This window comes from Pseudomonas sp. MWU13-2862 (genome assembly GCF_023242495.1).
Classification (GTDB): Bacteria; Pseudomonadota; Gammaproteobacteria; order Pseudomonadales; family Pseudomonadaceae; genus Aquipseudomonas; species Aquipseudomonas gingeri_D.
In genome coordinates, this window is the sequence record NZ_JALMEZ010000002.1 from 461,374 (window position 1) to 519,044 (window position 57,671).

Sequence of the window (57,671 nt, forward strand, 5' to 3'; positions counted from 1 at the left end):
TGGCGTTGCTCAGCAGGTTGCGCAGAATCCGCGCGAGCAACTGGATATCGCTGCGCACCAGCGCCGAACACGGCACGAACGCCAGGCGCAAGCCCTCGCTGGCAGCCGCTTGCGCGAACTCGACCGCCAGGTTTTCCAGCAGTTCGCTCAGGGCAAACGGCGCGATATCGGCCTTGATTACCCCGGCATCCAGCTTGGAGATATCCACCAGCGTGCCGAGCAGATTCTCCACGTCTTCCAGCGAATTGCTGACATTACGCACCAGGGTTGCGTTGGCCTCCGGTTCGCGGCGCTCCAACAAGGCACTGGTAAACAGGCGTGCGGCATTGAGCGGCTGAAGCAGATCATGGCTGACGGCGGCCAGAAACTTGGTTTTCGACAGGTTGGCCTGCTCGGCTTCGAGCTTGGCTTCACGCAGGCGCGACTCGACCCGACTGCGCTCGTCGATCTCACGCAGCAACTGGCTGTTCAGGGTGGTCAACTCGGTGGTGCGCTCGCGGACTCGCTGCTCGAGGTTCTGATAAGCCTGGTGCAACGCTTCGGCGGTACGGCGACGTTCGGTGATATCGCGGATCAAGACAAAAATGCCGATCACTTCACCATTGGCCAAGCGATTGGGCACATAGGAGCGCAGCATGTAGCGCTCCTGATTGTTGATGTTGATCTCAGGGCATTCGAAGGTCACGCTTTCCCCCGCAAGGGCGCGTTCGACATAGGTTTCCAGGCGCTGGTAATGCTCTTCGCTGTGGACCTCGCGCAGGCTCTGTCCGAGCATCACGCCACGCGGCCAGCAGTACCACTGTTCATAGACCTTGTTGGTGAACTCATAGACCAGGTCGGCGTTCAGGTAGGCAATGAGCGCCGGCACATGGTCGGTGATCAGGCGGATCCAGCGCTCGCTCTCGCTGAGGGCTTCAGCATGCTGGTAGCGTTCGGTGATGTCCGTGAAGGTGTTGACGAAACCGCCGGTGGGTAAGGGATGCGTGCGAATTTCCAGCACCCGGCCATCGTCCAGCCGCTGCTCCCGTTCATGGATCACCCGGCCGTTGGCGTCGCGGCTGTCCGGCGTCAACAGCTCCAGTTCGCTGTCGGCGATGACCTCGGAAAACAGCCTGTGCGCGGCAACCGGCGCCAGCCCGCTCAGCTCCAGGAAACGCCGATTCCACAGTTCCAGGATGCCCTCGGCGTTGACCATCGCGACACCCTGGGACAGGTTGTCGACGGCCCGTTGCAGCAGGTGCGACTTCTGCGCGACGGCTTGCTCGCGGCGCATGGTTTCGCTGAGTTTGACGTCCGTGATGTCGGTAAACAGGATCACCCGGCCACCCTCGCGGGTCGGCCGCTCGCTGACCTGTAGCCAGCGACCATCATTCAGACGGTACAGCAGGTGTGCGCCGGCGCTGTGCCGTGGCTCTTCACTGAACAGCCCGGTACTGGCCAGCAGCCGCTTGACCTCGGTCAAGCGCATGCCCGCGATGATCCGTACCCGGCTGTTGGCCCAGAACGCCTTGAAGCGACTGTTGAACAGCACGATGCGCTGGTCTTCATCGAACAGCACGAACGCATCGGAAATACTTTCAATGGCATCGACCAGATGTTGATGGGCCGTTTCCGCCCGCAGGCGTGCGTCACTGAGCAGATGATTGCTGGCCTTGAGCTCGGCCATGGCCTGGTTCAACGCATCGGTACGTTCCCTGACCTGCTCGGCCAGGACCACCGAATGCTGAAAGGCCGCATAGGAATCATTGCCACGGGCGGTCCCGGACTCGACCCGCTCGATCAGCGCCGTATTGATCCGCCGCAGCTTGTGATTGTCCCGCCGCAGTTGTTCGATCTGCTCAAGCAGCTCAGCGGGAGATGGCTGCACGGTTGCGTCCAATGGCGACACCGGTAAAGGTCTGGTTGATATGCATGCCATTGAACTGCTCTCCGTAGGTGTTGAAACCTATCACCCGCTGCTCGCGCAGGAAGGCGCCGATCTGCTGGACACTGCCATCGTCTTCCAGCTCCAGGCGCCGCAGGAAACAATCGCAGCCGATGGTCAGCAACAACGGCCCCAGGCGCTCCCGCAAGCCGTCGAATAGCGTCTGCAGGTTCGGCAGCAAGGGGCCGGGCGTCATCGCCGTGAGCACGATGCCGTTCTCCACCGCACAGTAAAAGCTCAGGCTCAGGTCAGGATTGACCTGTTGAATGGCCCTGACGTAGTACTGATCGTTGATACGAACCGCCAGCGGGTGAGCGGCAAAAACCTGGTGATTGAGTTGTGCCACGGGCACCCCGATGATCTGCGCGTATTCCTCGGCCGCAGGCTCGGCATTGAGTTCGTAGACCCGGCGCATGCCGCTGTCGGCGCGGGTGACCACCAGCTTTTCCGCACGCGGCAGAATGTGGTGCGTGGTGAACACTTCGAAGTCCAACCAGGTATTGACCAACAGCACCACGGCCGCGCCGCTGTGGAATTCGCCGCCGAAGTACACATGGGTATGGGTCAGGTAGTTATCGTCTCCGGCAGAGCCGCCAAAGTGCGGGATATCGCCCAAGGCGGCGCTCAGCGCGGCAAGGACCGTTTCCTCGCGGCTGGACAGGCCGTCGAGCAGTGTCAGGGCAAAACTGTTGCCCTTGATCGGCGCCAGGCTGTTGCTGCGACAGCCGCCGACCAGTCGCTCGACCATTTGCTGGGCGTCGATCAGGCTGAAACGTTCCAATTCGTCGATCAGCTCGGCGGCAATGGAGAAATGCCGATGATCAAAACCCACCGCGGTCACACAGCCTCGGCCATAGCCCTGCGGGGTAATTTCCCCGGCGCTGGTACAGCCCACCACGCGAATGCCGCCAAAGCTCTGCTGCAATGCGCTGCCCAGGGCGCGCAAATCGTATTCGACCGAACAAAAGAACAGCACAAACCCCAAGTACGGGTGCAATAGCTGCCGCGCCAGCTCCTGGGCCACCTCTTGCGCCTCGGTTGCCATCGACATCGCGCTGATTATGCCGTCTGTTTGGGTCTGTCCCATGGTCGCCTTCCGCAAAGTGCGCTGTCTGATCCTTCAGTCTACGAAGACTGGACCCGGGTCCGTATCCTACTTCGGTAGGGGGTCCCCCCTGCGATGGGAGGAAGCCGCGTGCCATTACGACCAAAGACCCCCCTTGCGAGGACTAAAGGACCATTTAACCGTGATGCCATCGTTCCTAGGATGGGTGCGTCTTGATGAATGCACCACCGGCCGTTCAGGCCAATAATCACAATAACGAGGGCTAGTCATGAGCAGCACGTTCTTCATTCCGTCCGTAAACATGATGGGCATCGGCAGTCTCGATGAAGCCATGGTCGCCATTCGCAAATATGGCTTTCGTCACGCGCTGATCGTCACCGACGCCGGGCTGGCAAAAGCTGGCGTCGCGGACAAGGTCGCCAAACTACTGGCGACACAGGACATCCAGGCGACGATATTTGATGGGGCCAAGCCGAATCCGACTGTGAGCAACGTCGAAAAAGGTCTTGAGCAACTCAAGCTCAGCGGCGCCGACTTCATCATCTCCCTCGGCGGCGGCTCGCCCCATGACTGCGCCAAGGGCATCGCCTTGTGTGCGACCAATGGCGGGCATATCAGTGACTACGAAGGCGTCGATCAGTCCGCCAAACCACAAATGCCACTGGTTGCCATCAATACCACGGCGGGCACCGCCAGCGAGATGACCCGCTTTTGCATCATCACCGACGAAACCCGCCACGTGAAAATGGCCATCGTCGACCGTAACGTGACGCCACTGCTGTCGGTCAACGATCCGTCATTGATGGCCGCCATGCCCAAAGGCCTGACTGCCGCCACCGGCATGGACGCGTTGACCCACGCCATCGAAGCCTATGTTTCCACCGCGGCCACGCCCATCACCGATGCCTGCGCGCTCAAGGCCGTGGAGCTGATCTCCGCCAACCTGCGCAATGCGGTCGCCAACGGCGGCGACATGCAGGCGCGGGAGAATATGGCCTACGCGCAGTTCCTGGCCGGGATGGCGTTCAACAACGCCTCCCTGGGCTACGTGCACGCCATGGCCCACCAACTGGGTGGCTTCTATGACCTGCCCCACGGTGTTTGCAACGCGATATTGCTGCCCCACGTCGAGAGCTTCAACGCCAGCGTTTCCCAGGCTCGCCTGACGGACGTCGCCAGGGCGATGGGGATCGATACCCAGCATCTTGACCACGAGCAAGGCGCGGTCGCGGCCATTGCCGGCATCCGTAAATTGTCTTTGGACGTTGGCATTCCAGGCGGCCTGACTGAATTGGGGGTCAAGGTGGAGGACATTCCAACATTGGCGGCCAATGCCATGAAAGACGCCTGCGGCTTCACCAACCCGCGGACGGCGGAACAGGCGCAAATCGAAGAGATTTTCCACGCGGCGATGTGATTGCAACACGATGAGCGCCAGGAACCTGACCGGGCTCCTGGCGCCCACGTTCGATCAGGGCTCAGCGCCCCGCCCCTGCCCGGCCAGCGCGATAAACCGAGAGGCCGTAGAACGCCAGCGCCAGGCCTGCTAACACGCCCCCCACCACGCCGACATAGGCAAACCCGAGTTGCCGCCCCACCCAACTGCCCACCAGTGCCCCGCCACCGATCCCGATGTTGTAGATCCCCGAGAACAGAGCCATCGCCACATCGGTTGCGTCCGGCGCCAGCACCAGCACCTTCGATTGCAGCGACAGCCCGAAGCACATGATCGCCATGCCCCAGAACACGCTGAGTATCCCCAGCGTCGAAACCCCGCCACTCAACGGCAACAGCAACGCCAGGCACAGCACCAGCAACGCCGTGGCCGCCAGCAGAAAGCGCTGTGGGTGCTGCCGATTGAATCGACTGAACAGCAGCGAGCCGAAAATCCCCGCGCCACCGAACAGCAGCAGGATCAGGGTCACCACCTCGCCACTCATGCCGGCCACGGTTTTGATGAACGGTTCGATATAGCTATAGGCCGTGAACTGAGCCGTGATCACCGTCGCCGTCAGGCCGTAGACCGCCACCAGTGCGGGGCGTTTGAACAGTATGGGCAGGCTTCTCAGGGAGCCTGAGTTCTGGCTCGGCAGCAACGGCAGGCTTCTGCCCAGCCAGAGCACCAGGGCGCCGGCCATCAACGCAATCACCAGAAAGGTGGTGCGCCAGCCCATGGCTTCGCCGAGCAGACGGCCCAGCGGAATCCCCAGCACCAAGGCCATGGATGTCCCGGTCGCCAGCAGGCCCAGCGCCTGCACCTGCTTGCCCTTCGGCGCCACCCGCACCGCGAGGGACGCGGTGATGGACCAGAACAGCGCATGGGACAAGGCGATGCCGATCCGGCTCACCAGCAGGACACCAAAGCTTGCGGCCAGGCTGGACAGCACATGGCTGACAATGAACAGGCCGAACAGCACCATCAGCAGTTTGCGTCGTTCGACGTTGCGGGTGAGCAGCATCACCGGCAGCGAGGTCAGGGACACCACCCAGGCATAGATCGTCAGCATCAGCCCGACCTGCGCGCTCGACAGGTCGAAGCTGTCGCCAATGGCACTCAACAGGCCGACCGGCACGAATTCGGTGGTGTTGAAGACAAAGGCCGCCAACGCCAGCGCAATGACCGGTTGCCAGTTGTCGGGGGTTTCTGTGGTGGGGCTGCTACTCATTTAAAAATCCGTCATACGCTATCGAAGAGCCACTGGCTGGTGGTTCAGGGGCCGGGCAGCCAAAAGAAAAGCCGGTCGAGGTGAAATGGGTGGCTGACACGATGCAAGTATCGCTCCTTGGAGGGGATTCATCGCTGAAAGTTGCTGGCCTTGTCGAGCGCTCTTACCCACAAATAAAAACGCCGCTCAAAGAGCGGCGTTCTTGCGCATGGAACAGGGAACGAGACTCACACTACCGTGGAGGTCTCAGGCCTTGCCGTTCCAGGGGCGGTCTCCGTGTTCGTCCTTGATACGGGTCGGCAGGCCCATCACGTCCAGTGCCTTGAGGAACGGCTCAGCCGGCAGTTCCTCGACGTTAGCCATGCGTTGCACGTCCCACTCGCCGCGAGCGACCAGCAAGGCGGCCGCCACCGGTGGCACGCCCGCGGTATAGGAAATGCCCTGGCTGTCGGTTTCGGCGTAGGCTTCCTCGTGGTCCGCCACGTTGTAGATAAACACTTCACGCGGCTGGCCGTCCTTGGTGCCCTTGACCAGGTCGCCAATGCAGGTCTTGCCGGTATAGCCGGGTGCCAGCGAACTTGGGTCAGGGAGCACGGCCTTGACCACTTTCAGCGGCACCACTTCCAGGCCTTCGGCGGTCTTGACCGGTTGCTCGGAGAGCAGGCCAAGGTTCCTGAGCACCGTGAACACATTGATGTAGTGCTCGCCAAAGCTCATCCAGAAACGCACATTGGGCACGCCGAGATTCTTCGACAGCGAGTGCACTTCATCGTGGCCGGTCAGGTACAGGTTCTGCGCCCCGACCACTGGCAGGTCGTCAGTGCGCTTGACTTCGAACATGGTGTTGCTGGTCCACTGGCTGTTCTGCCAGCTCCACACCTGCCCGGTGAATTCGCGGAAATTGATTTCCGGATCAAAATTGGTGGCGAAATACTTGCCATGGGAACCGGCATTGACGTCAAGGATGTCGATCGAGTCAATGCTGTCAAAATACTGTTGCTGCGCCAATGCGGCATAGGCATTGACCACACCCGGATCGAAGCCCACACCGAGAATGGCAGTGATGTTCTTCTGCTTGCATTCCTCGAGGTGCTTCCACTCGTAGTTGCCATACCAGGGCGGCGTCTCGCAGACTTTGCCCGGCTCTTCATGAATGGCGGTGTCCAGATAGGCCACGCCGGTATCGATGCAGGCACGCAGCACCGACATGTTCAGGAAGGACGAACCGACGTTGATGACGATCTGCGATTCGGTTTCGCGGATCAACGCCTTCGTCGCTTCGACATCCAGGGCGTTCAACGAGAAGGCCTGGATATCGGCGGGCACCTTGAGGCTGCCCTTGGCTTTGACGCTGTCGATGATGGCCTGGCATTTGGAGATGTTGCGCGACGCGATAGCAATACGACCGAGTTCGTCGTTGTGCTGCGCGCACTTGTGGGCCACCACCTTGGCGACACCTCCTGCACCAATGATAAGTACGTTCTTCTTCAATTATCTATTTCTCTTTATCTGCCAGCTTAGGAAAGGCTGGACATGTAGTCGTTGTAACCAAACTCACGAACCACCTCGACACTTCCGTCGAGTTGCTTCACCACGATGGACGGCATTTTCAGGCCGTTGAACCAATTTTTCTTGACCATTGTGTAACCTGCTGCGTCAACAAACGACAGCCGATCGCCGATGGTCAGTGGGCGATCAAATTGATACTCGCCGAAAATGTCTCCGGCCAGGCAGGATTTGCCGCACACCATGAACGTGTGTTCGCCCGCGCTGGGGGCCAGCTTGGCATTCAGGCGATAGATCAGCAGATCGAGCATGTGCGCTTCGATGGAGCTGTCCACGACCGCCAGGTGCTTGCCGTTGTAGAGGGTGTCGAGCACGGTGACTTCCAGCGAGGCGCTCTGGGTGATGGCCGCTTCGCCCGGCTCCAGGTAAACCTGCACGGCGTATTTTTCCGAGAAGGCCTTGAGGCGCGCGCAAAAGGCGTCCAGCGCGTAGCCTTCACCGGTGAAATGGATACCGCCGCCGAGGCTGACCCACTCGACCTTGTGCAACAGATGGCCAAAGCGCTCTTCGATGGTGCACAGCATCTGGTCGAACAGGTTGAAGTCGCCGTTCTCGCAGTTGTTGTGGAACATGAAGCCGGAGATCTGCTCGATGACCTGCTCGATCTTGGCCGGGTCCCACTCGCCCAGGCGGCTGAATGGCCGCGCCGGGTCGGCCAGCAGGTAATCCGAGCTGCTCACCTGCGGGTTGACCCGCAGACCGCGGACCTTGCCAGCGGAGGCTTCGGTGTAGCGCTGCAACTGGCTGATGGAGTTGAAGATGATCTTGTCGCAGTTTTCGAGCATCTCCTCGATTTCGTCATCGGCCCAGGCCACGCTGTAGGCGTGGGTCTCGCCGGCGAACTTCTGCCGACCGAGCTTGAGCTCGTAGAGCGAGGACGAGGTGGTGCCGTCCATGTATTGCTGCATCAGGTCAAACACCGACCAGGTGGCAAAGCACTTGAGTGCCAGCAGGGCCTTGGCCCCGGACTGTTCGCGCACGTAAGCGATCTTCTGCAGGTTCACCAGCAGCTTTTGTTTGTCGATGAGGTAGTACGGCGTCTTGATCATTTCAAGGCCTCCGACATGGCCAGTCAAAAAAGGATGCGCATTGTGCCTTCACTGACTACAGATCGAAAGAGCAGAAAGCTCAAGTTGCTGAGTTGGGCTGAACTGGACATGGGGACTGCCTGAAAATTCCTATACTGACAGTGGGGCTGGATTTGTAGTCCCTTTCCCCGCTCCGCACCTCTGCCATGGGCGCTCCGGTCGCCAACCGTCCTGACGCGCCAAGCCTGTTATGTCGGAATGAGCCCCGCCTCCCGGTAGCTCTGAACCAGTTCGTCGAATAAACCGATATCCACGCGCGTTCGGGCAATCAATTGAGCGCCAGCAACCGCGGTGTAAATGGCCCGGGCACGCCGCTCGCACACTTCAACGCCTGCAAGGCCGGTATCAGAGAGTACTTTCGCCAGCCACGCCACATTGATGTCGGCAAACGCCAGCACTTCACGCTTCACTTCCTCGGGCAGGTCCTGGTATTCCGCGGCCATGAAGCTGGACAGACACAGCCTGTTTCCGCCCTCGAGTGAGCTTCGGAAGATCGTCGGGTACACCTGCAGGCAGCTGATCGGCTCAGGGTTTGCCCCGCGTATGTCCTCCAGAACACTGGCGGTGTCTTCCCAGTAGCGTCTGGCGACGGCAGCGCCGAGGTCGGCCTTGCTCGAGAAATGGTAATAGATGCTCGCATTCTTGATCCCCACTGCATCAGCGATGGTTCGGAAATTGATCCCACTGTAGCCGTGGATCTGAGCCGCTCCCTTGGCCGCTTCCAATATGGCTTCCCGGGCGTTTTCGCTCACGTTTTCATTCCTCGATGCTTTGATTCATGGGGTCATTGAGCCCGATGTTACTCGCACACGTCGCTACCTGCCAACTGACAGGTAGTTGTTGACAACGCAGAACCAAGCGCTCAACCTCTACCTACCATTTGACAGGCAGGTAGATAAATCATGACTTTCCAGCAACCGCACGACGTGTCCGAATCCCCAACGATGAAAATCTACGACTGGTACAACGGCCCCTACCCGGCGCGTGTCCGTATCGCGTTAGCCGAGAAAGGACTGCTGTCCCGGATCGAGTTTGTACCGGTCAATCTATGGGCAGGCGAGCACAAGAAACCCGAGTTCCTGGCCCTCAATTACTCGGGAACACTGCCCGTCCTGGAGCTGGGCGACGGCACGCTCATTGCCGAGTGCACCGCCATCACCCAGTACCTTGATGCACTGGAAGGCGCCCCTACGCTCACGGGTAAAACCCCCACCGAGAAAGGTCTCATCCATATGATGACCAAGCGTGCGGAAATCGAATTTCTAGACGCTGTCAGTGTGTATTTCCATCACGCAACGCCCGGGCTTGGGCCGGACGTCGAGCTGTCTCAGAACCCTGAATGGGGTGAGCGGATGCGGGACAAGGCAGTCAGGGGGATGCACTATTTCAACAGTGTCCTGAAAGGTCAGCCTTTTGTTGCAGGTAATGAATTCTCGATGGCCGATATTGCGCTGCTGGGCGGCATGATTTTCGCCTCGCTGGTGAAACTGCCGATACCTGATGAATGTGAAGCATTGGCCGCCTGGCAGGCCAGGATGCACGAGCGATCGAGCGTGCAGCAATGGCGCGCGATGGTGAAACGAGGCGAGCCGAAAAGCTGAGCGACATTCACGGTGGCGCGCCACGAATCGATACGTCGATAGGGCCAGCTGGCGCGGCTGAACAGGCGCCACGCAAGCAGGTGTCGATGGAGAACGGCACAAAGGCCGTCAGCGATCCAGCAGTGCGATCTGATGGGCCGAGGGTGTCATTGGCCCGGCAGCGCCAGGCTGTTGAGAAAGCCTGCGACCAGCGCGTTGAACACCTCGCCTTGATCATCGTGCACATAGTGACTCGCGTCGGCGACCTCCACCGTCCGAATGTGCGGGTTGCTGGCGCTCATGAGCTGCAGCATCGCGGGCGGCAGGAAGTCCGAGCGGCCACCGCGAATGAACAGGGTCGGGCAATCCAACGCGCGCACCGCCGGCCACAGGTCCGTCGGTTCGATACTCAGGCGCGCCTCGGCAATACCCTGCTGATCATGGCGCCAGGTGATCACGCCGTCGCGCGCCTTCATCGAATGCGCGAGCCTTGACGCCAGGCCCTGCTCCGACAACCCCGGGCGTGAAGCCTGCCAGAAGGCGCGAGCCGCGTCCCAGCTATCGAACTGCAACGGCGTCTGGCTCATCTCGCGACGAATGCGCGCGGCACCATCGCCCTGGCTTGAGGAGCCGGGACCGATGTCTTCGATCATCAAGCCCATCAGCCGTCCCGGGTTCTGCCGCGCATATTCAAGGGCGTTGGCGCCGCCTAATGAGTGCCCCAGTAATACAAACCGCGACAAGCCGAGATGAGCGACAAAGTCCTCGAGGTCCTCGACATACGACTGTGTGTGATAACTGTCGGGCGCGGCCCAGTCACTCAACCCTCGACCGCGCTGGTCCAGGGCATGGATGCAATAGCCCGCCCCCAAGGACTGCACCAGCGACTCCCAGGTCTGTGCATAGGCGCGCAAGCCATGTAACAGCACCAGGGGCACGCCGGTCGATTCGCCCCAACGCAAAAAATGCAGGCGCAAGCCTGAGCGGTTGGTAAAGAAACAGCTGTCAGAAGGCATCGGTTTGTTCCTTTGTGCAGGGCTCCGGCCGATCTAGAAACGATCGAAGCGATAAGGGCTTGGGTCAATGATTGGCGTCTGCCCGCAGACAAGATCCGCCGCAAGCTGACCTGCCGCTGGCGACGTGCCAAAACCGTGCCCCGAGAAGCCGGTGGCCACGGTCAGCCCCGGAATCTGCGCGACCGGCCCAATGACCGGATTGGAATCCGGCGTGACGTCGATAGTGCCTGCCCAGGCCTGGGCGATCCGCGCCTGTGCAAAAATCGGCCAGGCCGCCATGAGGTTGTTCATCGCGTCGTTATTGAGCCGCGGGTTGGCGGCCGGGTCTTGCATCCTGACACGTTCGAACGGGCTGACGCTGTAGGCTCGCCAACGCCGGGCAAGCGCCAGGTCGTTGAGAAAAGGCTTGCCCAGCGAGACGTTGAGGACGCTGCGCTGCGCACGGAACTGCGGCATGTATTGCCTGGCGAGCAACAGGTGATCGAGGGTCAGGAAGGCATCCAGTTTGCCGCGCTGGGTGATGATGAAGCCGCCGTCCCTGTGCTTGCGAAACGAAAAGTCCGGCGCACCGACCGCAATCTGCGTCGGCCCCTCCATTGGCTGGGTACGTAGCACCGAGCAGGTCAAAGGCAAGGTCGGCAACGACACGCCGAGGTTGCCGAGAAAGCGTCGTGACCACATCCCCCCCGCAAGCAACACATGATCGCAGCGAATCTCACCTTTCTCCGTGACCACGCCACTGACGGCTCCGGCGGACATTTGCAGGGTACGCACCGCGCACTGCTCGATTATCACCACGCCCATGGACATGGCCGCCTTGGCAATGGCGCTGCTGGCCAGCGTCGGTTCGGCACGCGCATCGGACGGCGTGAAAATGCCGCCGGCCCAGTCCCCCACCCCGCCCGGCACCAGCGCGTCAATCTCGCGTTTGCTGAGCAACCGCGAATCCAGCGACAGATGCTCCACCGACTTGAGCCAGCCCTCATGCAGCGCCATCTGCGATGGAGTGCGGCCCACGAACATGATGCCTTCGCGCCGATACCCGACATCCGCCCCGACCCGCTCGGGCATCTGCGCCCACAAGCGATCCGCCGCGAGCGCCAGCGGGATGTCGGCCGCGTGGCGACTGGTCTTGCGTACCCAGCCCAGGTTGCGTGATGACTGCTCACCGGCGATCTGGCCTTTTTCCAGCACTACCACCGAAATATTGCGTTCGGCCAATGTCAGCGCAGCGGTCAGGCCGATAATCCCGCCGCCAATGATGACGACGGAAGTCGTGTAGGGAAGCACGGTGGAGGTTTTCACAGGCGCTATAGTCGGTGCCATATTCAAGACTCGGTAAGCGAATGAAGTCGACCGCGCCTGCGCACGGCCGCGTGGCGGTTACTGTGTCAGGCGAATGACTTCGACTTGCGCCTTCGACGCGTTGCGATACGCCGTCACTTCCAGTTCCACCTTGTAGACCGTCGAGCCCAGGGGCGGACAGGTGACGGTGCTGGCCGGGTCGATGCCGCGAAACTTTTCGCCGATCATGTTCATCACGGCGGGTACGTCCTTGGGGTCCTGGATGAACACCCGCGAACACACCACATCCGCCAGGCTCGCATCGACCGCGGCCAAGGCCGCTTCGATATTGGCGAATACCTGCTGCGTCTGCTCGAGGATGTCCTCCGGGATCAACTTGGTTTGCGGGTTGCGGCCGGCGGTGTTGGAGACGTAGATCCAATTGTCCACGACCACCAGGCGCGAGTAGCTGGCCTGGTCTTCAAACGGGGAGCCGGTCTTGAGCTTGGTGATTTTTGTCATGTCGAATGCCTTGTCAGAGTAGGAGTTGGGTGGCTTAACGCAGAACCGGGGTTTCCCACAGATTCAACGTGACGCCGATGCCTTTTTCGATGGCGTTGCGGTACACCACCGTGCCCCAGGCCACGTCTTCCACGGGCATGCCACCTACCGACATGATGATGATTTCTTCATCGTGCTTACGGCCTGGCGCGGCCCCGGCGATGATCTTGCCGATGTCCTCGACGTCTTCGAGGCGCATCTTGCCTTCGGCGATCATGTCCATGAAGCGCACACCAATCACCGGCACGCAGTGATGCGCGGGCTTGGGCAGTTCTTCAAACCAGGCTTGGTAGAGACCGGTGTTGTCCAGCACCTTGCGCACGTCAGGCTGCTCCATCCCCTCGTCAAGAGAGCAGGACGCCGGCATCGCCAGGAAGGCACCCGGCTTGACCCATTCGCGCTTCACAATTGGGTAGATCGAGGGGTCACCCACCTCGCCGGAGCTACAATAGGTAACAAGGTCCGAGTCACGGACCACCTGTTCAAGGGTGTCGACCACTTTTATCGTGGTGACCTGTGGGTAGGTTTCTTTTACCCAGGCGATAAAGTCATCGAGGCTCTTCTGGCCACGACCTTTGATCTTCAGCGTGTCGAGATGCGGGCATACCGCCATGAACGCCGCCAGCGTGGTCTTGCCCATCACACCCGGGCCTAACAAGCCGACCACCTTCGAGCCCTTGCGTGCCAGGTGACGCGCACCCACGCCGGGAATCGCACCGGTGCGGTACGCGGACAGCAGGTTGGCCGACATATGGGCCAAAGGCGCGCCGGTGTCGGGGTCGTTGAGGGTGAACATCAAAATGGAGCGCGGCAGGCCCTTTTCGCGGTTGGCGATATTGGAGCCGTACCACTTCACGCCAGCGGTGCAAAAGCTGCCGCCCAGGTAGGCGGGCATGGCCATCATGCGTCGATCGGCCGTGGGCTTGGGCATGTTCGGGAAGGGCGAATCCTGCGGGAAGATGACCATCGCGCCATGGGAGTCATTGTTCGGGCCGGCCATGCGGTAGTCGCCGGAGTACAGCAAGCCGAACATCTCCTCCATCGTATTCACGCACGCCAGCATGTCGGTCACGCCCGCACGGATCATGTCCTGCTCGGAGAGGTAGATGAAGTCGATTTTTGTATTTGTAGACATAGTTATTCTCGAACTGAAGGTGATATCGCTGCGGTAGGCGCAGCTCCACGCTGTCGATGTCGAGTATCAGGGGGCGGGTTTCGGCGGTATTGTAAATTTCGGACAAGCCCGATTGGGCGGCATGGATAAAGTTGGCGCAATTAATGCGTGAAAATCCTCGTATCGCTGCCCATCGAAGGTGCAACCATGATCAAACAGCGCGTGCCAACGCGTCGGCACCACACGGCGAACGAACAGCCCTGGTTCGTGCTCAACTCTTCACGGTATTCGGTCATCCCCTCCGAGCACCCGGCGATCTCGCATTTCTATGCCTTCGATGTGGCGCAATCGACCAATCTGCTGGCCGTGCCGGACGGTTGCGTGGACATTGTTTTCGACTGTGATGCAACACGCCCTACCGCCAGGATCTGTGGCACGCCGCTCGCCGCCCAGGCGGTCGAGTTGCACCAGAACCATCACTACTTTGGCGTGCGCTTTTCACCGGGAGTCATTCCCGGTTTCATCAATGTGCTGGCCGAGGAATTGACCGAGCGGGAACTCGACCTGCTGGAGGTCTCGGGATTTGCCCAGCGCATCTTCGAAAGTATCGTTCAGGCACCGCAGCTGGGCGAGCAAATGCGGCTGTTCAACGACTACCTTGCCCCGCGCCTGATGGGTAAAACCTCAACCCTTACGGCCATGGTCATTCAGCAGGCGCTGCGCCATCGCGGTGATATTCGGATTCGGCAACTGGAAGACCTCAGCGGTTACACCAGCCGCACGCTGCACCGACAATTCAGCCAGGACACTGGCCTGTCGCCCAAGACCTTTTGCCGAATCATCCGCTGCCAGGCCGCCCTGGAAACCCTCAATACCCAACAGGATGTATCGTTTTCGGAGCTGGCCCTCGACCTGGGCTTTTCCGATCAATCGCACTTCCTGCGTGACTTCAAGAAACTGGTCAGCACCACGCCGTGCGACTACCAACGCAAAATGGCGCAGAACGCCTATAGCGACCGGATCAGTTACGCCTGATCACATTGATGGACTTTTAGCGCACCGCCCTGAGCGTTTCGGACGGGGGCTCGCCAAACAACGCCCGGTAGTGCGCAGCAAAGTGGCTCAGATGAAAAAAGCCCATCGCCACTGCAATCTCACCGACGTTGTGGGTGCAGGCAGGGGTTGCGATCAAGCGACGTCGGACCGCATTGAGGCGCAGATTGCGCAGGTATTCGACAGGACGCATTCCGGTCACCGCCTGAAAACTGTTCTGCAGGGTCCGGCGGCTCACCCGCAGGTGTTCGCACAGGTCGAGAATACTCAGTGGTGTATCGCCACTGGCATCGATCAGCTCCTGGCAGCGCTTGACCAGGTAAGCACTCACGGCGAAATTACCGCGACGACAACGGACCTCATCGGTGGCGTGGCTGAACAAATCGAGGAACACGTCGAGCAGTTCGTCCTCCAGCATTTTCTCGGCCGTTGGGCTGATGGCGTCGGTCTGTTCCAGAAGGTGATGAAACAAGGGTTGAATACGCTGGCGTATTCGCAACAGCAAGCCGTCATCCACACAGAGCTGAGACGTGGTCTTCAAGCGCTTGAGCTGATCGCCGGACAATTCGAAGGCCGCCAGTCTGGCGAAGCGTACCGCATCGACGTTGAGCGCGAAGAAGTGCATGCCTTCTGGTGCGTGCAACACAAACTCCTCGGCGTCGCGCAACAGCACCACGCTGTGGGTGCCCACCTGTTGCCCCTGCACCACCGGCGTGCTACCCAAAGACATGGCTGCGCACAATCGACCTTTCGGCGCATAGCCGCGCTGCACCACACGTTTGTCCAGGATTTCCTGGAAAATCTGAAAGCGCTCGGCGGACAACTGCCGCAGCTCACTGGTCAGGCAGCCACGACCGAGTTGGTCATAGACTTGCCGCCAGCCCTGGATGGAGCCGGCGTGTTGTTGAGAGTCATTGAAGGTTCGAACTTCAGCGAGCATGGTCGTCGTTCCTCGGTGGCCCCGGTGTTTTTATCGGCCTGAAAGGGACTCAGTCATCCATGACGACAGCTAGCCTTCACACAGGGCGGTGTCCGCCGTGAAAACCAAAGCCAGTTCCATGCCAAACATATGCAGGCGGTACGTGCTGGGCTGGATATTCATCGGTGGCAACAGCGCCCCGGACAGCACGACCTGCCCGGCTTCCACACCTTGACCGTCGGCCAGCAAACGTCGAATCAGCCAGCACAGATTGGCCAGCGGGCGGTCCTCTCGGTCCCCGGTATCCCCGTAGCCGCAGAGCACACCTGCGCATTCCAGGCGATACGTCACGCCGGCGTGCTGTACAGGATCGAAAGGAATACGCGGACCGAGGCAATAAAGCCCCGCCGCGGCGTTGTCGGCAAGAAAGGCGCCCACGCCAAAATCCCAGCCCTGCCAACGGCAGTCGGCGATCTCGAACGCCGGCGCGACCTCGCCGATGGCGGCCAGGATATCCTCGTCGCGGTAGTCACCCGGCACCAGGCTACGCCCCAGGACAATCGCCATTTCGATCTCCAGCTTGGGCTGGATCAATCGCGAGAGCACCAGGGCCGTGTTCGGCTCGACCACCATGCAATCCGTGAGGCCGCCATACACCGGCTCGTCAAGGCCGAAGCGCTTTTGCGCGGCGCTGCCGGCGAGGGCGATCTTCCACCCGCTCAATTGCTCGCCGGCGGCCTGACGACGGTCCAGTGCCTGGCGCTGCAGCGCATACCCGGCAGACCGATCTATCGCCTCGGGGGCCAGTGGCGCAATGGCTTGCACCGTGCGCGTCGCCTGATGCAGCCGGTCAAGTAACGCGTTGCCGCTGTTCATGACAGTTGCTCGGCCAATTTGCGTAGTACACCTTCAAGCCGCTGCGGCGTGGTAATGGCGGCGACAAACCGATCCGGGCGCACCACCACGATGCAGTCGCGTACTTTGGAGAACCATTCGCCCAGGCGATTATCCACGTCCTCCACACTGATGGCGTCCGTGGCCGTCAATGGCTGGTGACGGCCTATCCCACTGCGCGAACGATTGACCTGAATAAAACGCGTGTCCCAGCGCGCCCAGTACGCCGCCATTTCCTCGCTGAGCTGCTCGCGCGGATTCACCCGATACCCCAGCACCGCATAGGAGTTGCCCAGCACTTCATCCAGGCGTCGACGCTGCCCCCGGGCGTCTTCGATAGACGGCTGCACAAACAACTGGCCGACCAGATCGTCCTCACGCAATTCGGCACGTTCATGATGGACCAGGCCCTTGGTAATGGTGGCCTTGGGTTTGAATTTGAACTCCAGCAGATGCGAGCGCAGGTCGTCGACGCTGTTCACCGCCTGGAACAGCCAGTCGCGCACGCCGGCCATCAACGGGTTGGTCAGCCCCAATACCGCGCCCATATTGTCGGCCAGGGCCACCAGTTCGGTGGCGTGCCCGCGGCGTTCCTGGTCGTAGCTGGCGAGGATCGAATGCGAGGCGCGCCCCTGGATGATTGCCGCCAGCTTCCAGGCGACGTTGGCCACGTCCCGCAGCCCGGAATTGAGGCCCTGCCCGGCCCAAGGTGGCGAAATATGCGCGGCATCCCCCACCAGCGCCACACGCCCTTGGACAAACCGCGCCGCGATCCTGGAATGGTGGGTATAGGCGCGGATGCGGATGATGTTCAACGGCTCGACCGCGTCGCCGATATGCCCACGGATCAAATCACGAATCGTGCTTTCCTCGCACATCTTCGCCTCATCTTCACCCTCCAGGAGCATGAACTCCCAGCGACGCTGCTGGTACGGCAGGTAGATGCACACGAAGGGCCGTTGCGGGTCGGCATGCAGTGCGGTGAAGGGGGCATCCAGGGTGTCGTTGGCCGTATCGACCACCATCCATTTGCGCGGGTGTGTCAGCCCCAGCAGCTCGATCCCGAGCTTTTTACGCACGGTGGAGCGTCCGCCGTCGGCGCCGATCACATAGTCGGCCCGCAGTTGATAAATCTCGCCCTGGGCATCGCGCACCTGCAATGTCACGCCCTGCCCGTCCTGCTCAAGTTCGAGCATTTCATGGCCTTGGCGCAACACCACGCTGGCGCGCTGCCCCAGGGTTTCGCGGAGCGTGCCTTCCAGCAACTGCTGCATGAAAATATTGCGCATTGGCCAGCCGTAATGGGCGGTACTCGGCTTGACCTCGGCGAAACACACACCGCGGGCATTGTAATAGCGCAGCGGTACATCGCAGATCATGTCGCGCACGGCCAGGTCGGCAATGCCGATGCCCTGCAGCACCCGCAGTGCTTCGTCATCCATGCCCACCGCGCGAGGGTAAGGCAGTATGCAGTCGGCAAGCTCAAGGACGACGCAGTCGATACCGTACATCCCCATATAGTGCGCGGCCGTGATCCCGTTGGGGCCACCGCCGACAATGACAACCTGGGTTTTCTCCTGCTTCATCGCTATTCACCGCTTTCTTGTTGTGGTTTTAATCCGGCGACGCAAAAGCCGTGCGCGGCGATCAGTGCAGCCCATCCAGGCCTTTGACGTCCGCCGCCTGCAGGCCCCCCAGCCGCGCGTGCAAACGCCCGCGCGTGGCGAAAGCCCAGATCACGATCACCTCATCCGGCGCGGGACCGTCACCAAACATCAACGACATGCTGTCGTAATGGGAGCGCACATACAGGGCATCCTTGTGGGCCAGCGGCACATCAATGGTCGAGCCCGGACCGCCGCGTTTGCCGGTGGACGGCACCCAGGATTTGCCGCCGCCCAGCGCCAGGCGTACCGGATCGGCGGCCGGGTTGGTCAGGAACGCGTTGCCGTGTTCATACTCGCCCTGACTGCCCACCAGGCAAGCTTTACCGTAGCTGACAATCTCCCGCGAGCCGGCCAGCGCCTGAATGCGACGACCGAACTCTTCGCCCAGCAGCGGCGACGGTTCCACCAACTCGGTCAGCGACTCGCTGTAGCGACCGGCATAGGGGTTGGCGATCACGGCGGCGACGGCATATTTGAACAACGGTTCGCCATCGGCCAACTGGCCACTTTCGTTGGCCAGGGTTTCTTCGACAAAGCTGTACCATTTGCGGATGTGATAGGTTGCAAAATTCGCGATTTTCATCAGGGTTGCCTCAAAGTGGGTCCAGTGGGTCTAGATTGAAATGTCGGCTCGGCGCGCCGGCGGCCTTGAACCGCGCCTTGCCACGCGCATCGTCGTGCTCGGTCTCAAGAAAGAACTCCATGCGATTGCCGTCAGGGTCGTTGAAGTACACGCCATGGCCGATTTCGTGGTCGGTGATCTTCACCACCTCGACCCCCTTGCCCAGCAACATGCCGTAGAGCTGTCGCAAGGTGGTCATGTCCCCGGCGATTTCCAATCCGTAGTGCTGCAACCCCAGCCCACCCTGATGGGCGCCAGGCTCTGCACGAATCAAGGCGATGTCGTGATGTTTGCCGCCAAACGCCATCATCACCCAGCTTTCGCCTCGGGCACTTTCATGCATGCCCAGGATGTCGGCGTACCAGCGTGCCGACACATCAGGGTCACTTACCCAGAGCGATAAGTGCGTACGAAGGATCTCGACTTTCATGGCGTGATACCTCAGTCTTTTTTGACGATGGATTGGTGCCCCGCCTTGATCTGCGCCACTGCGGGGGTCCAGAGCACATCGGCGATCTCACTGAATTCCCGCCACTGTTTCTGCCAGCCATCACCGCCACTCTCGGAGGTGAACAAGTGCCCATACTTGGTTCCCGCCACGATCTGTCGCGGGTTTGCCGGATTGAAGGCGATGGCCCAGACACAGGAGTTGGGTTGTTGCGGCAGTGGCAGCACTTCCCAGCTGAGCGCAGCATCATGGGAGACCAGGATCTTGCTGGTGGAGCCGGGCGTGCCATCGGAAATACTCAGGTACAGGTCGCTTTGCGTGCCCAACGGCGCGTTCATGGAACGCATGTAGTACAGGCCGAACGCTTCTCGACCGACAATGCCGGTCCAGGTCAACCCCTCATCCAGGCTGCGGTAGACGGCGTTGACGCAGACCACCACGATGACCTTCTGGCCATGATTGGGCAGTACCAGGATGTTGTGGACGTCCGAGTTGTAGTCCCACAGCAGCCGATCATCGACCCGCGTCCAGCTGTCACCCCCGTCACGGGAATGAAATAGCCCGCCTTCCTCAAGGCCGAACCACAGCTGGTTACGGTCCGTCGGGTCATAGGCGAAGGCCAGCAGGCGTGGGCGGCTGACCCCGTCGCAGAACTCCGGAATCTCCACCGGCGCACGATCCCAACTGAGACCCGCGTCCAGGGTCCGCCAGAGTACGGCGCGCGAAGGCGCACCGGTGCCGACGAAAATCCGTTGTGCGTCCTGCGGGTCGACGGCGACTTTCCACACCGTCTGCCCGTTGAACGGCGAGTCGACCCGCTGCCAATGGCCGCCGGTGTCGCGGCTGACGCACAAACCGACGTCCGTGCCGGCGTAGATCACCTCCGGCTCGCCGGGGTGCACGCTCAAGGATCGGGTGATGGCGTCGAACTCCAGGTCCTGCCCCAGGCCCAGGCGGTGCCAGGTACGGCCATCGTCGGCGCTGCGGATCACCGCTTGCCCTACGGTGGCCACCAAAAGGGTTCCGTTACTCATCGCTGTTGCTCCTCAGATGAAGATGCCACGGGTCAAGCCGCCGTCGATGCCGATGGATTCCCCGGTCACCGCAGCGGCCTTGGGCGACGCCAGGAAACCGATCAGCCAGCCCATCTCAATCGGTGCCAGGGTGCGACGAATCGGCGTCGCGTCGATGTAGCCCTGCTCGACCTGTTCCGCGGTCTTGCCCTGCTTGATCCCTTCGCGCTCGTACAGCTCGCGGATATGCGGGGTATCCACCACGCCGGGGTGAATCAGGTTGACCGTGATGCCCGAAGGGCCCAACTGGTCGGAGAGGGTTTTGGTCATATGGGCAATCGCCAGGTTGCGCATCCCCGAGAGGACTTTGCTGCTGCGCCCGGTGAGGCCGCCGATGTTGATGATGCGACCGAAGCCGGCAGCCTTCATATGCGGGGTAACGGCCTTGGCACAACGGAAGTAGCCGATCACTTTGGTGTTGAGGTCCGACAGCAACTCGTCGTCGCCGGCATGTTCGATGTCATTGCGCACCACGCCGGACGGCGCTGCGGCACCGTTGACCAGGATGTCGATACGACCGAAGTGTTTATGCGCGGCTTCGACCATGTCAGACACGGCCGACATCTGATTGGTGTCACAGTACAGCGGCAGTACTTCGTTGCCGGTCTGTGCGCTGATCTCTTCGGCAGCCTGTTGGAGAAACTCCATGCGGCGTGCGCAGATCACCACCTTGCACCCCTCCTCGGACAGAAAACGTGCGACTTCCTTGCCGATGCCCATACCGCCGCCGGTGACGATGGCCACGCGGCCTTTCAATTCCAGATCCATAGCATTTCCTCTTGTGATTATTCGGTTCAGGCCAGATCGACGAAGACGCTCTTGGTCTCGGTGTAGGCATCGATCACGTTTTTACCCATTTCCCGGCCCCAGCCGGATTGCTTGTAGCCGCCGAACGGCGACGCCGCATCGACCACGTTCCAGCAGTTGATCCAGACCGAGCCGGCCTTGAGCTGCGCCGCCACGCGGTGCGCCGAGCGCAAGTCGCGGGTCCACAGGCCCGCCGCGAGACCATAGGGAGAATCGTTGGCGCGCAGCACCAGGTCATCGATTTCGGTCCAGCTCATGACGGTCAGTACCGGGCCGAAGATCTCTTCGCGGGCAACACAGGCACGCTCGGCGCGATCGAGGAACACGCTGGGCGCAATGAAGTGACCGCGCTCCAGGTGGGCCGGACGGCCGCCACCGCAGATCAGTTCGGCGCCCTCCTCCTGACCGCGTTGCAGGTAGCCCTTGACCGTGCTCAATTGGCGGCCGGACACCAGCGGGCCCATGCTGCTGGCCGGGTCCAAGCCGTTACCGAGGACGTGGGCGGCGGCATGCCGCTGAAGTTCTTCCAGCACTTGATCAAGGACGCTCGCGTGCACATATAAACGCGAGGCGGCCGTGCACACTTGGCCCTGGTTGTAGAAGATGCCATCGGCGGCGCCTTTGGCGGCGCGCACGATATCGGCGTCCGGCAAGATGATGTTCGGCGACTTGCCCCCCAGCTCCAGCGAAACCTTTTTCATGTTGCGGGTGGCCGCTTGAGCGATCAGCCGGCCGACCTGGGTCGAGCCGGTAAAGGCGATCTTGTCCACGTCGGGATGCTGCGCCAGCGGCGCGCCCGTTTCCGCGCCCAGGCCGGTGATCAGGTTGACCACCCCCGGTGGAAACCCGGCGGTCTCGATCAACTGCACCAGTCGAATCGCCACCAACGGCGTTTGCTCGGCGGGCTTGAGCACCGCGACACAGCCCGTCGCCAGCGCGGGGCCAAGCTTCCACACGCACATGTTCAACGGGAAGTTCCACGGCACGATCAGCGCGCACACACCTACCGGCTCACGCAAGGTGTAGTTGAGCATCGGCGCACCGCTGGCCGGCGACACGGGCAGCGTGCTGCCTTCGATCTTGGTCGGCCAGCCGGCGAAGTAGCGAATGATGGTCGCCGCGCTGGCCGCTTCACCCCGAGCCGCCGAGAGGGGCTTGCCGTTCTCCAGCGTGATCAACTGCGCCAGCTCCTCGCGGTGCTGATCCAGCAGGTCCGCCAGCCGAAACAGCAGCAAACCGCGCTGGGCCGGTGACTGCAGCGCCCAGGCACCATTGAATGCCGCGCGGGCCGCCGCAACGGCGGCATCCACGTCGCGCGCGTCACCCTGGGCCACTTCCGCCAGGGTTTCTTCAGTCGCCGGGTTTTCCACGGCAAACCGCCGGCCAGCCGCGGCGTCCTGCCAACTGCCACCGATAAACAGGCGGCCAGGCCGGGAAAGAAAGTGTTGCACGGCAGGTAGCACTTCGAACTGTTTCATCATCGACTCCTTCACAGCGCCATTTCGATCAGGCAAGGACCGCCGTCGGCATTGGCATTGGCCAGCGCCCGTTGCAGTTCGGCATTGGTTCGCACCGTGCAGGCCGGCACGCCGTAGCCCTTGGCCAGGGCCTTCCAGTCAATCCGCGGGCTATCGAGTTCCGTCAGGCGCAGGGCTTCGGGCCCCATTTCGGTCATGCCGAAGCGGCGCAGTTCGTTCTGCAAAATCGCGTAGCGATGGTTGGCGGCAATCAGGATCACCACCGGTAACCGCTCACGGGCGATGCTCCACAGGGTTTGAATGGTGTACTGGGCGCTGCCGTCGGATTGCAGGCAAAACACGCGGTTGCCCCGCTCCGCCAAGGCGGCACCGAATCCCACCGGAATACCCTGGCCAATAGCACCACCGGTATTGGTCAAGACCCGATGCCGCGCGGCGCGGGCGGAGGCGGTAAAAAACGGATAGCCGCAGGTGCCGCCTTCCACGGAGACAATGCTGTCGTCCGGCAGCGATGCGGCCAACACCTGGCCGACGGACTGAGGTGTGAGCTCGAGATGGCCGGGTGGCAGTTCGATGCCCTGCGGCGTCGGCACGTAGGCCGGTGCATTGATGGCATCGGCCAGCGCCGTCAGCGCGCCGGCGACATCGTCGCCGACATCGGCCAACGCCAGCAGACGCTCACGCTCCGCGAGGCGCGACGGGATGCCTTCGTAGCCGAAATAACTGACGGGCTCCGGCACCCCGGCACACACGACCTGGTCGTACTGCTCGAGGATTTCAATGGCCACTTCCGGGAAATACGGCAGGCGGTCCAGGTCCGGCAAACCACCGCCACGGTAGCTGAGCCGTGGAAAGGTCTCGGCAAACAAGCGCACGCCAGGCAGTTGGGCCAGACGCCCCGCCGCTTCCAGCCCAGCGACCGACAAGCCCTCATCGCCGACGATAAACACCAGGCGCTGCCCATCACGCAATGCCTGCGCCACCGTCTCGACCCGGTCACCGGCAAACCGCCGAACCGGTGCCCGCATCGGCGCGAACACACCGTTGTGCGTCACAGCGCTGGCTTGCAGGTCCATGGGCAGAATCAGGCTGGCGATCTGCCCTTTGGCCTGCCAGGCCGCCCGCACCGCCTCCTGCAAATCCTCGCCGATACCCGACGCCGTGCGTGAGGTGCGCACCCAACCGGAGACGGTCCCGGCCAAGGCCTGGATATCACTGGCCAGCGGCGGATCGTAGTTGACATGCCATGACGCGTGATCGCCGATCACGTTGACGATGGGGGTATTGGCACGACGCGCGTTGTGCAGGTTGGCGATGCCGTTGGCAAACCCCGGGCCCAGGTGCGTCAGGGTCATCGCCGGCTTGCCGGCAATCCGGCCATACCCATCCGCTGCCCCCGTGCACACCCCTTCGAACAACGACAACACCGGCTTGAGTGCAGGTGCGCTGGCCATGGCCGCCACCAACGGAATTTCGGTGGTTCCGGGGTTGGCGAAGCAGTATTCGATACCGCTTGCCGCCGCCGCATTCACTATCAGTTGCGCACCATTCATTTTCAGCCCTCTTGCTTGAGCATTTGCAGTGATGAGATTTATCACACAAAAATATTCTACCAACAAGCAATTTATATATATTTATCTCGATTATTGAGATTTATACATATTTTTCAGGCAATTCGGCGCGCTCGAGATTGCGTTTTTCTTTCACTGAGGTAGTGTTGCGACAGCGCTTGGCGCTCCCGCAGGCTGCCTGGTCAACGCTGGAACGAAACACGTGCCGCCCCTTCTTTAGGAACGAAATGAGCAGTCTGAGCAAATTACTGAGTGTCCTGGACCTGTTCGGTCCACAGACGTTGAAGATCGACCCCGACACCATTGCCGAGCGCATGGGTCTGTCACGGGCAACCGTGTACCGTTACGTCAAGGATTTGTGCGAGGCCGGCCTGCTGACCCGCGTGGACGCCGGTAGTTATGGCCTGGGGCCGCGGGTCATCGAACTGGACTGGATGATGCGTCAGTACGATCCGATCCTTCTTGCCGGACGCGAGCTGATGCACGAGCTGTCCGCGCAAACGGGTCTGGCCGTGTTTGCGAGCGTTTTTTATGACGGTCGCATCATCAACACCTACATCGCCGAACCCACCGACACCTATCACTTTGCGTTCGGGCGCGGGCAACCGCTGCCGTTTTTTCGCGGCGCGCAATCCAAGGTATTGATCGCCTTTCAGAAAGGTCGTCGTTTGCAACGCTTGTTCGACGAACATATGGCCAACGACCCGGCCAGGCCTTATGACTGGCCAGACTTCTCCAAGGCGGTGAAAAAGATCCGCAAGGACGGTTACTGCCTGACCCATGATGAACTCAACCTGGGTCTGACCGGCATCGCCGCCCCCATCATCCAGGCGGACATCGACGAAGTGGTCGGCAGCCTCTCCGCCGTCGGCAGCACTCAGAGCTTCAAGCTGCTGCGCCAGGAAACAGTGATCGAAATGGTCGTGGAGACCACTCGGCGCATCGCCGAAAACATGCGTAATCAGTCGAGCAGCAGCGGGTCCTAGCCCATGGATCAACCAACGGTCTCTTGCCATGGACGCAGCGCAGGCGCGATCAGAACGGAACAGCCACCGTCAACTGGCTGTACAGGTTGGTGCCATTGCCGCCGACTTGATTGCCGCCCGTGGTTGAGTCCCGCCTGGGTTTGTAGAGTCCAATCAGTGGGGTAACAATCAAGTGCGGGTTCACCGCCCACTCGGCGTAGACATCCAGCTCACGGGCATTGAGGTTCAGCGCATTGCGGGTGCGCACCGTCTGGTAATCGAAGTACAGCGCGCCCAAGGTCAGGTTTTCCAGCGGGGTTGCCTTCAGCCCGACGTGCTGAATGCCGGTATTGCTGTTGAATGGGCCGGCGTAATTGCCGGCGACTTCACCCTGCAGCCAGGTGCCGTAGCCCATGCTCAAGCCGGTGAACAGCGAATCCCATTTCTGTGAATAGCGGGTATAGCGATAGGTCACCTTCGGCGCCCAGGCGGTATCGGCGAAGGTGTAGCCCGCTTCGCCGTACCAGGCTTGCTCCGGCCCGGCGTCCTTGTCCTGCCAGGCGTATTCGAACGCCAGGCTGACGTTCTTGATGCCCGCATCCCCTTCACCGCGCACGCTGTAGACGTTCATGCCTTTGCGCTGGCGCTGCAAGTCGCTGGCCCATTGATCATTCACGTCGATACCGTGTATCCAGGTCAGCCCCAGCGTACCCGGCTTGGTGGTGTAATCCAGCGTGCCGGCGGCCAGTTCGGTTTCAGCCTGGGCGCGGTTGTCGGACTTGAGCCACAGCAGGCTGCCGTGCAAGCTGTCTTGCCCACCCAGGCGCAAATACGCGGTTTGATCGAACGCATGCCGTGCCGCCAGGTAATAAGCGCCGCCACGGTTCATAGCACCATTGGCCGGCCCCTTGCCCAGGTTCGGCCCGTCATCGTTGATCAGGAATCCCCGGCCCAGCTTGACCACCTGGCGCCCGCCGGAAACATCGACGCCGTCCTTGCCCAATCCAGGAAACAGGTCGCCGGAGCGCCATCCCAGGTAGGCGTCCTCTGTCTTTGTTTTGCGCTCGCTACCCAGGGTATTGCCGGCCGGGTCGCCGTCGCCCCAGGTGGCGGAACTGACCAGGGCGAATGCCCCATAGGCGGTTCCCTTGTCCGCCAGGGCCTGGTCGCCACTCAACCCGTATTTGATAAAGCCTTCACGCCAGGTAGAGCCTCCTGGTGTGCCATTGTAGTTCTTGCGACTGTTGAACTGGCCGAACACCGCCGTCATGTCTGCGTTGAGGTGACGGCTCTCATCACTGTACAACTCATAGGCATGCACCTGGTTGATGGCGCAAAGCGCCAATGTGCTCACGAGCGTGCTACCGAAAACGGGGCGACGTGATGAATACCGCATGGCTCAAGCTCCTCGTGGTGCGCCTTTGAAGGATTTTTCTGGTATTGGTGCCACGTTCGCGACCAGGGCCGGCCTGCCGGACCCTTGCTCGCCAGTCACGCAATTGGCAGGCCGGTATTGCCCGGTCAATCGAGTTGTATCGAGTGCAGCCTTAAAGCTTGTGGCTGCCCAAGGCGAGAAACCGCTGTGGCGAGATCCTTCGCAGTCGCGCGGCGAGAACGACGCCGATGATCAGGGCCACGGGAATAATGGCGCAGAGGCCGTAGGACAGCAGCTGGCTGGCTCCGGTCAGTACATCGAAATGCACCACTGCCAGTACCAGCACGACCATCAACGCCAGGCACGAGAAACCGGGCAGGATGCACCCTCGCCAGAGCCCGACATCGAGTTCGGGATGACGTTGGAAGTAGACGCATACCGCAACGGAGGTCAGTGCCATCAGCAAGATGACGCAGAGGGTGGCGAGGTTGGAGAACCAGGCGAACAGTTGCAGGATCGGATCGGCATCCAAGGCCGCGAAAATCAATACCACCGCCGCGGCAATCAGGCTCTGCAACGCCGAGCCCATGTGCGGGCTCTGGTGCACCCGATGGGTGGTGCCCAACAGACTGTGCAACAGGCCGTCACGGCCGATGGCATAGAAATAACGCGCCGCGGCGTTGTGAAAGGCCAGCAGCCCGGCATAGATGCTCACCATGAACAACACGCGAATGATCTGGGTCAGATGAGGCCCGACGAAGTGATCGGACATGCCGTAGATAAACGTCGTGGGATCCTGCAGGGCCTGCAGCATCGGCACGATTTTGTCCGCGCCCACCCCCACCACCATCGACCACACCGACAGCGCGTAGAAACCGCCGATCAGCAGCACCGAGCTGTAGGTGGCAATCGGAATGGTACGTTGAGGATTTTTGGCTTCTTCACCGTAAATGGTGGTGGCCTCGAAGCCAATGAAAGCCGCGAAGCAAAACAACAGGCCGATGGACGGAGTACCGCCGAGCAAGTGGCTACGGTCGAACGCATCAAGGTTGATGCCGCTGTCACCGCCGGTTTTCAGGATAGCGAAATCCAGGATCAGGATCGCCAGGTACTCGGTGATCACCACCACCGACAGCACCCGCGCGGAAAGGTCAATCTTGCGATAGCCCAGAATCGCAACGCTCGCCATCGCTATCAGCGAGTAGGACCACCACGGCAATACCAGGCCGAATACGCTTGCCATGGTGCCGCTGACGACCCCACCGAACATGCCATACAGCCCGACCTGCAGAATGTTATAGGCAAACATCGCCAACACCCCGGCCGCACCACCCGCCAAGCCACCCAGGCCACGGGAGGTGAACGCATAAAAGCCGCCGGCATTGGTCAGATGCCGGGACATGGTGGTGTAACCCACCGAGAACGCCAGCAGCACCAGCAGGGTCAGGATCAACAACGCCGGGGTACCGGCGCCGTTGCCCAGCATGATGCCAATCGGGAAGCCACCGGCGATCACACTCAAGGGACTCGCCGCCGATACCACGAAGAAGATGATAAAGCCCACACCCAGGGCGCCACGCCTGAGCTCCGTGGAGCTGTTGACCGGGATAGATACACTCATTTTGTTGACCTTGTTGTATGAGGCAGTCGCTGTAGGGTGGGTCCGATCAAACGGCATCGGCACCGATTAGCGTTTTTGTTTTAGTTGCGCGCTGAATTTGATCCTATGCCCGCCCCTCGATCGCTCGCTATCCCAAATCGGTAGCATCCCAAGCGCCGCCCCAAAACAGGTCGAGGTTGCACGGTCAATCCCGCAGCTCTTGCCGATTCGGGATAGCCTCCCGACCTGCCATCCCCGCAACCTGGCATCACCCGCGCTATACCCGAATGCCGGCAAAGCCAATAAAAACGAGGGCTCGCTCCCCAGCCCATGATTGCCAACGTCCTGTATAGGAAGCCTCAGCCATGCGTCTAGCTCACCTCACCATCCAATGGCGAATCACACTGCTGAGCGGACTCTGCCTGCTGGCTGTGGTGGGAGCACTGATAGGCGCTTGCGCTTACCAGAATCAAACCAGTGCAAAGCTGCTCAAAGAGCAGAGCAGCCAGTTGCTCGAGCAGGCCGCGTTAGAGCACTTGCAGGCCCAGGCCGTTGCTCATGGCCAACAGGTGGAGCGCTTTTTCAACGAAACCGCGTTGTATGGCGAAGGGTTCGCGCAACAGGTTCTCCAACTGCGCGATCAAACGCTCAATGGACGTCTCACGGTTGCGCAGCTACGCGAAGCGCTGATCAGCACAGCCCGTGAAACACTGAAAAAGCGCGAAAAAGTACTCGGCCTATACGTCATCATGCTGCCTGACGCGCTGGCCGGCGCTGACGCTGACTGGCGCGGCCAACGCGCGCTGGCGGGTAATGAAACCGGCCGCTTTGCGCTGTATTGGTCGCAGAGCCAGCCGGGGCAGTTGGTGCAGGAGGTGCTGAGCGAGGCACAAATCGCCGCCAACACTGCACCAGCCGGCAGCGAACCGGAAAACGCCTGGTACACCTGCCCTCAGACACAAAAGCGGATTTGTGTGGTCGAGCCCTACACCATCGAAGTGGAAGGCCGAAAAGTCCTGATGAGCAGCATTTCCATCCCCCTGATCGTCAACGGCAAGGCCCTCGGCGTGGTTGGCATGGACATCAGCCTCGACACCTTGCAAAAGTTGGCCGCCAACCTCGGCCAGGACCTGTACCAAGGCAACAGCGAAGTGACCATTCTGTCGTCCTCGGGTCAAGTGGCGGGACGCAGTGGTGACGTCTCGGGCGCTACGCTCGATATACGCCAGGCCGTACAGACCGTGACAGGCAACCCCCCTTGGCAATTGGCTTTCAAGGTCCCGCAAGCACGGGTGCAGGCACCTGCCCGACAGATGCAAAGTGAACTGGACGACAAAAGCCGTGAGTCCAACTGGCTCAACCTGGGCCTGGGCATCCTTGCCAGCAGCCTGGGCATGTTGCTGATCTGGCTGGCTGCCTATGGCGTGACCCGCCCGCTGTTGAAGATGGCCGGACTGCTCGATGCCATCGTCGAAGGCGACGGCGACCTCACCCGGCGCCTGCCCGCCGGGCGTCACGATGAATTGGGCCAATTGGCCAATGGGTTCAACCGTTTTCTGGACAAGTTGCAGCCGATTATTCGCGACATTCAAGTCGCCTCCCGGGATACGCGCAACAGTGCCGATACCTCATCGGGAATTGCCCGGGAAGTCAGCGCAGGCATGCAACGCCAGTACCGTGAAGTGGAGCTGGCCGCGACCGCGCTTCACGAAATGAGTGCCAGCGCCCAGGAAGTGGCGCGCAGCTCCCACAGTGCCGCAGACGCCGCGACCGCCGCTGAAAGCGCGAGCCGATCAGGTCAGGCGGTGTTTTCCAGCGCCGAGCGCAGTATCGAAAACCTCGACCAGCGCCTGGACACCACCCTCAAGCAAGTGCATGCCCTCGCCGCCAGCAGCGCCCAGATCGGCCAGGTGCTGGACGTCATCAGCACCATCGCCCAGCAGACCAACCTGTTGGCGTTGAATGCGGCCATCGAAGCGGCCAGGGCGGGCGAACAGGGACGCGGCTTCGCGGTGGTGGCCGATGAGGTCAGGCACCTGGCCAGCAACACCCAGAGCTCGGTCGAGCAGGTCCGCACGGTGATAGAGACACTGCAACAGCTGAGCCAGGAGCTGGTGCACAGTACCCAACTGAGCCGCGAGCAAGCCGGTAGCAGCGTGATCCAGGTACAACAGACCCGCGCCGCACTGGAGAATATTTCCCAGGCCGTGAATGTGATCGAACAAATGAACCAGCAGATTGCAGGCGCGGCCCTGGAGCAAAGCACCGTGGTGGAAGATATCAGCCATCGTGTCGTTGATATTCGCGGCATCAGCGAAACACTGACCCATCGGATGAACGATGCATCCAGGGCCAGTGATTCACTCCATGAAATGGCCAACCATCAACAGCAGTTGGTCGGTCATTTCCGTGTGTAAGGAGGCACGGCGCTGCTGGCGCCTTGACTGAGTTACAGTGGCCGGTTTTCAACTCTCAATCATTGAGCACCCGTCATGATTTCTCCACGCCGCTGGCTGATCCTGGCGATTATTTCCAGCGCACTGCTGCTCATCGTCATTGACATGACCGTGCTGTACACCGCCCTGCCCACACTGACCCGTGAGCTCGATGCCTCGGCCTCGCAAAAGCTCTGGATCATCAATATCTATGCATTGATCGCTGCCGGGCTACTGCTGGGCATGGGCACACTCGGTGACCGTCTAGGGCACAAACGCTTGTTTATCGTCGGGCTGGGCGTGTTTGGCCTGTTCTCGCTGATCGCCGCCTTCTCGCCATCAGCGAGCGTATTGATCGGTGCCCGCGGCTTTCTGGCCGTCGGCGCGGCGATGATGATGCCGGCCACGCTGGCCATCGTCCGGTTGACGTTTACCGACCCGCGCGAACAGGCCATGGCCTTCGGCATCTGGGCATCAGTGGCCTCTGGAGGCGCCGCATTCGGCCCGGTGGTCGGCGGCCTGTTGCTGGACCATTTCTGGTGGGGCTCGGTGTTTTTGATCAACGTGCCCATTGTGCTGGTGGCATTGGTCCTCGGCGCGCTGTTGATCCCGAATCATCCTGGGGATACCCGAAAGCGCTGGGACTGGCTGGGTTCGCTGCTGGTCATGATCGGCTTGATCAGCCTGGCGTATGCGATCAAGGAGTTCGGCAAACGGGTGCCCTCCTTCGACGCCATGCTGGTGGCGGTCGTCCTGGGTACACTATTCCTGACGCTGTTCATTCGACGCCAACGCCGTGCCACACAGCCAATGCTCGACCTGGCCCTGTTCACAACGCCAGGCTTCAGAAATGCCGTCATTTCAGCGGTCGTGTCGGCCGCTGCGCTGATCGGCATGGAGCTGGTGTTCAGCCAACGCCTGCAACTGGTACTCGGCATGTCGCCACTGGAGGCGGCATTATTCATCCTCCCTCTCCCACTGGGTTCCTTCGTCGCCGGGCCGCTGGCCGGTTACTACCTGCCGCGCCTGGGGAACCAGCGGATGCTGTTCTGGACGTTGCTCCTCTCGTCAGTGGCGATGCTGGCCTACCTGTTGCTGTACAACGCCGCGGTTTCCCTGCAAATCACCAGCCTTGCGCTGCTGGGCCTGACGATTGGTGCGGCATTGACCGCTTCGTCCAGCACTATCATGCTCAGCGTGCCCACCGATAAAGCCGGCATGGCCGCCTCCATCGAGGAAGTGTCCTTTGAACTGGGCGGGGCGATGGGAGTGACCCTGGCGGGCAGCCTGTTCTCGGCGATTTATGCCTATTCGGCGAGCCTGATGATTCCGTCGTGGCTGACCCGAAACCCCGCGGCATTCGAGAGTCTTGACGATGCGCTGGTGGTCGCCGAGACGCTGTCACCCGAGGGTAACGCGATGCTGACCACACTCGCGCGTTCGGCGTTTGACGCAGGCTTTGTCGCGGTACTGGCAGCATCGGCAGCCCTGCTGTTGATCGCAGCGCTGCTGGTCAAGCTGAGTAAGCAAGCACCGTCGGCCACGCCTTAAAGCTTGTGGCTGCCCAACGCCAGGAACCGCTGCGGCGCCGCCTTGCGCAACCTCGACGCGAGAAACACACCCCCCAGCAGGGCCAGTGGAATAATGGCGCAGAGGCCGTAGGACAAGGCCACGCTTGCCCCTGTCAGCACATCGAAATGCACCACCGCGAGGACCAGCACCGCCAACAAGGCAAGGCAGGAGAAACCGGGAAACACCTGCCCACGCCAGACCCCGACCTTGAGCGCGGGGCGGCTTCGGAAGAACACCAACACGGCTGCCGAGGTGAGCGCCATCAGCAAAATCACGCAAAGGGTGGCCAGGTTGGACAACCAGGCAAACAGTTGCAGGATCGGATCGGCATCCAGCGCCGCGAACACCAGCACCACCACGGCCGAAATCAGGCTCTGCAATGCCGAGCCCATATGCGGGCTCTGGTGCACCCGATGGGTGGTGCCCAACAGGCTGTGCAACAAGCCGTCACGGCCGATGGCATAGAAGTAACGCGCCGCGGCGTTGTGAAACGCCAACAGCCCGGCATAGATACTGACCATGAACAACACGCGAATGATCTGGGTCAGATGAGGCCCGACAAAGTGGTCAGACATGCCGTAGATAAACGTGGTCGGGTCCTGCAAGGCCTGCAGTATCGGCACGATTTTGTCCGCCCCCGCCCCCACCACCATCGACCACACCGACAGCGCGTAGAAACCACCGATCAGCAACACCGAGCAGTAGGTGGCAATCGGAATGGTACGTTGAGGATTTTTGGCTTCTTCACCGTAAATGGTGGTGGCCTCGAAGCCGATGAAGGCGGCGAAGCAGAACAGCAAGCCGATTGACGGTGTGCCGCTGAACACATGGCTGCGGTCGAAGGCTTCAAGGTTGATGCCACTGTCTCCACCGGACTTGAGGATGGCGAAGTCCAGGATCAGGATCGCCAGGTATTCGGCAATCACCATCACCGACAGCACCCGCGCCGACAGGTCAATCTTGCGATAGCCCAGGATCGCAATGCTCGCCATCGCCATCAACGAGTAGGACCACCAGGGCAGCACCAGGCCGAACACACTTGCCATGGTGCCACTGACCACACCGCCGAACATGCCATACAGCCCGACCTGCAGGATGTTATAGGCAAACATCGCCAGCACCCCGGCGGCGCCACCGGCCAGGCCGCCCAACCCTCGGGCAGTGAACGCATAGAAACCGCCGGCGTTAGTCAGGTGACGGGACATGGTGGTGTAACCCACCGAGAACGCCAGCAGCACCAGCAAGGCCAGGATCAGCAGTGCTGGGGTGCCGGCGCCGTTGCCCAGCATGATGCCGATCGGAAAGCCTCCGGCGATCACACTTAACGGGCTCGCCGCCGATACCACGAAGAAGATGATAAAGCCCACACCCAGGGCGCCACGCTTGAGCTCCGTGGAGCTGTTGACCGGGTTAGATACACTCATGTTGTTGACCTTATTGTATGAGGCAGTCGCGGTAGGATCGGTGCAGCCGGCTGATCACCGTCACCGAATAGCTTGTCGTTCTTGTTCTACGCTGGCATTGATCCTATGCCTGCCCAGCAACGCCCCGGTATCCCAAATCGGTAACGCAAGCACCCACGGCGAAACACTGCGCATCCTGAGCAGACGACGCAGGCAATTTCAGGTGTATCCAAATCCCTTCGTGTTCAGGCAGGCAAGCAACCGGTGATGGCAGCGCGAGCGGTATGGGACGGCAACTCCGCGAACAGCTCCTGATACTCCGCCGCAAAATGGCTCAGGTGATAGAAGCCCCACTGGGCGGCGGCATCACCGATCGAGAGATCGGCGGCGCGGGTAGACATCAGGGTTCGGCGTACACCGTTGAGCCGCACAGAGCGCAAGTAATTGAGCGGCGTCGTCTCGGCGACCGAACGGAAGCTGTTCTGCACCGTGCGCCGACTCACCTGGAGTCGCTGGCACAACTCGATCACGCTGGGCACGTTGATCATTTCCGCGGTCGTCAGGCGGTGGCATTTTTCGACAATGAAACTGCGCGTGGAGCTGGGGCTGCGCTGGTGCTTGTCACAGGCCGGGTCGGTCATCAGTTGCAACAACTCATCGAGCATGGCCTGCTCCAGCGCCCGCTCATGATCTCGCGTGCCGTCGGGATCTTCATGCACCAGGGCCTGGGAGAACAACGCCAGCAATCGGCGCCGCGCCTGTGCGAAACGCTGAGGAGAAAACCTGATCACCGGCTGGCGCAGCAACTGGTTGAGTTCCTTTGACGACGCCGTTTGCTCCAGCGCCTGTTCAAACAGTTCACGCTCAAAGGTAATGGACAGCAGCTCCATGCCCATCGGCATATGGAACATGAACTCTTCGCCACCGTGAAGAAAGAACAGGCTGCTGTCATCCGCCTCGCGCCCTTGCATCCGAATCGAACCGGGGACGTTGATCGGCACTGCAAAGCACATCTTGCCTCGAGGGGCCACGCCGTTCTGCACGACACGCTGGTTGATCCTCTCGAGAAACAAGTGGCAACCCGCCGTCGTCAGTTGCGTGAGCGAACTCTCGGCAGAGCCGGCGGTCAGCTGGCTGTAGTCCTGGCTCCACTGTTGGACAGTGGCCGCATGGACATGGATATCTCGAAAGTGGCTGATCGTCTGGTTTTTCATTGGGTCACAAGCCTCTACCAATATTCTTGTTTTTAGATCGCCGTCCCGCTTGATACTCGCACATAGCACAAGTCCTGCAAATTGTTTGTGGAATCGACCATGGGTTCGCGTGTACGTACCCATGTGCCGATTCGGGCTACCAGCCTGGAACTCGCCCCGGAGATGATCGAGACACCTGAATCGACCCTCCAGAGAGACCGTCATGAGTGAAGCCAAACTTGAATCCCTGCACTTCGCGGACGCCCCGCAGATTATCTCCAGCGTAATGCCCGGCCCCAAGACCTGCGAGGCGCTGGCGCTGTCGGCGCGTACCGAGTCGATGGCACGCGGTGGCGGACGTATGCCGGTGGCCATGGACCGCGCCTTCGGTGCGACCTTCAAGGACCCGGACGGCAACACCTACATCGACCTGTCCGCCGGCGTAGGCGTCAGCAGCGTAGGCCGCTGCCACCCCAAGGTGGTGCAGGCGATCCGCGAACAATCCGAAGTGCTGATGCATGCCCTGGAAATCAACAGCACCCGGCGCACCGAACTGGCCGCCAAGCTTTCCGAGATCGCGCCCGAGGGTTTGCGTGGCGACTGCATCACCTTCTTCACGCAAAGCGGCAGCGATGCGCTAGAGGCCGCCATCAAGTTCGCCAAACGCATCACCGGGCGGCACCAGATCATCGCCTTCCATGGTGGCTACCATGGCGTGTGGAACGCCTCGGGTTCCCTGACGACAGGCACGGCCTACCGCAAGGGCTACGGTGCCCAGATGGGCGGCGTCATTCACGCCCCCTACCCGTATGCCTATCGTTTCCCCTTCGACACCACCCACAAAAGCGCCGAGCAGATCGCCGGCGAGTACGTGGACTATCTGCTGAACACCCCCTATACCGCCGCCGACGATGTGGCCGCCGTGATCGTGGAGCCGGTACAAGGCGAAGGTGGCTACGTGCCGCCCTCACCGGAATTCCTGCAACTCTTGCGCCAGGCCTGCGACCGCAGCGGCACGCTGCTGATCGTCGATGAAGTGCAGTCCGGCGCGGGACGTACCGGCAAGATGTGGGCCGTCGAACATTCCGGCGTGAAGCCCGACATGCTCACCTTCGGCAAAGGCATCGGCAGCGACCTGCCGATGGCCGGCCTGATCATGCGCTCGGACCTGGCGGCGCAGATTCCCGACGGATCAATGCCCAACACCTTCGCCGCCAACTCGTTGTCGGCGGCGGTGGCGCTGACCAACATCAGCATCCTGCAGGATCCGGAGCTCGACCTGCTCAACCGCGCTCACGCGCTGGGACTGGAGGCACAGGAGCATATTCGTGGCTTCAACAGCCCATTCGTCGGTGAAGTGCGCGGGCGCGGCCTGATGATCGGTATCGAACTGATCGAAGACCCGGTCAGCAAGGCGCCCCTGTCGGGCGAAAAGATCGGCCAACTCATGGGCTACCTGCTCAACCACGGCGTACTGATGATTCCCTGTGGCCGCTACAGCAACGTGATGCGCGTAATGCCCTCGCTGACCATCTCTCGCGAGCTGTTCTTCAAGGCACTGGACATCTTCGGCGACGCCCTGGCCTCCCTCGAGGCGTGATCTTGCACACTACTTATGGAGCGCAAAATGACTGAGCACTTGAATCACTTCATCGCAGGCGCGTCCTTCGCAGGCGCCGACAGCCGTCGCATCGACCTGGTCAATCCCGTGACGGAACAGGTGTACGCCAGCTCCGCGCGCGGCACGGCCGAGGACGTGGACCGTGCCGTGGCGGCCGCGCGCAGCCAGCTCGAGGGCGGTGCGTGGAGCCAACTCGACGGGGCCCAACGTGGCCGACTGCTGTCGAAACTCGCTGACCTGGTTGAACGCGACACCGAACGGCTGGCCGACCTGGATGCCAACGCCATCGGCCGCTCCCCCATCGAACCACGCCGGATGGACCTGCCCAACGCGATCGCCAATCTTCGCGCCGCCGCCGGCTGGGCCAACCAGCTGGAAGGTCGCACCATTCCCACCGGTGGCTACTTTGGCACCAAGACTCTTTCGTACACGGTACGGGAGCCGGTGGGCGTGGTCGGCGCGATCGTCCCCTGGAACTCGCCACTGATGATCACCGTCTGGAAGCTTGCCGCTCTGCTGGCAGCAGGCTGCACCGTAGTCATCAAGCCTTCGGAAGAGACGCCGCAGTCCGCCCTGCACCTGGCGGCGCTGGCTCAGGAAGCGGGATTCCCCGACGGCGTGATCAACGTGGTCACTGGCTACGGCAACGAGGTGGGTCGCGCCTTGTGCGAACACCCACACGTCGCCAAGATCAGCTTCACCGGCAGCCCCGAGGCCGGGCGCGAGATCCAGCGCACCGCCGGTGTGCTGTTCAAGCGCGTGGCATTGGAGCTGGGTGGTAAAAGCCCGCAGATCGTGTTCGACGATGCCTCCTTTGAAGACGCCTTGCGCGGCTGTGCGCTCGGCTTGTTCGCCAACCAGGGCCAGGTCTGTGCCGCCGGCTCGCGCATCCTGGTGCACCGCAGTATCGCCGATCGCTTCGGAGCAGCGCTGGCTGAAGCCGCGCAGGCGGTGAACGTGGGCGACCCTCGCCAGCCCGGCGTACAGATGGGCCCGGTGGCCAAGAAAGCGCAGTTCGATCGTGTCAACCGTTACATCCAGCAGGGCATCGACCAAGGTGCAACTCTATTGGCCGGCGGCGTATCGACGCCCCAGCGGGGCTGGTTTGTCCGCCCGACGATCTTTGCCAACGCCAACAACGACATGGCGATCGCCCGGGACGAGATCTTCGGGCCCGTCGGCACGCTGATCACGTTCGATAGCGAAGAAGAAGCTATCGCACTGGCCAACGATTCCACCTACGGCCTCGCGGCCACGGTCTGGACCGCTGACCTGGTACGCGCGCACCGCGTCGCCGCCGCTGTGAAGGCCGGGGCCGTGGGTATCAACTGCTGGAGCCCGCTGGACGCCAATCTGCCCTGGGGCGGCGTCAAGACCAGCGGTATCGGACGTGAAGGTGGGTTCAGCGGCGCGCAGGCCTACACCGAGGAGAAAGTCATCACCGTGCTGCTGCCCAGCTGAAAATAATCCCTGTCCAGACGAACCACCCCACAAGCTTTGTACAGTAGAGGGTGGACGTTCAAAAGTGCTTGATGCCTTTGATAATCAATGGAGAGACTAATGAACCCGATAGACCAACAGACAACCGATCGGTATCCGACCTCCCTGCGCCTGTTGCACTGGGTGCGCGCCGTGCTCGTCCTGGGCCTCCTCTGGGCAGGCTGGCACATGACCGGTCTGAATGATGAGGTGGCGAGCAAATACGAGCTCTATTACCCCTGGCACAAGTCCTTCGGGGTATTGACGTTTCTGGTTATCCTGACTCAGCTCGCCGTGCGTTTGCGCACTCCCAGGTTGCCGCAGCCGCTGGAAACGCTGGAGGGGTATGAAAGGTTCCTGTCACGACTGACACAGCGCCTCATGTATGTGCTGCTGGTGATCGTGCCGTTGATGGGTTACTCCATGTCGAGCACATACACGATGAGCGACGGGGTGTTCTTTTTTGGGGTCAACCTGCCGGAGCTCCTGGCGAAAAACGACGATTGGTTCGTCGTCTTCCAATGGCTGCACAAAGTACTCGCCTATACCCTGCTCGGGCTGATCCTGTTCCATATCGCCGGCGCCCTCAAGCACCGGTTCTACGACCAGGATCCTCGACGCGACGTCCTGCGCCGCATGCTGTGAATTGATGAGGCGTTGGCGCGAGACGTCAACGCCTTCGATCAGTTCCAGCGCACGTTGAAGCGTTCGATCGAGTCGCTTTCTTCCAGCGCCACCGCGATTTTACGCCCTGAACCGCGCGGCATCGGCAAAAGCGTCGGTCCCATGGAAAATCTCTCCGTTCACGACTTTGCCAAGGAAGTCGCCGCCGTCGTCGAGCATGAAAAATCCGGGCCTGTGGTCGTCGTGCTGAAAAAAACCGGTCATGCCATGGCTCCCGAACAACCACAAGCCATGGCGAATGCAATTGCTACCTTTGCCAACAAGACCTATGGCCTGAAAGCCAAATAACCCATGTCCACTCAGGCGCGGCGTCGTTCAAGACCCGCGCCTGCCCCTCCTTAATGACCGTCCGGCACGAGCTTTTCCAAGTCGACCGGTAACGGTCTACCTACCAAAGCACCTGCCGATACCAAAGGGTGGCTTCGTTTTGTGCAGCCGACACTTCAGTGTTTTCGCTATCAATGGTAGCCATCGCCTATCCTCACTTTTCCTCGGAACACGTAATAGCTCCAGCAGGTGTACATCAAGATGATCGGCAGGATGAACAACGTGCCGATCAAGATGAACAACTGGCTTGTAGGGGGCGAAGCCGCCTCCCACAGGCTGATGGACGGTGGAACGATGTTCGGCCAGATACTGAACGCCAATCCGATATAACCCAGGAACACCAGCGCCAGGGTGCACACAAAGGGCCAATGGGAATGATACTGGCGTAACGCGCGCAGCAACCCGAACAGCGCCAGCACACCCAGGACCAACAACCCGCCAAACACCACGATGTGCGCGTGGGTAAACCAGCGTGTCGCAATCTCGGGATGCAGCCATGGCGTCCATACGCAGAGCACCGCGACGACTGCCGTCAGCACAAACGCCAGCGGCCGGGTGTAGTGGCGCATACGTGACTCCAGCATGCCTTCGGTCTTGACCAGCAACCAGGTACTGCCGAGCAACGCATAAGCGACAATCAAACCAACCCCACAGAACAACGGGAACGGTGCCAGCCAATCCAGGGTGCCACCGGCAAACTGCCGATTGACGACCGCAATACCTGCGATGTACGCGCCGATCACGATGCCTTGGCAAAACGTCGCCAGCAGTGAGCCGCCGATAAAGGCCAGGTCCCAGATATGACGCTTTTCAGGACTGGCCTTGAAGCGGAACTCAAACGCCACGCCGCGGAAGATCAACCCGGCCAGCATGAACATCAGCGGCAGGTACAACGCCTCCAGAATCACCGAGTAAGCCAGTGGAAACGCACCGTAAAGCGCTGCCCCACCGAGGATCAGCCAGGTTTCATTACCATCCCATACTGGCGCGACGGTGTTCATCATCACATCGCGCTCCTGCGCATCGGGGATCAGCGGAAACAGGATGCCCACCCCCAGGTCGAACCCGTCCATGATCACGTACATCATCACCCCGAAGGCAATGATGACGCCCCAGATCAACGACAAATCGATGCCTTGAATACCCATGTTCAATCCCCTTGCTCAGTTGACGTGATCGCTGGACGCAAGCGTCTCGGCGACGGCGGACAGGGGGCGGCGTGGCGTACGCTCCTGGCCAGGACCACCTTGCGGCGGATGATCGTGATGCGGCTGAGGCCCCTTGCGTACCAGTTTCATCATGTAACCGATGCCCACCGCGAACACCGAGAAGTAGATCAACACAAACAACGCCAGCGAAATGCTCAGTTGCGTGACGGTGTGATTGGACGCGGCATCGGCCGTGCGCAACAGCCCGTAGACCACCCACGGCTGACGACCGACTTCGGTGGTGATCCAGCCCGCCAGCATCGCGATCAGACCGGTCGGCCCCATAAACAGCACCAGGCGCAGGAACATCCGATTGCGGTACAGCGCGCCATTGCGGCGTAACGCAAGACCCAGCACCCCCGTAAGGATCATCAACATGCCCAGCCCGGCCATGACCCGGAAGCTGAAGAAAATGATCGTCGCGTTGGGACGGTCCTCCTTGGGGAAGCTCTTGAGCGCAGGGATCTGTTTATCCAGGCTGTGGGTCAGGATCAGACTGCCCAGGTAAGGGATTTCGATGGCATAGCGGGTCTTCTCGGCCCCCATGTCCGGGATGCCAAACAGCACCAGCGGCGTCGGCTCGTTACCGACGTTTTCCCAATGCCCTTCCATGGCGGCTATTTTCGCGGGTTGATGTTCCAGGGTATTCAGACCATGGGCGTCACCGACCACCGCCTGGATCGGCGACACGATCAACGCCATCCACAACGCCATCGAGAGCATCTTGCGGATGTGTGGCGTGTCGTTTTTACGCAGCAGATGCCAGGCCGCCGATGACCCGACAAAGAATGCCGTGGCCACAAACGCGGCGATGGCCATGTGTGCCAGGCGAAACGGGAACGACGGGTTGAAGACGATGGCCAGCCAGTCCATCGGCATGATCCGCCCATCGACGATCGAGAAGCCCTGTGGCGTCTGCATCCAGCTGTTGGACGCCAGGATCCAGAAAGTCGAGATCAACGTACCGAGGGCGACCATCACCGTGGCAAAGAAGTGCAGCCCTCGTCCTACACGGTTCCAGCCGAACAACATGACCCCGAGAAAGCCTGCTTCAAGGAAAAATGCCGTCAACACCTCATACGTGAGCAACGGCCCGGTGATACTCCCGGCGAAGTCGGAGAAACGGCTCCAGTTGGTACCGAACTCGTAGGCCATGACCAACCCGGAGACCACGCCCATGCCGAAGTTGACGGCAAAAATCTTTGACCAGAAGTGATACAGGTCCTTGTACACCGCGTTGTTGCTTCTCAGCCACAGGCCTTCGAGCACCGCCAGGAAACTGGCCAGCCCAATGGTGATAGCGGGAAATATGATGTGAAACGAGACCGTAAACGCGAATTGAATGCGCGCCAGGTCCAGCGCCCCCGGATTTAACATGACGATACCCTCAGAGTGTTTCGCGACTCGCAGCGAACTGATGCCCGATGATCAGGAAAAATCGGGGCGACGCTCACGCCGCCCCGGCCCGGTTCAAGCGCCAGAGGACTGGATCAGGTTGCTGACCGCTGCTGGCTCAAGGCGAATCGCGATGAACTTCGAGGTCGGCGTAAAGGTGCGGTCGCCGTAGCTTTCCAGCGGCACCAGTGGGTTGGTTTCCGGGTAATAGGCTGCGGCCTGGCCCGGTGGAATGTCGTAGGCGATCAAGGTAAAACCGCTGACTCTGCGCTCACGCCCATCGCCCCAGAGCGAGATCATGTCGACCTTTTGCCCCGGCTCGTAACCAAGTTTGCGAATGTCCTGCTCATTGACGAACACCACGTCGCGCATGCCGTAGACGCCGCGATAACGGTCATCAAGCCCGTACAACGTGGTGTTGTACTGATCGTGGGAGCGCATGGTTTGCAGGATCAGGTCCGGTTTCACGGCCAGGCTGCGCACACCTTCGCTGACCAGGTGTGCCGGCAACACGCTCGGGGCAAATTGCGCTTTTCCGGTGGTGGTTTTCCAGATGCGCTGGGCGGCGTCGTTGCCCAGGTGAAAGCCGCCGGGGTGCAGCAGTTTTTTATTGAAGTCCTTGAAGCCGGGAATGGTGTCGGCAATCAGGTCACGGATGCGACTGTAATCGGCAACCGCCCACAGCCAGTCGATCGGGTGTTTGCCCAGTGTCGCGTTGGCGATCCCGGCAATGATCGCCGGTTCCGAACGCATCAACGGCGATTTGGGTTTCAGTTGGCCGTGGGAAATGTGCACCATGCTGAAGGTGTCTTCCACCGTCACACCTTGTGGCCCTTGCGCCTGCATATCGATGTCGGTACGCCCCAGGCACGGCAAAATCAGGGCCTCACGACCGGTGACCAAATGGCTGCGATTGAGCTTGGTGGCGATATGGACGGTCAGGTCGCAGTTGCGCAGGGCGTCGTGGGTGCGCGGGCTGTCGGGCGTCGCTTGGGCGAAGTTGCCGCCCAGGCCGATGAACACTTTCGAACGCCCCTCCTCCATCGCCGCAATCGCCATCACCGTGTTGTGGCCGTGGCGACGCGGAACCTTGAAGTCAAAGCGTGCTTCCAGTGCGTTAATCAACTCCGGCGGGGCCAGTTCGTTGATGCCCATGGTGCGGTCGCCCTGTACGTTGCTATGCCCGCGCACCGGTGACAGCCCTGCCCCCGGCCGGCCGATATTGCCGCGCAACAACTGCACGTTGATGATTTCCTGCACGGTCACGACCGAGTGAGTGTGCTGGGTCACGCCCATCGCCCAACACATGATGACCCGCTTGGCACGACGGTACATGCGCGCGGCGAGTTCGATATCTTCCAGCGTCAGGCCGGACTGTTCAACGATGTGCTCCCACGACGTGGCATCAAGCTCCGCCAGATAAGCGTCCAGGCCCGAGGTGTGCTCGGCGATAAACGCACGGTCGAACACTGCCTCGCCATGGTTCAGCAGCGCTTCACGCTCCCACTGCAAGAGAAACTTGGCAATGCCACGGAACGCGGCCATGTCGCCGCCCAGTGCAGGACGAAAGTAGGCGGACGAGGTCGGCTCAGAGCCATTGGTGAGCATTTCCAGCGGATGCTGCGGGTGCTGAAAGCGCTCCAGGCCACGCTCTTTCAGCGGGTTGAAACAGATCACCTGTGCGCCCCGCTTCACCGCTTCGCGCAGTGGCTCAAGCATCCTCGGGTGGTTGGTGCCAGGGTTCTGGCCGATGACGAAAATCGCGTCGGCTTCTTCCAGGTCATCGAACGTCACCGTGCCTTTACCGACGCCAACGCTGTCGTCCATGCCCAGGCCACTCGCTTCGTGGCACATGTTCGAGCAGTCGGGGAAGTTATTGGTACCGTAGGCGCGAACGAACAGCTGATAAAGATAAGCAGCCTCGTTGCTGGCCCGGCCCGAGGTGTAGAACTCGGCCTGGTCGGGCGAAGTCAGTGCGTTCAGGTGTTTGGCGATCAGGGCAAAGGCATCGTCCCAACTGGTTTCGACATAACGATCAGCCACAGCGTCATAGCGCATCGGATGAGTCAGGCGCCCTTGGTATTCAAGCCAATAGTCACTTTGCGCCGCAAGCGACGACACGCTGTATTTGTTGAAAAACGCCGGGTTGACCAGCCGCCCGGTGGCTTCCCAGTTAACTGCTTTGGCGCCGTTCTCGCAAAACTTGACCATGCCGTTTTCCGGCGACTCGCCCCAGGCACAACCCGGGCAATCGAAGCCGCCATTCTGGTTGGTCTTGAGCATCGCTCGAATATTCTTGAACGCGTTTTCACTGCCCAGCCAGTTCCTGGTGACCGCAATCAGCGCCCCCCAACCCGCGGCGGCTCCCTTGTACGGTTTATAACGTTCAACTTCGCTCATGGTATTTCTCCAAGACTTTGCACGCAGGCAGCGGCCTGACTTAAAGTCATTGTTAACGGCTGTTTTTATGCGCACATCCATGCGCACGTAGTTAACGCCCACAACGGATTTATTCACGCAGGGCCAACGAATGGGCCCAATTCGGGATGACGAATCCAGCCTATTCGGTGTGTGCCACACCTGTCTAATCACTCTTAATGACCGCCCCATCGAAACAATCTATCAAGATAAAAAACCTTAAAAATCAACACATTGAAAATTTAACACGCCCTTAAACAAGGCACATTTTCGCCCCATAGATTGGGTCGATCAGCCGGTTATTAATAGTGATTAGACGAGAACTAAAAACAACTTTAGCCTCCACTCAACAAGGCCCTCATATAACAGTGGACCTGCCCACTGCTGGAGGCTGTGATGACCGATCGTATATTGATGGACCGTTTCTCCCGCCCGGTCGACTATCTCAGAATGTCGGTTACCGATCGGTGCGACTTCCGTTGTGTTTATTGCATGGCCGAAGACATGGAGTTCTTGCCGCGCCAACGCATTCTGACGCTGGAAGAGCTCTATCAAATGGCGCAGAGCTTTGTGGCCCTGGGCACTCGAAAGATCCGCCTGACCGGTGGCGAGCCGTTGATTCGCCCAGGCGTGGTCGACCTGTGCAAGCGCATTGCGGCGCTGCCGGGTCTACGCGAGTTATGCATGACCACCAATGGTTCGCAGCTCGGCACGTTGGCGGCACCGCTGTTCGAGGCGGGGCTCAAGCGCCTGAATATCAGCCTCGACAGCCTTGACCCCGATCGCTTCCGCGAACTGACGCGCACCGGTGATCTGGCCAAGGTCATCGCGGGCATCGACGCGGCCAATGCCGCCGGCTTTCAACACACCAAACTCAATTGCGTCGTCATGAAAGGCCGCAACGATCACGAGATCAACGATCTCGTGGCATTCGCGATTGAACGCGGGTTGGACATTTCCTTCATCGAAGAAATGCCGCTGGGTGTCATCAGCGAGCACAGCCGTGCCGAAGCGTTCTATTCCAGTATGCAAGTACGTGAACGGATTGCCGAACGCTACACCCTCATCGACTCCGCGGAATCGACCCAGGGCCCTTCGCGCTATTGGCGCCTGGCAGAAGCGCCGCACATTCGCCTGGGATTCATCTCACCCCACAGCCATAACTTCTGCGGGACCTGCAATCGCGTTCGACTGACCGTCGAGGGCCGCCTCCTGCTATGCCTGGGCAATGAGCATTCGGTCGACTTGAAGGACGTACTGCGCCGCCACCCAGGCGAACCGCAGCGGCTGGAGCAGGCGATTACCGAAGCGATGAAAATCAAGCCGTACCGACACAACTTCGAACTCAATGACGAGGTGCAAGTGGTGCGTTTCATGAACATGACCGGCGGATAGCCTGCCCGGTTTCATTATTTTTCATAAGGTTGTTTTCCATGATCGTCAGAGCCAAACCCAACCTGATCAATGTATTGATTTCACTCAAGGGTTCTGTGGCCAAGCGGATTGCGTTGCGAAGCCTTCTGGTGGCACTGCTGGCTTCGGCGATTGTGCTGGTCGAAACCCTCCACCCCGCGTACTTCTCGAAGGTCAACGCCACGCCCTTCACACTGCTGGGCTTGTCACTGTCGATCTTCATGAGTTTTCGCAACAACGCCTGTTACGACCGCTGGTACGAAGGGCGCAAGGCGCTCGGGGCGATGGTGATGGATATACGGGGGATGATTCGGGAAACTCAAGTCATCAAGGACACCCGCCAGCGCAGCGAGATCCTGCGCAACCTCTGCGGATTCGCCCATGCGCTCAACGCCAGGCTTCGCCAGGAAGACGAACTGAGCGTGGCCGAGCCCTGGCTGGACAGATTGCCCTCTTTCAACGCACTCAATATTCCGGAAAGTGTTCTGTGTCGAGTCAGCCAACAATGCTCGACACTCGTCGAATCAGGGGGCATCAGCGAATGGCGCTATATGTTGATGGCCGGACATTTGAGCAGCCTGACCACGACACAGACGATTTGCGAGCGGATCAAAAGCACGCCGCTGCCCTTCCCCTACACACTCCTGCTGCACCGAACAAGTTACATGTTCTGCATCTTGTTGCCCTTCGCAATGGCCGAGCCACTGGGTTGGCTGACACCCGTTTTCACCGCGATCGTGAGTTACACGTTTTTCGGACTGGACGCAATTGGCGACGAACTGGAGGACCCCTTTGGCCACGACGAAAACGACCTGCCAACCAATGCCATCGTGCGCAACATTGAACGTGAAGTACTGGGTGCCACCGGCGCCACGGAGCTCCCTCCCGTACTCCAACCCATCGATTTTGTACTGAACTGATCCGAGGACCACCATGAACGCATTCGAACACACGTTGACGCACCTGGACGCCGAAGGCAGGGCCAGCATGGTCGACGTCACGGATAAAGACCCGAGCAACCGTGAGGCACAGGCACAAGCCTGGGTACGCATGTTGCCGTCCACCTTGAAACTGATCCAGCAAAATGGCCACCCCAAGGGTGATGTGTTTGCAGTCGCCCGAATCGCCGGGATCATGGCGGCGAAGAAAACCCATGAACTGATCCCGTTATGCCACCCATTGATGCTGAGTTCGATTCACGTCGAGCTGAGCGCCGAGGAGCCCGACAGCATAAAAATCGTCAGCACCTGCCGGCTCAACGGCAGAACCGGCGTCGAACTGGAAGCCCTGACGGCGGCCAGTGTGGCGGCGCTGACGATCTATGACATGTGCAAAGCCGTCGACCGGGGAATGGTCATTGAACGTGTCCAGTTGCTCAGAAAACAGGGCGGAAAATCGGGTACCTTTGTCGCCGGTGACGTCCAATGATCCTGATCAACTACTTTGCCCGCTATCGGGAACAACTCGGCATCGAAGGCGAAAAAATCGCGCTGGACGGGTCCTTGAAAACCATTGACGACGTCAGGGAGCGACTGGGCGCCAGAGGCGCGATTTGGCGGGAAGTGCTCGGCGAAACCAGCCTCATGTGCGCGCTGAACCAGGAATTGTGTACGCCCGCGGCGCCGATAGAAGACTTCGATGAGATCGCTTTCTTCCCCCAAGTGACCGGGGGTTGAGTGATGGCTGTTCAGGTTCAGACCGAGTTGTTTGATCTGGGTGAACTGACCCACGGCTTACACGCCGAAGACCCTGGCATCGGTGCCGTGGCCACCTTCGTGGGCTATGTGCGTGATCGTAATCAAGGGGATAAGGTCAGCCACTTGTACCTTGAGCATTATCCGGGAATGACCGAGCGCTCATTGCAACTGATCGTCGATCAGGCCCATGAACGCTGGCCGCTGCAACGGGTGACCCTCGTCCACCGCGTGGGGCTGTTGAAGGTCGGCGAGCCCATTGTCTTTGTCGGCGTTGCCAGCGAACATCGCCACGCGGCCTTCGATGCCTGCGCGTTTCTAATGGACTACCTGAAAACCCGCGCGCCTTTCTGGAAGCGTGAACACACCCCGTCCGGTGAGCGCTGGGTAGAGGGAAGAGAGAGCGATCGGCTGGCGGCGAATCGCTGGGATGCATGAAATCCCCCCAACCCGGTTGGGGGGAATGCAGCGCATCAGAACAAGCCGCAGAAGGGAATAAACCGTGCCGTATCACCGACCTGCAACGTACAACCCTCGTGGATTTCGACCAACCCGTCGGCCCAGGAGGCGCCCAGCAACACACCTGAACTCTGGTTCGGATACAGCACCGCCCGCCCCTCCTCCAGTTTGGCCCGCAGGTATTCCCGACGGTTTCCTGCTTTCGGCCAGTCAAAACCGACGTTAACCGGGAAGCTCAAGGGCGTGACGTCTTCGACACCCTGGATGCGTAACAGGTAAGCCCGGGCCAGTAGCCCGAATGTCACCAGCGCCGACGTCGGATTGCCTGGCAGACCGATGACCGGCACGGTGCCAAAGTACCCCACGGTCAGGGGTTTACCCGGCTTGATCGAGAGTTTCCAGAATAACGGCTTGCCGCACTGGCGCAGCACCTCGCCGAGGCAATCGGCATCACCGGCAGACACACCACCGGTGGTCAGGATCAAGTCCGCGGCCTGTTGCAGTTGCTCGAGCTTGAGCCGCGTGTGCCGCGGCTGGTCGGGAAGAATGCCGCCATCGATGACCTCACAACCCAAGGCGCTCAACCAGTGGCTGAGCAATGTGCGATTGCTGTTATAGATACAGCCGGGTTCCAGCGGCGTTCCCGGCTCGGCCAGTTCGTCGCCCGTGGACAGCAGCGCGACCCGTGGACGCCGTACCACCGGCACATGGGTGCAGCCCTGCGCCGCCGCGATGGCCAGCTCGAACGGCCCGAGTCGTTTGCCGGCCTGCAGCAGCACCTGCCCGGCACGGTTCTCCTGGCCTTGCGGACGAATATTCTGGCCAACGCTCAGCGGCTGTTTGAAACGGACGCGACCGTCCTCCATCAGCTCGACGTTCTCCTGCATCTCGACGCTGTTGGCCCCCTCGGGTACCGGCGCTCCGGTGAAGATTCGAGCGCAGGTACCCGCGAGCAATGCCTGCGGCGCCTGGCCGGCAAAAATACGCTGCGACACGGCTAGCGGCTGGCCGTTCCAGTCGTCGATATTCAAGGCGTAACCGTCCATGGCACTGTTCGGCCAGGGAGGCAGGTCCAGTGTCGCCACCAGATCATTGGCCAGCACCCGTTGCCGGGCTTCACTCAATGCGACCGGCTCGCTTTCTTGCAGACGTTGCACCTGGGCCATGGCCAGCAGCGAGGCAATGGCCTCCTCCACCGGTATCAGAGGTGACTGGCTCATCCCCGCGTCCCGCAGAGGGGCACCGACTTGAGGTGTGGCACGAAATTGCACGGCCTGTGGCGCGCATCCAGTTGCTCGGCGAGGATGCCTTCCCAGGCGGTCCGGCAGGCACCGGTCGAGCCCGGCAGGCAACACACCAGCGTACCGTTCGCCAGCCCGGCCAAGGCGCGACTCTGTACCGTGGACGTGCCGATATCGAGAATGGAAATCGCCCGGAACAACTCACCGAAACCATCGATTTGCTTATCCAGCAAACAGCTCACGGCCTCGGGCGTGCTGTCGCGGCCCGTGAAGCCGGTGCCCCCGGTAATCAACACCACCTGAATCTGCTCATCGGCAATCCAGGTAGCGACCTGGGCGCGGATCTTATACAGATCATCTTTGAGCAGGTTACGCTCACTCAGGCTGTGCCCTGCTTCCAGCAATCGACTGACCAACAATTGCCCGGAGGTATCATTGGCATATTCCCGGGTATCGCTGACGGTCAATACGGCAATATTCAAGGGTACAAACAATGCATCCGATTTCACGTTCATGTCATTCTCCGGCAGGCCATCATCAAAACAATTGCCAGAGGCTAAGGCGCTAAAACAATGACTGTCTAATCGTTACGGCTGACCGGGTTATCGAGTGCCTCTATCAATGATTTTTCCCCGGGTCATTTCGCCGCTGATTGAGTCAATCGATCAGCCATTCAATGCTTGTGATTGGACACACGGACAGGACAGTGAGATTGTCTGCGCACCCCACAGGCTGGCCATCGGCGTCCATCGGATAACGCCCACGGCATTGCTTCAAAGGGCCGGACCAGGATTACCGAAACCATCCCTGCGTTCTGCACAGCGGCCTCAATACTGACCTCTTATTTACTCCTCAGCAGGTGCCATCGTGGACATCAAGCAACTCAAATTCCTGATCGCGCTGGAGCAGACTCGACACTTCGGGCAGGCTGCCGCGCGCTGCCACATTACCCAGCCGACGCTGTCCATGCGTTTGCGCAATCTTGAGGATGAACTGGGCCTGGAACTGGTCACCCGGGGCCAGCGCTTCGAAGGGTTCACCCAGGCCGGTGAACGCGTGCTGGCCTGGGCCAAAACCTTGCTCGCCGCCCATGACGGGTTGTTCGCCGAAGCCGCCGCCTGTCGCGGTCAACTGGTCGGCAACCTGCGCCTGGGCCTGGTGCCGCTCAGCGGCTTCAGCCCGATCAGCTACATCCAGGGTCTGTCCCAGACCTTCCCGGAGCTCAAGTTCAGTTTGTCCTCCATGAGTTCGGACCAGATCATCGAAGCGCTGGGCACTAATCAACTGGACCTGGGCGTGTGTTATCTCGACCACGTAAACCCCAATTACCTGGAGTTTTTCGAACTGGGCGAGACCCGCGTCGGCCTGCTTTACGACACGCGCCATTTCCATTTCGAAGGCACGGAAATGAGTTGGGAAGACGCCGCCGAGCTGCCCCTGGGGATGATCAGCAATGGCATGCACTATCGAAAATCCATTGACCTGAGTTTCCGCAGCCGCGGCCTCGACCCACAGCCAATACTCGAAAGCGATTCGACGTATCAGTTGTTCCAGGCGATCCACGAAGGTTTTTGCTGTTCAATCATGCCGCTGGACAGTGGCCTGGATAATCCGATCGAGAACCTGGCCTTTATCAACCTGCCGGATGCCAGCGTCCTTGCGCCCCTGGGCCTGGTGATGCGTAAAACCGAACCACGCTCGGCCATCGCCGAAAAGTGTTTTGCTGAAGCCAAAAAATTGTATGCCACCAAGAGCCCGATCTAGCGGGTCGGTGGTTTGTTTATGAATGGCGATCTGACGCGTTTCGATCTCAACCTCCTGGTTGTACTCGAGACGGTCAGGCTCGTCGCCAGTCCACATGGCCCGTTCGATCCAAGTCGTATGCAAGCGACACTCTCAGTGGCGTCGCGGGTAAAGCCGGAAACGCGACTAAGACCCCGTCCAAGTACCGGGCTCACTTTGTTACGCGATCAAGCAACCAACGCTGCTTCAGCTGTTGCAGGCGCCCATCACGGTTCATCTCGTCGAACGCGTTCTGCCAGCGCGCAACCAGGTGGGCGTCCGTCTGTGGGGAAAAGGCGATATAGGCGCCCTGCGTCATCAGTGGCCATTGGTAGTGCAGTTCGTCAGGTTTGAGCCCGGCCTCATGAGCCAGCGTGGCGATGGTGAGCGTATCCGCGACGATCAGATCTGTTCGCCCCAGGCGTAGCAATCGCATCATCTGCTCGGGGGTTTCCACGCCGTACAAATTACTCATCCCCTGTTTTTTCAGGTAATCGTAAGCCAGCCATTTACGCGGCAGTGCGATTCGGCCGACGGCACTGGCGTCTTGCAGGCTATGCAACGGCGGTGCTTTTCCAGATCCCGCATAGAGTGCCGTTTCGACGTCCAGCAATGGGCCTACCCATTGGTAGTGCGGCACGCGTTCGGCAGTACGCAGTACGGTAAAAACTGCCGTGTCCGAGCCCGTGCCAGCGACTTGCAAGGCCCTAAGCAAGGGCGTCTGTTCAATATGCACATGATCGCCGGTTATCTCTGCGAGAGCGTGCACCACGTCAACGCCAAACCCCACCAACTCATCGCCGCGCTGAAAATGCAAGGGTGGATGGTTATCGGTCAGCATGCGCAGATCCGCTGCGGTAGCCGAGAAAGCAAGGAAAGACAGCAGGCAGCAGCCGAGCACCCGTCTCATGAATCGACCTCAACGTAAGGGGCATCCAGTGTATGACAGCCCTGCTCCAGATGTCTCGGTGGGCACTTGGGCGGCTTAAGCATCTGCAAACGACAAACTCGACAGGAGCGTGTTCGGTTTTATTGAGCCGTATCAGTTCCCCTCTGGCCGTGATGCTCTAGGCTGCCCTTGAGCCCTTGCCGTTTGCGGGGCGTTCAGGAGTTTTTATGCCAACATCCCCGGTTCAGGTCACCATCAATGGAGAACTGATCGAAACCAGCGCCCTGCGTTCGATCCTGGAAGCCGTTATCGACTCGGGACAACCGCTTATCGACGCGGTCGGCTGCATGGGCCAAGGCGTCTGTGGCTCGTGCCGGGTGCTGATCCGGCGCGCCGGCGAACGGGAGGTCAGCACCGCCCTGGCCTGCGAAACCCGGGTCGAGCAGGGTTTGCAGATCAGCTTCCTCGACCATCTGCCCATGAACCGGCACCACACCTACAACCTCCATGACTGGGATGACACCTGGAACATCTCGGAGCGCATTGCCGCCACCTTTCCCGAAGCCAGCCATTGCCGGCACTGCGGCGGTTGCGACCGCGCCTGCCCCAAGGGCCTGGAGGTGCAGAAAGGCGTCAACCTGGCCGCCGTCGGGGATCTGTCGGCGAGCCAGGTATTCGACGAATGCATCATGTGCAACCTGTGCACCATCGCCTGCCCCGAGCATATTTCGCCGAACCATCTGGGCCTCTACATACGCCGGATGTCAGCGTCCGTCGGCTTTCGACCGGCGGACCTGATGCAGCGCCTGAGCCAGATCAACCGCGGCGTGATGAACGTCGACCCCAACGTAACGCTGGAATAAGGAACACGACATGTCCGGTATTCCTTATCCGCAAGCCCTGGCCCAACTGCGCGCCAGCGCTTGCGAGCCCGCCTCTGAAGCTTTCGATAAACAGGCACTGCTGCACGCCTTCCACCCGGACTATCGGGTGGGGGCCAATACGCCGCTGCAGGTGGGCGTGAATCGCGGGGAGCATTGCCCACGCGAACTGACGGAGCGCCTGCACAGCAACGCGCAAATTGATGACGCGGCCTTGGCCGGTGCCCCGGTGGTCAATACCGGCGTGCTGATTATCGGCGGCGGCGGTGCCGGTTGCGCGGCGGCGCTGACCGCCGTGGAGCACGGTGCCCATGTCATCCTCGCGACCAAGCTGCGCCTGGGCGACAGCAATACGGTGATGGCCGAGGGCGGTATACAGGCGGCCGTCGGCGAGGACGACAGCCCCCAGATTCACTTTGAAGACACCCTGCGCGCCGGCCACCTCTGTGCCGATCGAACGCTGGCGGCGCGCCTCGCCCAGTCGGGGCCGGAGACTATCCGCTGGCTGATCGAGCGCGGCATGCACTTCGATCTCGCCGAGGGCGGCCTGATCGGTGGCAAGCTGCTGCGCAAGAAGCCCGGCGGTGCCAGCCGTGCGCGCATCCTCTCGTTCAAGGACTACACGGGTCTGGAGATGATGCGGGTGCTGCGCGAGGCGGTGGAGCTGGAAGAGCGGGTGAGCGTGTGGAACCGCTGCCCTCTGGTCGAGCTGCTCTCCGATGAAAGCGGCACCTGCGTGGGCGGCGTACTCTACAACCTGGAACGACACAGCTTCATCCTCGTGCGCGCCAGCCGCGTGATACTCGCCACGGGCGGCGCCGGGCGCCTGCACCTCAATGGCTTCCCCACTTCCAACCATTATGGCGCCACCGCCGACGGCTTGATCCTGGCCTATCGTCTTGGCGCTCGCCTGCGCGAAATCGATTCCTTCCAGTATCACCCCACCGGATTGGCCTGGCCGTCGCATCGTGTCGGCGGGCTGGTTTCCGAAGCCGCGCGCTCGGCCGGCGCCTATCTGGTGAACGGCCTGGGGCAGCGTTTCATCCCCGAACTGCAAACCCGCGATGTGGTGTCCGCCGCGATCCTCAAGGAATGCGCCGAAGGCCGTGGCGTCGAGCGTGACGGGCAACTGGGCGTCTTGCTCGATACCCCCGGGCTGGAGCGCCGCCATCCGGGGATTCTCAAGGAACGCCTGGTGAGCCTGGGACATGTCGCGGCCCAGTGCGGTATCGATCCGGCCGTGGAACCGCTGATCGTCCGGCCGACCCTGCATTATCAAAACGGTGGCGTGGCCATCAACGAGAACGGCGAGACCTCGGTACGCGGGCTGTACTGCGTCGGCGAAATCAGCGGCGGCATCCATGGCCGCAATCGCATGATGGGCAACGCCCTGGCAGAGATCATCACCTTCGGACGCCGGGCTGGAGAGCACGCGGCCCACACCGCCGACCCCACGCCCGCGCCGAAGGTCGGCCTGTCCCACGTGTACGACTGGCAACGCCAGTTGATCGCCGCCGGCTTGCCGCTGGACGTCTACGGCCCCGAGCTGTTTCCCGGGTACGGCAACTTCGACCTGCGCCGGCACAGTGCCGTGCCCCACCGGGCCAAGGGTGCACTGCCGACCACTCACGCCGACTCGCTGCCTTACTGAGATGCCTGAGATGAAGACTCAACTCGTATTACTCGCCCCCGCCGTACAAGTGGGCGCCGACCTCGATGCCTGGTTCGCCCAGGGCGGCGGTGAAGGCTTGCGCGCCGCACTCAGCCATCCGAGCGGCATCCTCCCGACCCTGGCCGAGGCAGACCTGCGCGGCCTGGGTGGCGCCGGTTTCCCCACCCATCGCAAGTGGGCCGCCGTGGCGGAGCAGCCCGCGGAGCTGGAAAAGTATGTCCTGTGCAACGGTAACGAGGATGAGCCAGGCACCTTCAAGGATCGCGAGCTACTGGAAAAGTCGCCGCATCAGGTGATCGAGGGCGCATTGATTGCCGCGCTGGCCACAGGGGCCAATCACGTTTACCTCTACGTCAACCCGCACCAGCACAACGCAGTGGCCGTTGTGTGTCAGGCCGTCGAGCAATGGCGGGGCTGCGCCCTCCTGGCCGAAGTCGCCCGGCAGCAGAATCGCCCGATCGACCTTGCGGTGGTGGAAAGCTCGGGCCTGTATATCGGCGGCGAAGAAACCGCGGTGATCGCCAGTGTCGAAGGGGGCTTCCCCTTCCCCCGGCAGAAACCGCCCTACCCCGCGCAAAGTGGCGTGCATGGCCAACCGACGCTGATCAACAACATCGAAACCCTGGCCCATGTTGCCCACATCCTGCGCCATGGCGCCGCCTGGTACCGAGACCTGGGCCTGGGTGACGCCTGCGGGACCAAGCTCTACTCGCTCTCCGGGGACGTACTCAGGCCAGGCCTGTACGAGCTACCGATGGGCACCTCGTTGCGCACGCTGATTTTCCAGCACGGTGGTGGCATGTTGTGCGAACGCGCCTTCAAGGCGGTATTCACCGGCGGTCCTTCCAATACCCTGCTGGGCGCGGAGGACCTGGATGTGCCCCTGGACTTCGATACGCTCAAGGCGCGCGGTTCAAGCCTGGGGACCGGGGCCATGATCGTGATTTCGGAGGGCACCAGCATCGTGCGCAAGGTGGCGGAGTACGTCGACTTCTTTGCGGCGGGCTCCTGCGGCCAGTGCCCGCCGTGTAAAGCCGGGACTTATCAACTCTCGCGGTTGCTGCGGCGAATCGATACCGGTATGGGCCTGCCCGATGACCTGAAGGCACTGGAGAGTCTCTGCCATCTGCTTCCGGGCAGCGGCCGCTGTGGCCTGATCGATGGCGCGGCAACGGTGGTGCTCAGCTCCCTGAAGCAATTTCGCAACGAATACGCCGCTCAAGTCATTGCCGTGGGTTGATGACCTGCAATCACCCTTCACTCGCATTCAGCCCCGGTATTATTAGGAACTCGATCGTGCGTAATCTCTGGACATTTCTGCTGCCACCTTGCGTTGCCCTGGTGCTCGCCCTCCTGCCGGCACCGGCCGGGTTGGCCCCCCATGCCTGGTATTTTTTCGCCCTGTTCGCCGGGGTGGTCGTCGGCCTGATCTTCGAACCGCTGCCGGGCGCCGTGATTGGCCTGATCGGGGTCGCGGTCGCGGCGGTGCTGGCCCCCTGGGTGCTGTTCAGTCCGGAACAACTGGCCAGCCCAGGTTTCAAGGTGCCCGCGGAGGCCTTGAAATGGGGCCTGTCGGGTTTCGCGAACAACACGGTCTGGTTGATCTTCAGCGCCTTCATGTTTGCCCTGGGCTATGAGAAGACCGGGCTGGGGCGGCGGATCGCGTTGCTGCTGGTCAAGCGCATGGGCCGCAAGACCCTGACCCTGGGCTATGCCGTCATGCTCGCGGACCTGGTGCTGGCGCCCTTTACCCCGTCCAACACCGCTCGTAGTGGCGGGACCATCTACCCGGTGATTCGCAACCTGCCCGGACTCTACGACTCCAAGCCGAACGACCCCAGCGCCCGGCGCATCGGTTCCTATCTGATGTGGGTTGCCATCGCCTCCACCTGTGTCACCAGTTCGCTGTTCATGACCGCATTGGCACCCAACCTGCTGGCCTCGGCCCTGATCGAAAAAATCGCCGGCGTGCATATTTCCTGGGGCCAGTGGTTTATCGCCGCCGCACCGGTCGGCCTGCTGTTACTGGCAGTGCTGCCCTTGCTGGCGTACTGGCTGTATCCGCCACAGATCAAGAGCAACGAAGAAGTGCCGGCCTGGGCGGCCCGCGAACTGATAGATCTGGGCCCACTGTCTCGCCGCGAAAAGATCCTGTTGGCGTTGGTGGTGAGTGCGCTCGGACTGTGGATATTCGCGGGGGATTGGCTTGACCCGGCCCTGGTGGGCATCCTGGTCATCGTGTTGATGCTTCTGACCCAGGTCATCACTTGGGATGACGCACTGGGCAACAAGGCCGCCTGGAACACCTTCGCCTGGTTCGCCACCCTGGTGGCCCTGGCCGACGGGCTGACACGGGTGGGCTTTGTGCCGTGGTTTGGTCAATTCGTCGCGGCCCACCTGAATGGATTTTCTCCAAACGTTGCCATGATGCTGCTGGTGGTGGTGTTTTATCTGGCCCATTACCTGTTTGCCAGCTCCACCGCCCACACCACCGCGCTGCTGCCGGTGATGCTGGCGGCCGGGATGGGGGTGAGCGGCATCGATCTGCAAGCCTTCGCGCTGCTGCTGGGCACGTCGCTGGGGCTGATGGGCATCATCACACCCTATGGCACGGGGCCGAGCCCGGTCTACTACGGCAGTGGTTATCTGCCCAGTGCCGATTACTGGCGCCTGGGCTCTATCTTCGGCGGGTTGTTTCTCATTCTGCTGCTGGGCCTGGGTGCGCCTTGGATTCTTGCGCTGTCCTAGAGTCGTTGCGTCAACACTCACTTGTCTGGCTTGCTCGTGACAGCGATGAATCTTGGCCCGCGGAACTGTTGTTGAGAGCGAACCATCGGCCGTGAGCCCCACCCTGCTGCAACACGCTCGTTGCCTTATGCCGGTGTCCGTTCAAGCCTCTTGAAACAAAGTAACCCGATCATGCTGACAAAAGCGAAGACGAGCCAACCCATGCTGATCGGCGTCCATCGCGCGCCCATACTGCCCAGATAGTTTCCCAGTGCTCCACCTATCGCCCAAGAGACTGCTGACGCGCCGAAATAGCTTCCAGCGTTGCTCTCGGTCGTCAGTTCAGCAAGAGCGATATTCGACGCGGGCAAGATGAGGCTTTCGCCAAAGGTGAAAACTAAAGCTATGCCGACGAGGATCAGCAGAGACTGCTGCGAGTTCCATTCACCCAGGAAAATGAGCGCCGCCAGCGCGAAACAGGCGAGCAGCGCGAGATGACCGATAGACATCAGGGATTGCCACCTCGCGCGCTGGAACCATCGCATTCCCAGCAGCGCGGTTAAGACACCGAACAAAGCGTTCGCGATGTAGAACGGTCGCACACCGTTATACCCTGACGCTCCCTGAGCGAAAGTCAGCGGGATGAACACATAAATTTGCGTGTACACCGCCCAGAACGGGATAAGTGCGATGCAGAGTCTTCGAAATTGCCTGTCATGGAAAACCTCAAAAAGCGCAGAGGCAACCCGCCTCGGTCTTTCATGCCCGTGCGTCCGTACCGCTGCGAACGGTGCCACCAAAGCCAACACAGCGAAGATATAACCGCTCACCTCAAATGGAA

At 60.9% G+C, this 57,671-nt stretch carries 50 protein-coding genes (2 of these 50 only partly in view); 20 read left to right on the plus strand and 30 right to left on the minus strand.

Annotated features, from left to right (window positions below; all coding sequences use genetic code 11):
• On the minus strand, positions 1-1,918 hold the 5' portion of the coding sequence (gene nahK, locus M5C56_RS05515) for a hybrid sensor histidine kinase/response regulator NahK/ErcS' (protein ID WP_103496847.1). 725 nt of this gene lie to the left of the window's left edge; only the first 1,918 of its 2,643 coding nucleotides appear in the window; its start codon is at positions 1,916-1,918; its stop codon lies beyond the left edge, outside the window.
• Complete coding sequence (gene nosP, locus M5C56_RS05520) at positions 1,848-3,011, minus strand: nitric oxide-sensing protein NosP (protein ID WP_103496848.1); 1,164 nt, start codon at positions 3,009-3,011, stop codon at positions 1,848-1,850. The genes nahK and nosP overlap by 71 nt, the downstream gene beginning before the upstream one ends.
• 247 nt (positions 3,012-3,258) lie before the next feature.
• Here nosP and yiaY point away from each other — a divergent pair, with 247 nt between their 5' ends.
• Positions 3,259-4,407, plus strand: coding sequence for an L-threonine dehydrogenase (gene yiaY, locus M5C56_RS05525; RefSeq protein ID WP_103496849.1), 1,149 nt, complete (start codon positions 3,259-3,261; stop codon positions 4,405-4,407).
• A 61-nt stretch (positions 4,408-4,468) separates the two neighbouring features.
• Here yiaY and M5C56_RS05530 read toward each other — a convergent pair whose 3' ends face one another.
• The 4 genes from M5C56_RS05530 to M5C56_RS05545 all read right to left on the minus strand — a co-directional run bounded on the left by M5C56_RS05530 (position 4,469) and on the right by M5C56_RS05545 (position 9,062).
• A complete protein-coding gene (locus tag M5C56_RS05530; protein WP_103496850.1) occupies positions 4,469-5,656 on the minus strand; it encodes a sugar transporter in 1,188 nt (395 codons plus the stop codon).
• A 246-nt stretch (positions 5,657-5,902) separates the two neighbouring features.
• Positions 5,903-7,147, minus strand: a complete 1,245-nt coding sequence (locus M5C56_RS05535) for a saccharopine dehydrogenase family protein (RefSeq protein WP_103496851.1) — start codon at positions 7,145-7,147, stop codon at positions 5,903-5,905.
• Positions 7,148-7,173: 26 nt separating this feature from the next.
• Entirely contained in the window at positions 7,174-8,271 is a 1,098-nt protein-coding gene (locus M5C56_RS05540) for a carboxynorspermidine decarboxylase (protein WP_103496852.1), read from the minus strand.
• Between the two features lie 227 nt (positions 8,272-8,498).
• Positions 8,499-9,062, minus strand: coding sequence for a TetR/AcrR family transcriptional regulator (locus tag M5C56_RS05545; RefSeq protein ID WP_103496853.1), 564 nt, complete (start codon positions 9,060-9,062; stop codon positions 8,499-8,501).
• 150 nt (positions 9,063-9,212) lie between these two features.
• Here M5C56_RS05545 and M5C56_RS05550 point away from each other — a divergent pair, with 150 nt between their 5' ends.
• Entirely contained in the window at positions 9,213-9,911 is a 699-nt protein-coding gene (locus M5C56_RS05550) for a glutathione S-transferase (protein WP_103496854.1), read from the plus strand.
• A gap of 146 nt (positions 9,912-10,057) precedes the next feature.
• On the opposite strand, the gene M5C56_RS05555 is transcribed toward M5C56_RS05550, so the two are convergent.
• The 4 genes from M5C56_RS05555 to M5C56_RS05570 are packed head-to-tail and all read right to left on the minus strand — an operon-like array spanning position 10,058 to position 13,886.
• The gene (locus M5C56_RS05555) at positions 10,058-10,906 is read right to left on the minus strand and encodes an alpha/beta hydrolase (RefSeq protein WP_103496855.1); all 849 of its coding nucleotides are present in this window, start codon (positions 10,904-10,906) and stop codon (positions 10,058-10,060) included.
• Positions 10,907-10,939: 33 nt separating this feature from the next.
• Positions 10,940-12,232: an FAD-binding oxidoreductase gene (locus tag M5C56_RS05560; protein ID WP_247263028.1), complete on the minus strand. Its 1,293-nt coding sequence runs from the start codon at positions 12,230-12,232 to the stop codon at positions 10,940-10,942.
• A gap of 57 nt (positions 12,233-12,289) precedes the next feature.
• Complete coding sequence (locus M5C56_RS05565; RefSeq protein ID WP_103499224.1) at positions 12,290-12,712, minus strand: RidA family protein; 423 nt, start codon at positions 12,710-12,712, stop codon at positions 12,290-12,292.
• A 34-nt stretch (positions 12,713-12,746) separates the two neighbouring features.
• A complete protein-coding gene (locus M5C56_RS05570) occupies positions 12,747-13,886 on the minus strand; it encodes a tyramine oxidase subunit B (protein ID WP_103499225.1) in 1,140 nt (379 codons plus the stop codon).
• A 186-nt stretch (positions 13,887-14,072) separates the two neighbouring features.
• Here M5C56_RS05570 and M5C56_RS05575 point away from each other — a divergent pair, with 186 nt between their 5' ends.
• Positions 14,073-14,900 (plus strand): helix-turn-helix domain-containing protein, encoded by an 828-nt coding sequence (locus M5C56_RS05575; protein ID WP_103499236.1) that lies wholly within the window; start codon positions 14,073-14,075, stop codon positions 14,898-14,900.
• 16 nt (positions 14,901-14,916) lie between these two features.
• On the opposite strand, the gene M5C56_RS05580 is transcribed toward M5C56_RS05575, so the two are convergent.
• The 9 genes from M5C56_RS05580 to M5C56_RS05620 all read right to left on the minus strand — a co-directional run bounded on the left by M5C56_RS05580 (position 14,917) and on the right by M5C56_RS05620 (position 24,379).
• The gene (locus M5C56_RS05580) at positions 14,917-15,858 is read right to left on the minus strand and encodes a helix-turn-helix domain-containing protein (RefSeq protein WP_103499226.1); all 942 of its coding nucleotides are present in this window, start codon (positions 15,856-15,858) and stop codon (positions 14,917-14,919) included.
• 69 nt (positions 15,859-15,927) lie between these two features.
• On the minus strand, positions 15,928-16,713 hold the full coding sequence (locus M5C56_RS05585; RefSeq protein ID WP_103499227.1) for a 2-keto-4-pentenoate hydratase: 786 nt from the start codon (positions 16,711-16,713) through the stop codon (positions 15,928-15,930).
• Positions 16,710-18,317 carry a bifunctional 3-(3-hydroxy-phenyl)propionate/3-hydroxycinnamic acid hydroxylase gene (locus M5C56_RS05590; RefSeq protein WP_103499228.1) on the minus strand — a complete coding sequence of 536 codons (1,608 nt, stop codon included), beginning with the start codon at positions 18,315-18,317 and terminating at the stop codon, positions 16,710-16,712. Before M5C56_RS05590 ends, M5C56_RS05585 begins: the two co-directional genes overlap by 4 nt.
• Before the next feature lie 61 nt (positions 18,318-18,378).
• Positions 18,379-18,981 (minus strand): amino acid synthesis family protein, encoded by a 603-nt coding sequence (locus M5C56_RS05595; RefSeq protein ID WP_103499229.1) that lies wholly within the window; start codon positions 18,979-18,981, stop codon positions 18,379-18,381.
• 10 nt (positions 18,982-18,991) lie between these two features.
• Positions 18,992-19,450 (minus strand): VOC family protein, encoded by a 459-nt coding sequence (locus M5C56_RS05600; protein ID WP_103499230.1) that lies wholly within the window; start codon positions 19,448-19,450, stop codon positions 18,992-18,994.
• An 11-nt stretch (positions 19,451-19,461) separates the two neighbouring features.
• Positions 19,462-20,502: a glycosyl hydrolase gene (locus M5C56_RS05605; RefSeq protein WP_103499231.1), complete on the minus strand. Its 1,041-nt coding sequence runs from the start codon at positions 20,500-20,502 to the stop codon at positions 19,462-19,464.
• 12 nt (positions 20,503-20,514) lie between these two features.
• Entirely contained in the window at positions 20,515-21,309 is a 795-nt protein-coding gene (locus tag M5C56_RS05610; RefSeq protein ID WP_103499232.1) for an SDR family oxidoreductase, read from the minus strand.
• Between the two features lie 26 nt (positions 21,310-21,335).
• Entirely contained in the window at positions 21,336-22,826 is a 1,491-nt protein-coding gene (locus M5C56_RS05615) for an aldehyde dehydrogenase family protein (protein WP_103499233.1), read from the minus strand.
• 11 nt (positions 22,827-22,837) lie between these two features.
• Positions 22,838-24,379 (minus strand): acetolactate synthase large subunit, encoded by a 1,542-nt coding sequence (locus M5C56_RS05620; protein WP_103499234.1) that lies wholly within the window; start codon positions 24,377-24,379, stop codon positions 22,838-22,840.
• A 245-nt stretch (positions 24,380-24,624) separates the two neighbouring features.
• Between M5C56_RS05620 and M5C56_RS05625 the strand changes: the two genes are divergently transcribed.
• Positions 24,625-25,383 carry an IclR family transcriptional regulator gene (locus M5C56_RS05625; RefSeq protein ID WP_103499235.1) on the plus strand — a complete coding sequence of 253 codons (759 nt, stop codon included), beginning with the start codon at positions 24,625-24,627 and terminating at the stop codon, positions 25,381-25,383.
• A gap of 49 nt (positions 25,384-25,432) precedes the next feature.
• Here M5C56_RS05625 and M5C56_RS05630 read toward each other — a convergent pair whose 3' ends face one another.
• Together M5C56_RS05630 and M5C56_RS05635 are read right to left on the minus strand one after the other, a co-directional pair.
• The gene (locus tag M5C56_RS05630) at positions 25,433-26,758 is read right to left on the minus strand and encodes an alginate export family protein (protein WP_247263027.1); all 1,326 of its coding nucleotides are present in this window, start codon (positions 26,756-26,758) and stop codon (positions 25,433-25,435) included.
• A 151-nt stretch (positions 26,759-26,909) separates the two neighbouring features.
• Positions 26,910-28,358 carry an APC family permease gene (locus M5C56_RS05635; protein ID WP_247263026.1) on the minus strand — a complete coding sequence of 483 codons (1,449 nt, stop codon included), beginning with the start codon at positions 28,356-28,358 and terminating at the stop codon, positions 26,910-26,912.
• 344 nt (positions 28,359-28,702) lie between these two features.
• Between M5C56_RS05635 and M5C56_RS05640 the strand changes: the two genes are divergently transcribed.
• The gene (locus M5C56_RS05640; RefSeq protein WP_103499818.1) at positions 28,703-30,754 is read left to right on the plus strand and encodes a methyl-accepting chemotaxis protein; all 2,052 of its coding nucleotides are present in this window, start codon (positions 28,703-28,705) and stop codon (positions 30,752-30,754) included.
• Positions 30,755-30,829: 75 nt separating this feature from the next.
• Entirely contained in the window at positions 30,830-32,323 is a 1,494-nt protein-coding gene (locus M5C56_RS05645) for an MFS transporter (protein ID WP_103499819.1), read from the plus strand.
• Here M5C56_RS05645 and M5C56_RS05650 read toward each other — a convergent pair.
• Positions 32,320-33,768 (minus strand): APC family permease, encoded by a 1,449-nt coding sequence (locus tag M5C56_RS05650; RefSeq protein ID WP_247263025.1) that lies wholly within the window; start codon positions 33,766-33,768, stop codon positions 32,320-32,322. The genes M5C56_RS05645 and M5C56_RS05650 overlap by 4 nt on opposite strands.
• Positions 33,769-33,992: 224 nt before the next feature.
• The gene (locus M5C56_RS05655) at positions 33,993-34,961 is read right to left on the minus strand and encodes a helix-turn-helix domain-containing protein (RefSeq protein WP_103498907.1); all 969 of its coding nucleotides are present in this window, start codon (positions 34,959-34,961) and stop codon (positions 33,993-33,995) included.
• A gap of 202 nt (positions 34,962-35,163) precedes the next feature.
• Between M5C56_RS05655 and M5C56_RS05660 the strand changes: the two genes are divergently transcribed.
• The 4 genes from M5C56_RS05660 (at position 35,164) to M5C56_RS05675 (ending at position 39,012) form a co-directional block, all read left to right on the plus strand.
• Positions 35,164-36,540: an aspartate aminotransferase family protein gene (locus M5C56_RS05660; protein ID WP_103498908.1), complete on the plus strand. Its 1,377-nt coding sequence runs from the start codon at positions 35,164-35,166 to the stop codon at positions 36,538-36,540.
• A 27-nt stretch (positions 36,541-36,567) separates the two neighbouring features.
• On the plus strand, positions 36,568-38,022 hold the full coding sequence (locus M5C56_RS05665; RefSeq protein WP_103498909.1) for an aldehyde dehydrogenase family protein: 1,455 nt from the start codon (positions 36,568-36,570) through the stop codon (positions 38,020-38,022).
• Between the two features lie 99 nt (positions 38,023-38,121).
• Entirely contained in the window at positions 38,122-38,685 is a 564-nt protein-coding gene (locus tag M5C56_RS05670; protein ID WP_103498910.1) for a cytochrome b, read from the plus strand.
• A 12-nt stretch (positions 38,686-38,697) separates the two neighbouring features.
• Positions 38,698-39,012 (plus strand): hypothetical protein, encoded by a 315-nt coding sequence (locus tag M5C56_RS05675; RefSeq protein WP_247263024.1) that lies wholly within the window; start codon positions 38,698-38,700, stop codon positions 39,010-39,012.
• Between the two features lie 170 nt (positions 39,013-39,182).
• Here the strand turns inward: M5C56_RS05675 and cydB are convergent, their stop codons facing one another.
• The 3 genes from cydB to M5C56_RS05690 all read right to left on the minus strand — a co-directional run bounded on the left by cydB (position 39,183) and on the right by M5C56_RS05690 (position 44,054).
• Complete coding sequence (gene cydB, locus M5C56_RS05680) at positions 39,183-40,199, minus strand: cytochrome d ubiquinol oxidase subunit II (RefSeq protein ID WP_103498911.1); 1,017 nt, start codon at positions 40,197-40,199, stop codon at positions 39,183-39,185.
• Between the two features lie 15 nt (positions 40,200-40,214).
• Positions 40,215-41,636, minus strand: a complete 1,422-nt coding sequence (locus M5C56_RS05685; protein ID WP_247263023.1) for a cytochrome ubiquinol oxidase subunit I — start codon at positions 41,634-41,636, stop codon at positions 40,215-40,217.
• Between the two features lie 93 nt (positions 41,637-41,729).
• Positions 41,730-44,054: an FdhF/YdeP family oxidoreductase gene (locus M5C56_RS05690; RefSeq protein ID WP_103498905.1), complete on the minus strand. Its 2,325-nt coding sequence runs from the start codon at positions 44,052-44,054 to the stop codon at positions 41,730-41,732.
• 414 nt (positions 44,055-44,468) lie between these two features.
• Here M5C56_RS05690 and moaA point away from each other — a divergent pair, with 414 nt between their 5' ends.
• Genes moaA through moaE form a run of 5 tightly spaced genes read left to right on the plus strand, consistent with a single transcriptional unit; the run spans position 44,469 to position 47,617 of the window.
• A complete protein-coding gene (gene moaA / locus M5C56_RS05695; RefSeq protein ID WP_103498904.1) occupies positions 44,469-45,467 on the plus strand; it encodes a GTP 3',8-cyclase MoaA in 999 nt (332 codons plus the stop codon).
• Between the two features lie 38 nt (positions 45,468-45,505).
• Positions 45,506-46,405, plus strand: a complete 900-nt coding sequence (locus M5C56_RS05700; protein ID WP_103498903.1) for a bestrophin family protein — start codon at positions 45,506-45,508, stop codon at positions 46,403-46,405.
• A gap of 13 nt (positions 46,406-46,418) precedes the next feature.
• Entirely contained in the window at positions 46,419-46,913 is a 495-nt protein-coding gene (gene moaC, locus M5C56_RS05705; RefSeq protein WP_103498902.1) for a cyclic pyranopterin monophosphate synthase MoaC, read from the plus strand.
• Positions 46,910-47,161, plus strand: a complete 252-nt coding sequence (locus M5C56_RS05710) for a MoaD/ThiS family protein (protein ID WP_103498901.1) — start codon at positions 46,910-46,912, stop codon at positions 47,159-47,161. The genes moaC and M5C56_RS05710 overlap by 4 nt, the downstream gene beginning before the upstream one ends.
• Before the next feature lie 3 nt (positions 47,162-47,164).
• On the plus strand, positions 47,165-47,617 hold the full coding sequence (gene moaE, locus M5C56_RS05715; protein ID WP_103498906.1) for a molybdopterin synthase catalytic subunit MoaE: 453 nt from the start codon (positions 47,165-47,167) through the stop codon (positions 47,615-47,617).
• Between the two features lie 35 nt (positions 47,618-47,652).
• Here moaE and glp read toward each other — a convergent pair whose 3' ends face one another.
• Both glp and moaB read right to left on the minus strand, forming a co-directional pair.
• Positions 47,653-48,858: a gephyrin-like molybdotransferase Glp gene (glp, locus tag M5C56_RS05720; RefSeq protein WP_103498900.1), complete on the minus strand. Its 1,206-nt coding sequence runs from the start codon at positions 48,856-48,858 to the stop codon at positions 47,653-47,655.
• Positions 48,855-49,394, minus strand: a complete 540-nt coding sequence (moaB, locus tag M5C56_RS05725) for a molybdenum cofactor biosynthesis protein B (RefSeq protein ID WP_100940289.1) — start codon at positions 49,392-49,394, stop codon at positions 48,855-48,857. The genes glp and moaB overlap by 4 nt, the downstream gene beginning before the upstream one ends.
• A 352-nt stretch (positions 49,395-49,746) precedes the next feature.
• On the opposite strand from moaB, the gene M5C56_RS05730 reads away from it, so the two are divergent.
• Positions 49,747-50,643 (plus strand): LysR family transcriptional regulator, encoded by an 897-nt coding sequence (locus M5C56_RS05730; RefSeq protein WP_103498899.1) that lies wholly within the window; start codon positions 49,747-49,749, stop codon positions 50,641-50,643.
• A 190-nt stretch (positions 50,644-50,833) separates the two neighbouring features.
• Here M5C56_RS05730 and M5C56_RS05735 read toward each other — a convergent pair whose 3' ends face one another.
• Positions 50,834-51,571 carry a transporter substrate-binding domain-containing protein gene (locus M5C56_RS05735; RefSeq protein ID WP_103498898.1) on the minus strand — a complete coding sequence of 246 codons (738 nt, stop codon included), beginning with the start codon at positions 51,569-51,571 and terminating at the stop codon, positions 50,834-50,836.
• Positions 51,572-51,777: 206 nt separating this feature from the next.
• Between M5C56_RS05735 and M5C56_RS05740 the strand changes: the two genes are divergently transcribed.
• From M5C56_RS05740 to M5C56_RS05755, 4 genes are read left to right on the plus strand one after another with little or no spacing between them, the layout of a single operon-like run.
• Entirely contained in the window at positions 51,778-52,413 is a 636-nt protein-coding gene (locus tag M5C56_RS05740; protein WP_103498897.1) for a 4Fe-4S dicluster domain-containing protein, read from the plus strand.
• A 10-nt stretch (positions 52,414-52,423) separates the two neighbouring features.
• Entirely contained in the window at positions 52,424-54,082 is a 1,659-nt protein-coding gene (locus M5C56_RS05745; RefSeq protein WP_103498896.1) for an FAD-binding protein, read from the plus strand.
• A 10-nt stretch (positions 54,083-54,092) separates the two neighbouring features.
• Positions 54,093-55,343 (plus strand): NADH-ubiquinone oxidoreductase-F iron-sulfur binding region domain-containing protein, encoded by a 1,251-nt coding sequence (locus M5C56_RS05750; RefSeq protein WP_103498895.1) that lies wholly within the window; start codon positions 54,093-54,095, stop codon positions 55,341-55,343.
• A gap of 56 nt (positions 55,344-55,399) precedes the next feature.
• Positions 55,400-56,851 (plus strand): anion permease, encoded by a 1,452-nt coding sequence (locus M5C56_RS05755; RefSeq protein ID WP_103498894.1) that lies wholly within the window; start codon positions 55,400-55,402, stop codon positions 56,849-56,851.
• 125 nt (positions 56,852-56,976) lie between these two features.
• On the opposite strand, the gene M5C56_RS05760 is transcribed toward M5C56_RS05755, so the two are convergent.
• On the minus strand, positions 56,977-57,671 hold the 3' portion of the coding sequence (locus M5C56_RS05760; protein WP_103498893.1) for an MFS transporter. Its footprint extends 598 nt past the window's final position; 695 of the gene's 1,293 nt are visible here — the last part of the coding sequence; the start codon falls outside the window, past its right edge — the gene reads right to left on this strand; the stop codon is at positions 56,977-56,979.

Bases quoted from the DNA above. Each gene is read 5' to 3' on its own strand.
- M5C56_RS05580 (WP_103499226.1), bottom strand. From the start codon at position 15,858: ATGCTCGCTGAAGTTCGAACCTTCAATGACTCTCAACAACACGCCGGC.
- M5C56_RS05740 (WP_103498897.1), top strand. From the start codon at position 51,778: ATGCCAACATCCCCGGTTCAGGTCACCATCAATGGAGAACTGATCGAA.
- M5C56_RS05655 (WP_103498907.1), bottom strand. From the start codon at position 34,961: ATGAAAAACCAGACGATCAGCCACTTTCGAGATATCCATGTCCATGCG.
- M5C56_RS05610 (WP_103499232.1), bottom strand. From the start codon at position 21,309: ATGGATCTGGAATTGAAAGGCCGCGTGGCCATCGTCACCGGCGGCGGT.
- M5C56_RS05550 (WP_103496854.1), top strand. From the start codon at position 9,213: ATGACTTTCCAGCAACCGCACGACGTGTCCGAATCCCCAACGATGAAA.
- M5C56_RS05745 (WP_103498896.1), top strand. From the start codon at position 52,424: ATGTCCGGTATTCCTTATCCGCAAGCCCTGGCCCAACTGCGCGCCAGC.
- M5C56_RS05660 (WP_103498908.1), top strand. From the start codon at position 35,164: ATGAGTGAAGCCAAACTTGAATCCCTGCACTTCGCGGACGCCCCGCAG.
- M5C56_RS05635 (WP_247263026.1), bottom strand. From the start codon at position 28,358: ATGAGTGTATCTATCCCGGTCAACAGCTCCACGGAGCTCAGGCGTGGC.
- M5C56_RS05750 (WP_103498895.1), top strand. From the start codon at position 54,093: ATGAAGACTCAACTCGTATTACTCGCCCCCGCCGTACAAGTGGGCGCC.
- M5C56_RS05700 (WP_103498903.1), top strand. From the start codon at position 45,506: ATGATCGTCAGAGCCAAACCCAACCTGATCAATGTATTGATTTCACTC.
- M5C56_RS05665 (WP_103498909.1), top strand. From the start codon at position 36,568: ATGACTGAGCACTTGAATCACTTCATCGCAGGCGCGTCCTTCGCAGGC.
- M5C56_RS05585 (WP_103499227.1), bottom strand. From the start codon at position 16,713: ATGAACAGCGGCAACGCGTTACTTGACCGGCTGCATCAGGCGACGCGC.
- M5C56_RS05620 (WP_103499234.1), bottom strand. From the start codon at position 24,379: ATGAATGGTGCGCAACTGATAGTGAATGCGGCGGCGGCAAGCGGTATC.
- M5C56_RS05670 (WP_103498910.1), top strand. From the start codon at position 38,122: ATGAACCCGATAGACCAACAGACAACCGATCGGTATCCGACCTCCCTG.
- M5C56_RS05710 (WP_103498901.1), top strand. From the start codon at position 46,910: ATGATCCTGATCAACTACTTTGCCCGCTATCGGGAACAACTCGGCATC.
- M5C56_RS05595 (WP_103499229.1), bottom strand. From the start codon at position 18,981: ATGAAAATCGCGAATTTTGCAACCTATCACATCCGCAAATGGTACAGC.
- M5C56_RS05735 (WP_103498898.1), bottom strand. From the start codon at position 51,571: ATGAGACGGGTGCTCGGCTGCTGCCTGCTGTCTTTCCTTGCTTTCTCG.
- M5C56_RS05560 (WP_247263028.1), bottom strand. From the start codon at position 12,232: ATGGCACCGACTATAGCGCCTGTGAAAACCTCCACCGTGCTTCCCTAC.
- moaE (WP_103498906.1), top strand. From the start codon at position 47,165: ATGGCTGTTCAGGTTCAGACCGAGTTGTTTGATCTGGGTGAACTGACC.
- M5C56_RS05555 (WP_103496855.1), bottom strand. From the start codon at position 10,906: ATGCCTTCTGACAGCTGTTTCTTTACCAACCGCTCAGGCTTGCGCCTG.
- M5C56_RS05540 (WP_103496852.1), bottom strand. From the start codon at position 8,271: ATGATCAAGACGCCGTACTACCTCATCGACAAACAAAAGCTGCTGGTG.
- nosP (WP_103496848.1), bottom strand. From the start codon at position 3,011: ATGGGACAGACCCAAACAGACGGCATAATCAGCGCGATGTCGATGGCA.
- M5C56_RS05625 (WP_103499235.1), top strand. From the start codon at position 24,625: ATGAGCAGTCTGAGCAAATTACTGAGTGTCCTGGACCTGTTCGGTCCA.
- M5C56_RS05630 (WP_247263027.1), bottom strand. From the start codon at position 26,758: ATGCGGTATTCATCACGTCGCCCCGTTTTCGGTAGCACGCTCGTGAGC.
- glp (WP_103498900.1), bottom strand. From the start codon at position 48,858: ATGAGCCAGTCACCTCTGATACCGGTGGAGGAGGCCATTGCCTCGCTG.
- M5C56_RS05575 (WP_103499236.1), top strand. From the start codon at position 14,073: ATGATCAAACAGCGCGTGCCAACGCGTCGGCACCACACGGCGAACGAA.
- M5C56_RS05590 (WP_103499228.1), bottom strand. From the start codon at position 18,317: ATGAAGCAGGAGAAAACCCAGGTTGTCATTGTCGGCGGTGGCCCCAAC.
- M5C56_RS05615 (WP_103499233.1), bottom strand. From the start codon at position 22,826: ATGAAACAGTTCGAAGTGCTACCTGCCGTGCAACACTTTCTTTCCCGG.
- M5C56_RS05605 (WP_103499231.1), bottom strand. From the start codon at position 20,502: ATGAGTAACGGAACCCTTTTGGTGGCCACCGTAGGGCAAGCGGTGATC.
- M5C56_RS05565 (WP_103499224.1), bottom strand. From the start codon at position 12,712: ATGACAAAAATCACCAAGCTCAAGACCGGCTCCCCGTTTGAAGACCAG.
- M5C56_RS05690 (WP_103498905.1), bottom strand. From the start codon at position 44,054: ATGAGCGAAGTTGAACGTTATAAACCGTACAAGGGAGCCGCCGCGGGT.
- M5C56_RS05530 (WP_103496850.1), bottom strand. From the start codon at position 5,656: ATGAGTAGCAGCCCCACCACAGAAACCCCCGACAACTGGCAACCGGTC.
- moaC (WP_103498902.1), top strand. From the start codon at position 46,419: ATGAACGCATTCGAACACACGTTGACGCACCTGGACGCCGAAGGCAGG.
- M5C56_RS05600 (WP_103499230.1), bottom strand. From the start codon at position 19,450: ATGAAAGTCGAGATCCTTCGTACGCACTTATCGCTCTGGGTAAGTGAC.
- M5C56_RS05640 (WP_103499818.1), top strand. From the start codon at position 28,703: ATGCGTCTAGCTCACCTCACCATCCAATGGCGAATCACACTGCTGAGC.
- M5C56_RS05570 (WP_103499225.1), bottom strand. From the start codon at position 13,886: ATGTCTACAAATACAAAAATCGACTTCATCTACCTCTCCGAGCAGGAC.
- cydB (WP_103498911.1), bottom strand. From the start codon at position 40,199: ATGGGTATTCAAGGCATCGATTTGTCGTTGATCTGGGGCGTCATCATT.
- M5C56_RS05645 (WP_103499819.1), top strand. From the start codon at position 30,830: ATGATTTCTCCACGCCGCTGGCTGATCCTGGCGATTATTTCCAGCGCA.
- yiaY (WP_103496849.1), top strand. From the start codon at position 3,259: ATGAGCAGCACGTTCTTCATTCCGTCCGTAAACATGATGGGCATCGGC.
- M5C56_RS05650 (WP_247263025.1), bottom strand. From the start codon at position 33,768: ATGAGTGTATCTAACCCGGTCAACAGCTCCACGGAGCTCAAGCGTGGC.
- moaA (WP_103498904.1), top strand. From the start codon at position 44,469: ATGACCGATCGTATATTGATGGACCGTTTCTCCCGCCCGGTCGACTAT.
- M5C56_RS05685 (WP_247263023.1), bottom strand. From the start codon at position 41,636: ATGTTAAATCCGGGGGCGCTGGACCTGGCGCGCATTCAATTCGCGTTT.
- moaB (WP_100940289.1), bottom strand. From the start codon at position 49,394: ATGAACGTGAAATCGGATGCATTGTTTGTACCCTTGAATATTGCCGTA.